Genomic DNA, 57311 nt, shown 5'->3' on the forward strand with positions numbered 1-57311 from the left:
GCTGGCTGCACACCTACAATCACCACCGCGGCCACACCGCACTCGCAGGCCAACCACCCGCCAGCCGCGTTCCTAACCTCTCCGATCAGTACACCTAGGCCTTGATCGTCCGCTTGTGTGAGCGGATGGTGGTTTCTCGCCCGAGCGGCCCAGCGAATTGGACTAGAGCGAGCATCCGGCTAAGCGTCGAACGGTCGCGAACATCAGCGGACCCTCCCTGCACCGAGCAGCTCCTTGAAGCGCAGCGCCACCCAGTCGTGCACGGCCGCGGAGACGTTGTTGTCGCCTGCCCTGTGCTCGAACCAGCGCCAGTCGCAGTTGACGTTGATTTCCAGGAACACGTGGTCACCGCCGGTCACGAGCAGGTCGAACGCCGCCACCTGCACGCGCCAGTGCCGGGCGAGCGCCAGGAGTTTGTCCGAGAGGGACGCGGGGACTGTGGTGGGCGTGACGCGGACCGCGTCGGGATCCACCCAGAGTTGGGCCGGGTCCAGCTTGTCGACCTGGTAGGCCAGGCACTGCTCGCCCACGACGAACACGCGGAGCTCGGTCTCGGACGGCACGTACTCCTGGACGATCACGGGAGCCGGCTCTGGGGCGTCGGAGGCGCGGGAGGTTTCCAGCGGGCGCGGGAACAGACCGTGTTGTACGCCTGGGCGTGGTTCGAGGAGGTGTCTGCCCGCCGTTTTGACGATGCAGGCGCCGCCGCCGGGGCGTGTGCGGCCTGGGCGGGTTGTCACGGCCGTGCGCGGCACACGCAGGCCGAAGGCGGACGCGTCGGAAAGCTGCGTCAGACGGTCCAGGTGCGTCGAGAAGCGTGACGGGTTCACGTGAGCCCAGTCGGAGCGTGAGGACAGCCAGTTGGCCACTGAGGCCCACTGGTCGACGGCGTAGGCGCCGGCGAGGGTTCCTGGCTCTACTGGGACTGCGGAGAGTTCGAAGTGGCGGCGCCAGACCAGCAAGGGGCGCAGGAGCCAGCGGTCCAGTTCGAGCAGGGGCTGGTCGGTGTAGACCGAGAGGGGCAGGTCGACGCAGCGGTCGGCGTCGATCCTCGCCATCCTGATGCCGCGCTCGGCCAGGGCGATGGAGAGTTCGTTCATCTCCATGTCGGCGGCGCGGGCCAGCACCAGCACGCAGGGTTGCGGGTTGCCGTCGCCCTCGTCGACCATGCCGAGGCGGTGGACCTGTTCCTGGAAGTCCAGGCACTTGGGCGGGGAGCGGAAGAGGTATTCCTGACCCTGCAGCAGAAGTGGTCTGGCAGCCTCGGACGGGGCACCTGGCACCCGCCCGTCAGCCGACCTGCTCAATCGTCCTTCTTGCTGCGGAAAACTTGCCCCGCCTGCGCGTACTCTGCGGCGTACTGCGCCAACGCGGGGTCCTCGATCTCACCGCGACGAAGCTGTGCGGCCAGCTCCTCGAGAGACATCGGGATCACCTCTCTCCCCACATGGCGAATCACGCATTCAGGTGATGCACCAGCCGTAGTCTCCGAAACACGTAACGCAATGTCAAGACGCCCCTCGGAGCTTACTCCGATTGGGGGCTCAAGTTCCGCCCTGAGGTCAGACGAGTGCCCCGAACGAGGAGATCATCCGGGGCACGACGTCACTCACTGACAGTAAAAACTGTGACACTTCCAGAAGCTGGCTCCTGATGTTGTCGACACGAGAAAAGCGCTCGTGTCGACAACATCAGGACTGCACTGCGCGATCGAAGTCCGACTTCGGGTCGTTGATCTGACCCAGGGCAACGACCTCGCGGCCGTAGAACAGCGCCTGCGTCCAGTCCATCAGCACGCGGAGCTTGCGGTTCACGGTCGGCATGAACATCACGTGGTAGGTGCGGTGCATGAACCACGCGGGCAGGCCCTTGAAGCGCAGGCCGAACACGTCGGCGACGCCCTTGTAGAGGCCGAGGCCCGCGACCGAGCCGAGGTACTTGTGGAAGTAGTCCTTCGGCTGCTGGCCACGCATCTGCGCGACGATGTTCTTCGCCAGCAGCTTCGACTGGCGGATGGCGTGCTGCGCGTTCGGCACGCACGTCGCCGTCGGGTCCTCCTCGGTGCGCGAGAGGTCCGGCACCGCGGAGCAGTCACCGGCGGCCCACACGCCCTCGAGGCCCTGGACCTGCATGGCGGCGGTGCACCGGACGCGGCCGCGCTCGTCGAGCGGGAGGTCCGTGTTGCGCAGCACCGGGTTCGCCTTCATACCGGCGGTCCAGATGATCGTGTCCGAGTCGAACTCGGTGCCGTCGTCGAGGATGACGTGACCGCCCTCGAGCGACTTCACACGGGTGTCGAGGTAGATCTTCATGCCGCGCTTCTCCAGCGCCTCGACGGTCCACGCGCCGAGCTTGGCGGACACCTCGGGCATGATGCGCCCGGCGGCCTCGACCAGGACCCAGTTCATCTCTTCGGGCTTGATGCCCTCGTAGTAACGAAGCGCATACCGCGTCATGTCCTCGAGCTCGGCGAGCGTCTCGATGCCCGCGAAGCCACCACCGATGACGACGAAGCTGAGCAGCTTCTTGCGCAGGTCCGCGTTGTTCGTGCTCGCTGCCTGGTCCAGGCGCGACAGCACGTGGTTGCGGACGTAGATCGCCTCGCCGATCGTCTTCATGCCGATGCCGACCTCGGCCAGGCCGGGGATCGGGAGCGTGCGTGAGATCGCACCCAGCGCGGAGACGAGCACGTCGTACTCGATCTCCTCGACGTGGCCGTCCGACAGCTCGGCGGTCACGATCTTGCGCGCGTGCTCGATCTTGGTGACGCGGCCGGTGACGACGTGGCAGCGCTTGAGCACCTTGCGCAGTGGAGCGACGACATGGCGCGGCTCGATCGAGCCGGCCGCCGCCTCAGGCAGGAAGGGCTGGTAGGTCATGTGCGGCTGCGGGTCGATTACCGTCACGGACGCCTCACCGGAGCGCAGTTTCTTCTGCAGTCCGAGAGCCGTGTACATACCGACGTACCCACCGCCGACAATGACGATCCGAGTGGGGTGCGACTTCACAGCAGCCATACACATATGGTCGCACCAGGACCCACTTTTTCGCGCGTCCGAAAGGGCCGTTGTGACTACCGTCGCCGGGTGATGCGGGACACGATGGCGGCTGACCTGCGCCTCCTGTCGAAGTCGAGCCGTTCTCCCTGAGAGAGTCGATTCAGATCCTCAGCGCGACGACCCCGATCACGACCGTCAGAGCGCCCAGTCCGAGCACCTCCACGAACCCGATGCCGGCACCCGATGGGACGAACGCGGCGAAGGCCGTGACGACAAATGTGATCACTTGGACAATGGCGAACCGGCGCGCCGGTGCTTTCAGCGCTGCGGGCTCGATCTTCGTTTTCACCGGAACGACCGCCGCGAGCGCGGACGTCACGTGAATGAGGTGCAGCGCCGGAATCATGATCAGCACGCCGAGCCGCAACGGGTGCCCGTCGGCGAACGCCATCACCAGCGCGGCGTAGCCGATCAGCAACGCCGGCCCCGCGCTCCCCGGCATCAGCACGGTGAGCGCCGTCAGCACCGAGACGATCAGCAGCGGCGCGATCGACGTGGACTCCAGGTGCAGGACCAGCGCCACGGGCAACGCCGCGAGCACGATCGCCAGGCGCATCAGCATTCCCGCGTCACCGCCACCCCGTGCTCGGCCATGCGCCGCAGCCGCAGCCGGTGCTCCACGGCGATCATCTCGGCCGCGACCTCACCCCACGGCGTCTCCGCGTCGGGCTCCAACGCCATCGGCAGCGTGTTGATCGCCAGCACGACGTGCCCGTGCTTGCGCGTCTGCACGGCCAGTTCCGCGATGTCGTCGTCGAGGAACGGCGACAGCACCACGACCACGCTCCCGTGCGGCAGCTTGCGCAACGCAACGCGCGACGACCACCCGGCGGCCTGCACGCACACGACGAGCTGCGTGCGGATACGCATCAGGTGCCGCCGTCCGACGCCGGAACGCACGTTGAGCTGCGGCCGCGACAGGTCCATCAACGCCACCCGGTCGCCCTGCCGCAGGTAGCCCGCGGCCATCGACGCCGCCTGCCGCACCGCCCGGTCCAGGCTGCCGCCGGGCCGCGTCGTCGCCCCGTAGTGAGGAGAGGCCCAGTCCGCCACGTCCACACCGACGTCCGCACGCGTGTCCAAGGCCAGCACGATCTCCGCGTCGGCCTCGGCGTGCCGCTCGCGGACGTGCACGGTGCCGGTGCGGGTCGTGACGCGCCAGTCGATGCGTTTGAGCCTGTCCCCCGGCTGGAACGCCCTGATGTCGCGCAGTTCGGTCGAGTCGCCGGCGCGCGGCGACCGGTGGATGCCGACCAGCCCGGCCGGACGGGGCGGCAGCGGGCCGGACGGGTGGTGCTCGACCGGCGGCAGGATCGTGCGGACGTGCTCGACCCCGACGATCGGCCCGTAGACGTGCATGCCGTCCGGCCCGGCGAACAGGTGGTCCAGCCGCAGGTCGACGCCGGGACCCCAGGCGTCGCGCCGGATCTCCACCGGCAGGTCGGGCGAGTGCGCCGGTACCACGCGGGCACCACCCGGCAGCTTGACCACGACGATCTCCGCGTCCGCGCCGTCGAGGTGCGCGACCGTGTGCACGACGCCCATGCCCGCCCCACGCGGCACGGGACGAACGTCGACCGTCGGTGTGCCACGGGGTTTCTGAGTGAGCAGCACGGACAGGATCAGCGGCACGCCGAACAGCACCAGCTCCACCTGGTGCAGGAACATCCCGCCGACGACGAGCCCGACGCCCAGCCAGACGGCGCGCGAGTACGCGTCCGTCGGGTGCCAGTGCGCGCCGTGCGACTGGGCGAACGCCTCCCTGATCTTGTCCGCCCGGCTCATGAGCTGGGCGGGCCCGGAACCTTGCCGAGCAGCTCGGTGACGACCTGCACGCCGTTCACGCCGGACGTCCACGTCTCGGGCTTCATCACGAGCCGGTGCGCCAGCACGGCGACAGCACACTCCTTGACGTCCTCGGGCGTCACGTAGCCGCGATCGTCCAAAGTGGCCAGTGCGCGGGCGACGAGCACGAGTCCCTGCGCACCACGGGGTGACGCGCCCACCTCGACCGAGGAGTGGTTGCGCGTGGAGACCGCCAGATCGACGCAGTACCGCAGGAGATCATCGTCCACTGTGGTCTGTTCGAGCTCGGCCTGCAGCTCGGCGAGCCTGCCGGGGGCGAGCACCGGCGCCACCTCGGCCTCCTCCCGCTGCCGCGCGAGCCGGCGGCGCAGGACCTCGACCTCTTCCTCCGGCGGCGGGTACCCGATGTCGAGCCGCACCAGGAACCGGTCGAGCTGCGCCTCGGGCAACGGGTAGGTGCCCTCGTACTCGACGGGGTTCGAGGTCGCGAGCACGTGGAACGGCCTGGGCAGCGGGAACGTGCGCCCCTCGACCGTCACCTGCCGCTCCTGCATGGCCTCCAGTAGCGCGGACTGCGTCTTCGGCGGCGTTCGGTTGATCTCGTCGGCGAGCAGCAGCCCGGCGAACACCGGCCCCTGGTGGAACTCGAACTCACGGCTGCCGGGGTCGTAGAGGAACGACCCGGTGACGTCCGCCGGCAGCAGGTCCGGCGTGCACTGCAGGCGGCGGAAGTCGAGGCTGAGCGCCTGCGCGAGCGACCGCGCGATCAGCGTCTTGCCCAGGCCCGGCACGTCCTCCAGCAGCACGTGCCCGCCCGCCAGCACGGCCGCGAACGCGAGCCGCAGCGTGCGGGTGCGCCCGACGACGACCTTGCCGATCTCGTCGAGGACCGCCTTGGCCTCAAGCGAAATGGTCACTCGACCCTCCTGAGCCTCTCCGCGAGTTGCTTCGGATCCGGCATCTCGGACGCCTCGATCCCCAGTCGTGCGAACCGGGCGCGGAACCGTTCCTGGTAGCGCCTCGGGTCCTCCGCCGCCTCGGTGAGCCTGCTCGCGAGCGTGCTGGCGACCGCGGTGCTGATCGAACCGGGTGGCGGCGGTGCCGAACTCCAGACGATGTCGGTGGCCCGCGGCAACCTCGTGACCAGCACGCCGAACGCGGTGGGCGGCACGGCCAGCGCCGCGGCCCACGCCGGCGAGGCGCCGAGCCACCAGATCACGACACCGATGATCACGCCGGCCACCAGTGCCAGCACTGTCTTCATGCGAGCTCCCGGACGATGCGGCTCAACTCTTGCCGTGCCTGCTGAGCTTGCGCGGCCGTCACGTCCTCGTGCCCGAACCGCGCGCGTTGGTAGAGGTCCTTGAGCACCACGGCGTCCACACCGAGCTTCTCGGTGAACTCCGTGGGCGTCTGGTGCGGCAGCCGTTCCTCGGCGGCTTCGAGCGCGAGCCAGGCGGCGATCACGGCGTCCCGCGGCGGCCGGTTCGGGTGCTCGGTGAACTCCTGCAACGCCTTCTCGACGCGCTTCACCACCGCGGACTCCCCGATCTCGGCACCCTCGACCTCGACGCCGCGCACACCTCCGCGACGGCGCCAGCGGGGCAGCTCGAACGCCAGGATGATCCCGATCAGTCCGAACAGGACGAGCCCGGCGAGCAGCACCAGGTACACGGTGAGCGGCACCGCGAACACACCCGGCAGCTCGTTCGGCAGCGGAACGTCCAGCTGCGGCGCACTGTTCTGCGGCGGCGGGCGGTCGTCCAGGCGGTTGACGAACGTGACCGGCGACGTGCCACTGGCCGCGGCGACGACGATCAGCAACGCCGCCACCGCCACCCCTGCCCGCCACCACTTCATGGCGGTCAGCCTTACACGGGTCAGCGGGATTCGGCTGATCCTTCGGCGAACTCGCTAGTCGAACGACTCGGCGGGCACCAGGCCGTCGAGAAACGTCCGGAAGTCGGCCGCCAGCGGCAACTCGCACTCGCCCTCGGCGTCGAGCCACACGACCGACGGCTCACCGGTCACCCCGCACGTCCGGTAGTCCAGCGCGATCCACCAGTGGCCGTCCCCGGTCAGCAGCACGACGGGTGACGGCAGCCCCCACTCCTCGACCAGGTAGCGCGTGTCGAGCAACGACGTCGTGCGCTCCGCCGTCCCGATGCCCATCAGGCTGTCGAACGGCACGTGGTCCGGCGCCCACGAGGTCGGCTCGCTCGTCGGGAACGCGGACCGCTCGTCCACCACGCCACCACCGTTCTGCACGCGCAGCAGCTCCAGCAGCGCCTCCGGCAGCCGCACGCCCAGCAACGCCTCGGCCTCGCGAACTGCCTCGTCGGTGAGCGGCGCCTGCACGCCGTAGCTGTCTTCGGTCCAGAACTTCACGCGGCGCATCCTAGGCAGAGGCCCGTTTCAGCACGTCCTGCAGCATCTCCTGGGTCAGCCTGCCGGTGTACGTGTTGTGCGGCGACACGTGATAGCACCCGAACACCCGCAGCCCGCCCATCTCGACCTCCACCCCGTGCCCGAACTTCGGCCGCTCCGGCCCCAGCAACGGCAGGAACGCCTTCCACCCGAACCCGCCGAGCACCATGACGGACCGCAGGTTCGGCATCAGCGAGATCTCCTCGCGCAGGAACGGCGAGCACCGGTCCCGTTCCGCGGGCGTCGGCTTGTTGTCCGGCGGCGCACATCGGACGGGCGAGGCCATACGCACGCCGTACAGCTCCATGCCGTCGTCCCTGGCCCACGCGCGGGGCTGCGAGGCCAGGCCGACCTCGTACAACGCCCGGTACAGGAAGTCGCCGGAGGGGTCGCCGGTGAACATCCGCCCCGTTCGGTTTCCGCCGTGCGCTGCGGGGGCGAGGCCCACGATGAGCAGCGACGCGTCCATCGGCCCGAAGCCCGGGACCGGTCTGGCCCAGTAGTCCTGGTCCATGAACGCCGCGCGCTTCGAGACCGCCACGGACTCGCGCCACGCGACCAGGCGCGGGCACGCTCGGCAGGCCGTTATTCGATCGTCGAGTTCCGTAGTGTTGCTCCCATGTCCGAGGAGAAGACCGAAGAGAAGCCCGAGTCTCCCGCTGATGATCTGGTCACCACCCAGCACAGCATCGTCGTCAAGGGCCGCGAGCTGAACTACACCGCCACCACCGGGCGGATCGTGCTCAAGGAAGAAGTGCTCAAGGACGGCGTGTTCGAGGGCCACAAGCCCAAGGCCGAGGTGTTCGTGACCACCTACACGCTCGACGGCGCGGACCCGCTGAAGCGGCCCGTGACGTTCGCGTTCAACGGCGGACCGGGTTCCGCGAGCGTGTGGCTGCACATGGGACTCCTCGGGCCGCGCCGGGTCCTCAGTGGTGACGTCGGCGACCTCACCGCCCCGCCGTACGGGATCGCGGACAACGAGGAGAGCCTGCTCGCCGAGAGCGACCTCGTGTTCATCGACCCGGTGTCGACCGGGTACTCCCGGGCCGCCCAGGGCGAGAGGCCCGGCAGCTACCACGGCTACCAGCCCGACATCGAGTCCATCGCCGAGATCGTCCGGCTCTGGACCTCGCGCAACGGCCGCTGGATGTCCCCGAAGTTCCTCTGCGGCGAGTCGTACGGCACGCTCCGCGCGGCCGGTCTCGCCGAGCACCTGCAGAAGAAGTACGGCATGTACCTCAACGGGCTCATGCTGATCTCCTCGGTGCTGGACTTCGCGACGCTGGAGTTCAACGAGGGCCACGACCTCGCCTACACGCTCTTCCTGCCGACGTACGCGGCCATCGCCAACTACCACGGCCTGCACGGCGACCGCCCGCTCAAGGAGGTGCTCGCCGAGGCCGAGGAGTTCGCGGTCCGCGACTACCCCTACGCCCTCGCCCGCGGCAACCGGCTCAGCGATGTCGAGCGCGCCGCGACGATCGAGAAGCTCGCCCGGCTCACCGGTCTGTCCGAGGAGTACGTGGACGCGGTCGACCTGCGCATCGAGCACATCCGGTTCTTCACCGAACTGCTCCGCCGCGACCGGAAGACGGTCGGCCGCATCGACGCCCGCTTCACGGGCTGGGACACCGACTACGGCCGTGAGGGCATCTCCGCGGACCCGTCCATCGACGCGATCCTCGGCCCGTACTCGGCGGTGCTCAACCACTACCTGCACGCCGAGCTCGGCTACTCCAGCGACCTGCCGTACGAGGTGCTCGCGAGGGTCATCGACCAGTGGTCGTACAAGGAGTTCGAGGGCCGTCACGTCACAACGGCGGGCAAGCTCTCGGCGGCGATGCGGGCGAACCCGCACCTCAAGGTCCACGTCGCGTTCGGCTGGTACGACGGTGCCACGCCGTACTTCGCGGCCGAGCACCTCATCGCGCACCTGCAGATCCCGAAGGAGCTCACGGCGAACATCGAGTCGGCCTACTACCCGGCCGGCCACATGATGTACGTCCACGAGCCCAGCAGGATCCAGCAGTCCGAGGACCTGGCGGCGTTCGTCCGGAACTCCTCCGGCACGTGATCCTCGACCTGTCCGACGGCACCGTCCTGCACGAGCTCTGGACGGTGCAACGGCTGGCGTACGCCGTCGAGGCCGAGCTCATCGGCTTCGACGGCATCCCGCCGCTGCACGAGTCGCTCGACGAACTCCGTGCCTGCGACGAGACCTTCCTCGGGCTCTACGACGAGGAAGGTCTCGCGGGCGCGGTGTCCTATCGGCTCGACGGGTCCACTGTGGACATCTGCCGGCTGGTCGTGCACCCGCGGGCACACCGCCGCGGCATCGCGTCGAAGTTGCTCGACGCGCTGCCGGACGGGCCGCAGGTCGTCAGCACGGGCACCAGGAACGAGCCCGCGCTCGCGCTGTACCGCAAGCGCGGTTTCGTCGAGACCGGCACGCGCGAGGTCGGTCCCGGCGTGTCGCTCACCGACCTCGCGAAGCAATGATCATCTTCCTCAACGGGACGTCCAGCTCCGGCAAGTCGAGCATCGCCGCGGAGCTTCTGCAGGTGCTGGACCCCTCGTACTTCCACATGAGCATCGACGCGTTCAGCGCGATGTGCGCCGGCGACCGGGTCATGGAGCTCGACGCCCCCGAACTGGCCGCGTTCCTGCGCCGCATGAGGGCGGGCTTCCACCGCGCTGTGGCGGGCATGGCGCGGGCCGGCAACGACATCGTGGTCGACCACCTGCTCAGCGAGCCGTGGCGCCTCCAGGACTGCCTGGAGGTGATGGACGGCCTGGACGTCGTGCTGGTGGGCGTGCAGTGCCCTCCAGACGAGCTGGAGCGGCGCGAACAGGCCAGGGATGACCGGATGCCGGGGCAGGGCGCCGCGCAGCGGCTGAGCGTCCACCAGCACGGGCTTTACGACTTCGAGGTCGACACCGGCGTGAACAGCCCGCGGGAGTGCGCGCTCGCGATCAAGGAGTTCGTGAGCCGAGCCCCCACGACGAGGGCCTTCGACGAGTTGAGGGGCCGCGCCCGCGGGCACGACCCCTCAACCAGCTGAAAACCCGATCAGACGACCGCGCGCTCCTCAGCGAAGTGGCACGCGGCGGGGTGACCGTCGTTGCGCACCACGAGCTCGGGAACCTCGGTCGCGCAGATGTCCTGCGCCTTCCAGCACCGCGTGCGGAACCGGCAGCCCGACGGCGGGTCGATCGGCGAAGGCACGTCACCCGTCAGGCGGATGACGTCGCGCCGGCCGCGCTGGGTCGGGTCCGGCACCGGCACGGCGGACAGCAGCGCCTGCGTGTACGGGTGCATCGGGCGCTCGTAGATCTCTTCCTCGGTGCCGATCTCCACGATCTTGCCGAGGTACATCACCGCGACGCGGTCCGACAGGTGGCGGACCACCGACAGGTCGTGCGCGATGAAGACGTACGAGAGCCCCATCTCGGACTGCAGGTCGCCCAGCAGGTTCATGACCTGCGCCTGGATCGAGACGTCCAGAGCGGACACCGGCTCGTCGCACACGATCACCTTGGGCTTCAGCGCGAGCGCGCGGGCGATGCCGATGCGCTGGCGCTGACCGCCGGAGAACTGGTGCGGGTACCGGTTGATGTGCTCCGGGTTCAGGCCGACGATCTCCAGCAGCTCCTGGACCTTGCGCTGCCGGTCGCCCTTGGGCGCGACCTCGGTGTGGATCTCGTAGGGCTCACCGACGATGTCGCCGACCGTCATGCGCGGGTTCAGCGACGTGTACGGGTCCTGCAGCACGATCTGGATGTCGCGGCGCAGCTTGCGCAGCTCCGCGCCCTTCATCGCGAACATGTCGCGGCCCTCGAAGCGCGCCAGGCCCGACGTCGGCGGTTCCAGGCGCATCAGCACCTGGGCCAGCGTGGACTTGCCGCAACCCGATTCGCCCACGACGCCAAGGGTTTCGCCCTTGTTCAGCGAGAACGAGACGCCGTCGACGGCCTTGACGTGGCCCACGGTGCGCTTGAACAGCACGCCGACGCGGACCGGGAAGTGCTTGACGAGGTTCTCGACCTCGAGGATCGGCTCAGCCACGAGCGACGACCTCCTCCGCGATGTGGCACCGGCTGGTGCGGCCCATGCCGAGGTTGTGCACAGCAGGCACCTCGGAGGCACACCGGTCGAACACGCGCGGGCAGCGCGGGTTGAACGGGCAGCCGGGCGGGATGTTGGTCAGCGACGGCGGCAGGCCCTTGATCGTCTTGAGCTCCTGGCCGCGCAGGTCCACGCGGGGCAGGGACTCGAGCAGCGACTCGGTGTACGGGTGCCCCGGCGCGCGGAACAGCTCGTAGACGTCGGCGTGCTCGACGATGCGGCCCGCGTACATGACCGAGATCCGGTCCGCGACGTCGGCGACGACGCCGAGGTCGTGGGTGATCAGGATCATGCCCATGTCGCGTTCCTTCTGGATCTCCGCCAGCAGGTCCATGATCTGGGCCTGCACGGTGACGTCCAGCGCGGTCGTGGGCTCGTCCGCGATCAGCAGCTCCGGGTCGAGCGCCAGCGACATCGCGATCATCGCGCGCTGCCGCATACCGCCGGAGAACTGGTGCGGGTAGTCGGCGACGCGACCCTTGGCGTTCGGGATCTTCACCTGGTCCAGGAGCTCGATCGCCCGCTTGCGCGCGTCCGCCTTGGACATCCCGCGGCGGACCTTGAGCTGCTCCTCGATCTGGAACCCGATCGTGAACACGGGGTTCAGCGCCGAAAGAGCGTCCTGGAAGATCATGGCGATGCCCTCGCCACGAACCTGGCGACGCTCTTCCGCCGACTGGGTCAGCAGGTCCTCACCGCGGAACTTGATCGTGCCGTTGGTGATGAACCCCGGCGGCGTGTCCAGGATGCCCATGATCGTCTGGGCGGTCACGGACTTGCCGGAACCGGATTCGCCCAGCACGGCAAGGGTTTCGCCCGCCGAGACGTGGTACGAAACGCCGTTGAGCACCTTCGCGACACCGTCGCGGGTGCGGAATTCCACGTGGAGATCCTCGACCTCCAGCAATGGCTGAGTCACAGGATTCCCCTAACGGGACTTGGGATCGAGGGCGTCGCGCACGGCGTCACCGAGCATGACGAAGGCCAGCACGGTGATCGTGACGAAGCCCGCGGGGAACAGCAGCATGTGCGGAGCCGACTGGAAGTAGTCGCGCGACTCGGAGATCATCACGCCCCACGACACCACCGGCGGACGCAGGCCGATGCCGAGGAACGCCAGCGTCGCCTCGGCGCCGATGAAGGCACCCAGGGCGATCGTCGCGTACACCAGCACGGGCGCCACGGTGTTCGGCAGGAGGTGCCGGAACACGATCCGCAGCGGCGAGGCACCGAGACCGCGAGCGGCCTTGACGTAGTCCTGCTGCTTCGCCACGAGCGTCGCGGAACGCATGATGCGCATGGCCACCGGCCACGACAGCACGGCGATCGAGAGCACCACCTGCGTGATGATCTGGAAGACGCCGGGGTTCTCCGTGGGCGCGTTGAGCGTCGTCAGGATGACGATCGCACCGAGCACGAACGGGATGCCGGCGAAGATGTCGGCGAACCGCGACAGCAGGCTGTCGATCCACGTCTTCGCGTAGCCCGCGATGATGCCGACGGTCGACCCGATCAGCACGGTCAGCAACGTCGCGAAGATGCCGACCAGCAGCGACGCGCGAGCGCCGTGCATGGCACGGGCGTAGACGTCGTAGCCCTGCAGGTCGTAGCCGAACCACGCGTCACCCGAAGGCGACTGCAGTGACTTGTCGAGGTCGGCGGCACGCGGGTCGACCGACGTGAACAACGTCGGCCAGATCGCCATCAGCACGATGATCGCGATGATCACCAGCGAGATGATGAACGAGGGCTTGGTGCGGAGCTCGCCCCACGCGTCGCTCCAGAGGGAGCGGGGCTTGCGCTGCTTCTGCGACGAGTCGTCGACGTGGCTGAGCTGGTCGACACCTGCCGCCGCGGACGCCTCGAGTCCGGTTCCGCCGGACACGGATCCTGGGTCACTCATAGCGAATCCTCGGGTCGAGAACGGCGTACAGGAGGTCGACGATCAGGCTCATCAGCAGGTAGACGAGCACCAGCAGGGTCACGATGCCCGTGACCATGATGCCTTCCTTCTCCTGGATGCCGCGGAAGATCAGACCGCCGATGCCGTTGATGTTGAAGACGCCCTCGGTGACGATCGCGCCGCCCATGAGGCTGCCGAGGTCGGTGCCGAGGAACGTGATCACCGGGATCAGAGAGTTGCGCAGCAGGTGGATGCCGACGACGCGGCTCTGCGGCTGGCCCTTCGCGATGGCCGTGCGCACGTAGTCCGCGCGCCGGTTCTCGACGATGCTCGACCGGGTCAGCCGGGCCACGTAGGCCATCGAGAGACTGCCGAGCACGAAGCCGGGCAGGATCAGCTCGCCGAACGTCGGATCGGAGCTGACCGAGGTGTCCATCAGGTCGAAGCCCTGCGGGCCGAGGTAGAGCCGCAGCACGAAACCGGTGACGAAGACCGGCAGCGAGATCAGGAACAGGGTCGAGACCAGGACCAGGTTGTCCAGGAAGCCCTGCTTGCGCAGACCGGTGAGGACGCCGGCGATGATGCCGATGACGGCCTCGATGATCAGCGCGATGATGCCCATCTTGAGCGTGATCGGCCACGAGGTGGCGATCTGCTCACCGACGGAGACGCCGTTGAAGGTGGTGCCGAAGTCACCGACGAGCAGGTTGCCCAGGTACTTGAAGTACTGGATCACCAGCGGGTCGTTGAGATTGAGCTTTTGGCTCATCTCGGCGATGTAGGCCGGATCACACGGCCGCTGGCCGCACTTGCCCGCGAAGGGGTCCTGCGGAATCGCCCAGACCAGGGCATAGATCAGAAAAGTGGTCCCCAGGAAGACCGGTATCAGCTGCAGCAGACGGCGCAGCACATAGCGACCCATGAGGTCGGCTCCTTGCGTGGTGGGGGCGCCCAAGGTCCTGACACCGCACCGGCCCCGCGCCCGTAACGCTTGAGGGACGCGGGGCCGGACGGATCAGTCAGAACTCAGGTGTTCGGCAATCAGGCCTTGACGCGGAACGACTCCAGAGCGCCCTGACGCTTGAACGACATCTTGGCGGCGAGCAGGTTCTTGGAACGGCCGCCGATGCCCTTCTCGTTCCAGGTCGGCATGGAGGGCAGGTCCTTGGCGATGATGTCCTCTGCCTGCTGGTAGATCTTGATCGCCTCCTCCTCGTTGGCCGTCTCGTCGGCCTTCTTCAGGAGCGCGTTGACCTCGGGGTTGTCGTAGTTCGAGTCGTTCGACGAACCACCGGTGCGGTACAGCGGGTTGAGGAAGTTCTCGATCGACGGGTAGTCGGCCGACCAGTCCGAACGGCTCATGCCGGTCAGCTGCTTGCCGTCGACGATCTGGCGGAACGCACCGAAGTTGGTGGCACCGACGAACTCGCAGTCGACGCCGAGCGCCTGCTTGATGCTGTTGCACGCCGCCTCGAGCGGCTCCTTGCGGCCACCGTCCTGGTTGGACTGGATGGTCAGCTTGGTGCCGGTGAAGCCCGACTCCTGGAACAGCTGCTTGGCCTTCTCCGGGTTGTACTTGCAGTACTCGCCGCAGGTGTCCGGGCGGTAGCCCTTGATGCCGGGCGACACGAAGCTGGTGGACGGCACGTACGAGCCGGCCAGCACGGTCTTCGTGATCTGCTCCCGGTTGATGGCCATCGAGACGGCCTGGCGCAGCTTCAGGTTCTTGAACTCGGGGATGTACTGCGGGAACGCGATCGCGCTCTGGCCGAGCAGGTTGGCGTTCACGACCGCGTCACCGAGGTCGGCCTTGTACTTCTCGCCGACCTTGGCCGACGGGGGCAGGGCCTCCATGAAGTCCAGCTTGCCCGCGACCAGGTCCTGGTACGCGGTCTCCTGGGAGGAGTAGATCTTGTAGTCCAAGGTCTTGAAGTGGACCTTGTCCTCGCCCTTGTAGTCGTCGAAGCGCTCCATCTTGATCAGCGCGTTCGGCGTGCGGGAGACGAACTTCAGCGGGCCGTTGCCGATCGGCTTGGCCTCGGCGGCCTTCGGGTCCGCGAAGAACGAGTCGGCCATCGGCGAGAACGGCGTGTAGCCGATCATCGTCGTGAAGACCGAGGTCGGGCCGTTGAGGGTGACCTTGAACTCGTAGTCGCCCACCAGCTCGAGACCGGACATCTTGTCCTTGGCCGGCTTGGCGTTCTCGTCGGACGGGTGGACGTCCTCGAAGCCCGCGATCGGGGAGAAGAACGATGCCGCCTGCTGCGCGTTCGGCGCGTACGCGGCCCAGTTCCAGGCGTCGACGAAGTTCTTCGCCTTGACCTCGGTGCCGTCGTGGAACTTCCAGCCCTGCTTGAGCTTGATCGTGTAGACCTTCGCGTCACTGGTCGTGATCGAGTCGGCCATCAAGTTGTAGGGCGCGCCGTCTTCGGTCTTGTAACCGACCAGCCGCGAGAACAGCGAATCGGTGACCTTGCCACCGCCGGCCTCGGTCGTGTTGGCCGGGAACAAGGTGCTCTTGGGCTCGGTGCCGTAGATGGACACCGTGCCTTCCGGGTTGTCCTTGCCATCGGTGGCGTTGTTGCTACCGCCACCGCCGCCGCATGCGCTGAGCGTCATGGCGAGCGCGGTGGGAAGTACCACCCACGCAACCCGTGATCGCGACATCAGTCTCTCCCGCCTTTCCCCGGCGCCGCTCCGCAGATATTGCGTGCGCGCGCCTCCCCGGGAGGTCTCGTCCACCTCCCAAAACGTGAGAGGACGTTAACCGGGGCGTCCAGCAGTACGCGCACTGAAATCGGTCACAAAGTCGTCACGATCGCCTCAAGCGCACCTTAATTCGGCGCTAGACCAGCGAAAACGCGATGCCGTCGAGGATGTCGTGCTCGCTGCACACGAGCGTGCGAATTCCCGCGCGATTCTCCAGTTCGTCGGCAATCGCACGCAGTACCACCGCTCCACCGCAGATCACATCCACTCGACCGGGGTGCATGGGTCCCAGCGAGGCACGCTCATCATGCGTCATGGAGAGGATACGGTCGGTGATTTCACGAACATTGTCAAGTGTGATGCGGCTGAGGTGAATATCGTCGCTGTTGTACACCTCCAGCCCTTGGACCAGGGCTGACAATGTCGTAACCGTGCCGGCGACGCCGATCCACGTCTTGGTCTTCTCGACCGGGACGACTTCGAATGCCTCTTTGATCGCCGCACGCGCAAACGCTTCCGCCTGTGCGATCTCGTCCGCGGTGGGCGGATCGGACTTGATGAACCGCTCCGTCAGCCGCACACAGCCGATGTCCATCGACCTCTCGGCCTCCACACCGGAGCCCGTGCCGAGGACGAACTCGGTGCTGCCACCACCCAGATCGGTGACGAGGAAGGGTCCCTCGTCCGGGTCGAGGTCGGCCACCGCGCCGAGGTAGGACAGCCTCGCCTCCTCGTCTCCGGTGATCACCTCGGCGGGCGCACCGAGGATCTGCTCGGTCATGCCGAAGAACTCGTCGCGGTTGCTCGCGTCACGCGTCGCGCTCGTAGCGACCATCCGTGCGGTCTCCACGCCCTTGCGTTGCATCGTGCGCGCGTAGTCGAGGAGGGCTTGCCGGGTGCGCTCGATAGCGTCGGGGTGCAGCTGCCCAGTCGCGTCCACGCCCTGACCGAGCCGGACGATCTTCATCTCGCGGTGGACGTCCCGCAGCCAGGCCGTGCCGTCGTCGCGCTTGGTCACGTCGGCGATCAGCAGCCGGATCGAGTTGGTTCCGCAGTCGATGGCAGCAACGCGCGACATGATCACTCCTCGGTGGTTCCGATGTTCCCCCGGCAAGCATCGCGCACACACGAAGAGGTCGCGCCGACGGCGCCACGAACGCCACCTAGTGGCGCGACCCGGAACGTCGGCGAGGTAATCCACGCTCAGCAGGGCACCTCGCGGCGCCGCCCCCACGCCCCCGTACAACCAGTACGAGAACGTGGACGACTGCGGGTTGCCCGTGGACGACTGCTGCGGCGGAGTCGACGGCTCCGTCTGCGGCGGGTTGGTCACCGTGGTGGTCGTCGGGGTCGTCGTGGTGGTCGACGGCGTCGTAGTGGTCGTCGTCGTGCACGAAGACGGCGGCGGCGTGGTGGTCGTGGTCGACGACGTGGTGGACGAGGTGGTGCCTGTCGTCGTGGTCGGGCAGTTCGACGGAGGCGTCGTGGTCGTGGTCGTCGTAGTCGTGGTGGTGGTCGTCGTAGTCGTCGTCGGGTTGCCGGTGTTCCCGTTGCCGTTGTTCGGCGGGTTACCGGTGTTCGGGTTGCCCGGCTGCGGGTTCTGCACGTTGTTGCCGGTGTCCGGCAGCAGCGGCAGGGGGTCGACGTTCTCGCTGTACTGCTTGGCCCACTTGAGGACCGTCTCGACGTACGTCGTGGAGTGGTTGTAGCGGAAGACGGCGGCGGCGCGGTCTTGCTGCTTGCTCAAGTCGCCGCCGCCCGAGCAGAGGTAGCGGCCGGCGCCCAGAGCGGCGTCGTAGATGTTGTTCGGGTTGACGTTGCCGTCGTCGTTCAGGTCGCCGCCGAAGCTCGCCCACGTCGCGGGGATGAACTGCATCGGGCCGACCGCGCGGTCCCAGGTGGTGTCGCCGTCGAGGCGACCGCCGTCGGTGTCGCGGATCGCGGCCATGCCGGGGGCACCGTTGAGGACCGGGCCGAGGATCTTGGGGCTGGCGTCGCCGACGGCGTTCACGCGGCCGCTGTTGGCGTGGTTCGACTCGACCTTGCCGATGCCCGCGAGCAACGCCCAGTCGAGGTTGCAGCCGGGGACGAGCTCGGCCATCTTGTCCTCGGCGCGGAGGTAGGCCTCCACCATCACGCCGGGGATGTCGTGGACGCCGGGGGCGTCGTCGAGCAGTTCGCCGTCGTCGAGGTCGCCGTCGTCGATGGTGCCGTCCTCGAGGTCGGCGAGCAGCGCGGCACTCAGTTCCTCGGACAGCGGTAGGCGGCCGGCGGCGCCCAACTCGGACGGGTCGCGGTGCAGGGCGCCGAAGACGTCGGCGGGGCCTAAGGAGACAGCGATGTCATCGTGCTTGGCGAGGTTGACCCAGTCGACGAGCTTGGTGCCGACGATCATCGCTGGGGCGAGCATCGCAGCCAGCGCGGCGACGGCGAAGCCCTTTTGCCTAGGGCTCAACGCCGACGGACCACGCAGTTTGGCCATTGCCACGAATACTCACCTCTCGTGCGTCATCGCGGCTCGCCGTCCTGCAGTTACGGCGAACGCCCCCGGTCCCACCCTGCCCCACTACGAAGCCTAGGTGTACCCAAGACGGAGTGAAGCGTGCGTTCGGTTCCGTTGACTGTTAACTCGCCGAACATTCACCTGCGGGCCACAGCCCCTGCTCGCCCAGGATTGCCAGCGCCTCGTCGCCCATGGGGTTGACCCCAGGGCCCTTCGCGAGGGCGTGTGCGACGTGCACGTGCAGGCACTTGACCCTGACCGGCATGCCGCCCGCGGTGACCTGGGTGCCCAGCGACTCGATGGCGTCGCGTTCCGCGAGGTACGACTCGTGCGCGCGCTGGTAGGCGGCCGCGAGTTCCGCGTCCGTGGCCAGGCGCTCCTGCTGCTCCTTCATCAGCCCGCCACCTTCGAGCGTGCTGACCAGGGAGTTCAGCTTGGGGCAGGTCAGGTAGTACAGCGTCGGGAACGGCGTCCCGTCGGGCAGCCGCGGCGCCGTCTGCACGACGTTCGGGTGCCCGCTGGGGCACCGCGAGGCGATCGCACGGGTCCCGCGCGGCGTGCGGCCGAGCTGCTGAGCGACCGTTTCCAGGTCAGCAGCACTTACTTGTGCGTCACCGATTCCCACAGTTCCTCGTACCAGGACCCTTCTGCCGCCTGCTTGCCCGACGGCCTCTCCGTCTCCGTGTTGCGACCTTCGTCACCCGGCAGTTGAACGATGTAGGGCGTCTCGCCGGGCCGCACCCAGTGCAGCCGCTTGCGCGCCTCGATCTCCACGTACGCCGGGTCCTGCAGTTCCGACTTGCGCTTCTCCAGCGCGGCGACCGTCTCGCGCAGCTTCTGCTGCTCGGCTCCCACGTCGCGCAGCTCGTCGCGCTGCGAGAGGTAGGTCCGCAACGGGACCGCGATGCTCAGCGCCAGTGCGCACAGCACCATCGCGAACATCGCGGCCCGCCGCGTACCGGTCATTCCGAACGCGCCACCCGTGCCCTCACTGCGCCGCGACGGCGCCTTGGGACGGGGTGGCTTGCGCGCGCGTGCGGGCCTCGCCTCCCGCTCTTCGCGGGGGCGGCGGGGACGACGCGCGCGCTCGGCCATGCCTTACAGCCTCTCAGCTCTCCGGCGTGTAGCGCGGGAACGCGAGCTCGCCCGCGTAACGCGCCGCGTCGCCGAGGCTCTCCTCGATGCGCAGGAGCTGGTTGTACTTCGCGGTGCGCTCACCACGGGCCGGGGCACCGGTCTTGATCTGGCCGGCACCGGTCGCGACGGCGAGATCGGCGATGGTCGTGTCCTCGGTTTCGCCCGAGCGGTGCGACATCATCGACTTGTAGCCGTACGACGTGGCCAGCGAGACCGCGTCGAGCGTCTCGGACAGCGTGCCGATCTGGTTGACCTTCACCAGCAGCGCGTTGGCGGCGCGGCGGGAGATGCCCTCCTCCAGGCGCTCCGGGTTCGTGACGAACAGGTCGTCGCCGACGATCTGGACCTTCTCGCCCAGCTCGGCGGTCATCTGGACCCAGCCGTCCCAGTCGTCCTCGGACAGCGGGTCCTCGATGGACACCATCGGGTAGTCGCGGACCAGCTCGGAGTAGTAGCCGATCATCTGCTCGGCGGACCGCTTGTTCTTCTCGAACGTGTAGGCGCCGTCGGAGAAGAACTCCGTGGCGGCCACGTCGAGCGCGAGCGCGATGTCACGGCCCGCCCGGTAACCGGCCTTCTCGATGGCCTCGAGGATCAGGTCGAGCGCGTCGCGGTTGCTGCCGAGGGACGGCGCGAAGCCACCCTCGTCACCCAGACCCGTGGCGAGACCCTTGCTCTTCAGCACGGACTTCAGCGCGTGGTAGACCTCGGTGCCCCAGCGCAGACCCTCGCGGAACGTCTCCGCGCCGATCGGCGCGATCATGAACTCCTGGATGTCCACCTCGGTGTCGGCGTGCGAGCCGCCGTTGAGGATGTTCAGCATCGGCACCGGCAGCACGTGCGCGTTCGGTCCGCCGATGTAGCGGAACAGCTCCAGGCCGGAGCTCGTCGCCGCCGCCTTCGCGACCGCGAGGCTCACACCGAGGATCGCGTTGGCGCCGAGCCGCCCCTTGTCCGGCGTGCCGTCAAGGTCCACGAGCTTCTGGTCGACGATGCGCTGCTCGACGGCCTCGATGCCGACCAGCTCCGGGCCGATCTCGTCGAGCACCGCGGTGACCGCGCGCTCGACGCCCTTGCCCAGGTACCGCTTGGCGTCGCCGTCCCGCAGCTCCACCGCCTCGTGCTCACCGGTCGAAGCACCCGACGGAACAGCCGCACGCTCCAGCGTGCCGTCGTCCAGCGCCACCTCGACCTCGACGGTGGGGTTGCCGCGCGAGTCCAGGATCTCGCGTGCTCCGACCTGTTCGATGACCGCCACTTGCGCTCCCTGTTTCTCCTGCGTCTCGTCTCGCGACGAGCCTACTTGGGCCAGCTGACAGGCAGGTGCTTGACGCCGTTTTGGAAGTTCGACCGCAGCCTGTCGACGCCGCCATCCAACTGAATCGTGCCAGAAAGGTCCAGGACCGCGTCGAAAATCGCCCGCATCTGGGTCCTGGCCAGCTGCGCTCCGAGGCAGAAGTGCGGACCGTGCCCGAAGCTCAGGTGGTCGGCCTCGCGCCGACCCACGTCGAACCGATCCGGCTCGGTGAACACGCGCTCGTCCCGGTTCGCCGAAGAGAACCAGACGACGACCTTGTCCCCTGCCTTGATCTCCTGCCCGGACAACGACGTGTCCCGCACAGCCGTGCGGCGGAAGTGCATGACCGGCGTCCACCACCGCAGCATCTCCTCTACCGCCGTGTCGAGCAGCGAGCGGTCGGCGCGCAGGCGTGCGTACTGGTCGGGGTGTTCAAGCAGCGCGATCATGCCGCCGGGGATGCCGTTGCGCAGGGTTTCGTTGCCCGCCACGGAGAACAGCCAGAAGAGATTCTCGAACTCCTCCAGCGAGATGTCCTCCCGCATGAGGTTGCTCAGCACGTCGTCCGACGGGTGTGCGCGCTTGTAGGAACCCAGCGCGTGTGCGTAGGCGTAGAGATCGGGCATGCCATCGCGGGCTCGTGGATCGCGGCCGTCGTCCGGACGGAGTCGCAACGCCTCCAACGCCATGTCGGTCATGCCGGCGGTGGAGCTGGACGACAGGGCGTAGTCGGGGTCCTGGAAGCCGATCACGCGGTTGCTCCAGTCGTAGAGCAGCGCTCTGTCCTGGCGCGGGACGCCGAAGACGTCGGCCAGGGTCAGCAACGGCAGGTCGGCGACGTCGGACGCGAAGTCGCCGGACAGGCCGTGAACGATCTCGCGGGCGTTCGAGCGGATGCGGTCTTCCAGGCGCGCCACCGCGCGAGGCGTGAACGCCCTGGTCAGCATGCGTCTGAGCCGCGTGTGCGAGGGCGGGTCCTGGTTGAGCATCATGCGTTGGACGTAGGCCAGGTCCGAGGGCTGCGGGTCGCGGATCTGGGTGGCGCCGCGGTGCGAGGAGAAGACAGCAGGTGTCTTCAGCACCGTTCGGACGTCCTCGTGGCGGAAGACCGCCCAGAAGTCGTCGATGCGCACCACGTTCTTCTCACGCAGCCGGGTTAGTGCGTCGTGCGGGACTCCCGAGGTATACGTGTCCGGGTCGACGATGAGGTCGGCATCGGTCCTGGGCATAGAACGGATTCTGACGTGCTTCATGTCGAACGTGGTGGAAACGGGCCGTTGCTGGTGCTGCTGCACGGGCTGGGCGCGACCGGCGAGGTGTGGCAGGACGTCCTGAAGGACTGGGAAGGCAGCTGGCTCGTGCCGGATCTGCCTGGTCACGGCCGTTCGAACCGGCTCGGCCGGTACTCGTTCGGCTCACTCGCGGCGGCGGTCGCCGACACCATCCCGCGCGAGCCCGTCACGGTCATCGGGCACTCGCTGGGCGGCGTGGTCGGGCTGGCGCTGGCGAGCGGGTGGTTCGGGGTCGAGGTGACCACGTGCGTCGGCGTCGGGATCAAGGTGCGGTGGACCGACGAGGAACTGCAGAAGGCGGCCGCGCTCGCCGCCAAGCCCGGGAAGGTCTTCGCCACCGAAGAAGAAGCCGCCGAGCGGGCGTCGAAGATGGCGGGTGTGCGACTGAGGAACGGCGTGTCCGAAGTGGACGGTGGATGGACGCCGTCACTGGACATGAGGGCCTTCGGCGTGGGCAGGCCGGACATGGCCGGGCTGATCATGGCCGCGCAGGCCCACGTCGTGCTGGCGGCGGGCGAGAACGACCCGATGAGCCCCCAGGAACACCTGCGGGAGCTGGTGCCCGAGCCGGTGATGTTCCCCGGCGCGGGCCACAACGTGCACGTCGAGTCGCCCTCGTCCCTGCGCACCGTGCTGGCTCAGCTCGCCACGTAGCCACCGTCGGCCGTGATCACCGAGCCTGTGATGAAGCTGGCCTTCTCGGAAGCCAGGAACAGCACGGCTTCCGCGATCTCGTCGGGCTGACCGACGCGCTGGAGGGGAAGGTCCTTCGCGATCGCGTCGAACACCTCGCCGGCTTCCGCCAGGGCCTTGTCGGTGGCGATCGGGCCGGGCGCCACGGAGTTCACGCGGACGCCGGCGGGACCGAACTCGACGGCCCACGAGCGGGTCAGCGCGTCCATCGCGGCCTTGGAGGCGTTGTAGACGGAACCGACCGGCGTGCCGACCACGGCCGCGATCGACGAGACGTTGACGATCGAGCCCTTGCCCTTGGCGACCATCGCCGGGGCGAGGGCGGCGGTGAGGAAGTAGGTGCCGCGGACGTTGACGTCGAACACCTGCTGGTAGACGTCGACGGACTGCTCGGCCGTCGGCGAGAACGGGAAGATGCCGGCGTTGTTCACGAGCACGTCGACCTCGCCGACCTCCTCGGCGAGCTTGCGGACGTCGTCGACGCCGGCGACGTCCGAGATGATGAAGTGACCGGTGCCGCCGGCCTGCTCGATCAGCGCGACGGTCTCCTTGCCGAGCTCCGCGCGGCGACCGGTGAGGTAGACGGTGGCCCCCGCCTCCGCGAGCTTGACCGCGATGGAGCGGCCGATGCCGGAGGTGGCGCCGGTGACGAGGGCCTTCTTGCCTGCGAGTTCCTTGGTTGACATGTCTTCGAACTTGCCGACGCCGGATCGTCAAGCCATAAATTCCTGATGAATCAGCTGGTCAGCACGGGTGCACGCCACCCGAAGTACATCCGCACGAAATGCGGCAGCCGGTACCGGCCGAGCACCAGCGGTTCGATCAGGTGCACGTCGGCGAGCGCCTCCAGCGCGTACTCGATCGAGCCGGGGTCGGCGCCGGACATCTCCGCCGCCTCGCACACGTCGATCACGTCCGCGTCGCGGCGCGCGAAGCACTGCAGCAGGTGGCGTCCCTGCTCGGTGAGCTGCTGCTCCGCCTTGATCATCGGCGCCAGCACGGCCATGCAGTCGGACGGAATGGCGTCGCCGAGCTGCGTCTCGCGTTTCATCTGGGCCAGCAGCATCGCCACGGTCCAGTTCGCGCGACCGGTGAGCTTGCCGCCGAGCACACGGATGGGGTTCGGCAGGTACGAGATGCGCGCCAGCACCTCGTCCGTGACATCGACCTCGGCATCGGCCCTGGCGGGGTCGAGGACCTTGCGGAAGAACTCGTTCGCCTCCGCCTCGGTCAGACCGGCGACCTTCAGCCAGGTCACGCTGGGCAGCTCGTTCCACCTGCGCACGCTCGTGAGGATCATGGCCGAGCCGGGCGTGTGGAGCTCCGCGATCTGGGCGGGGTCGTGGACGTCGTCGACGACGACCAGGAACCGCTTGCCGCGCGCCTTTTCCCGCCACAACGCGGCTTTGTCGCCGTGGGGGTTCTCGACCCCGACCGCGCGCAGCAACTCGTTGGCGATGTCCTTGCCCCGGACGAAGATCTGCCCGTCGGGGTAGCCGTGCTTGGCGAGATGCGCGACATGAGTGGCCAGCGCCGTCTTGCCGCTGCCATGCATGCCGGTGATGCCGACGGTGCGCGGGAGGGTCCGCAGTGCCAGCGCGATCTCGGCCGTGCGGCCGGTGAAGTCGGGCAGGCCGGGCGGCAGTTGCTCGGGCCGGCGCGCCAGGTTCAGCTCGCCCCGGAGGATCTGCGCGTGCACCTCGCGCAGCTCAGGCCCCGGTTCGAGGCCGAGTTGCTCGTTCAGGAGAGCGCGCGCCTGATGGAACTGCTCCAACGCATCGGCCTGCCTGCCGTCGCGGTAGAGGGCCTGCATGAGAAGAGCGCGCGTCCGTTCCCTGAGCGGGAAGGCGGCGACGTGCTTCTGCAGTTCGAGGACGTCCATCTCGCGTTCGAGCAGGGCTTCGCGGCACTGCAACCGCTCGTTGCCGATCCTGACCCGCTGGGCCTCGAAGTAGGTGCTGCTCAGACCTTCGAGCGGCTCGTCGCGGCAGTCGTCGAAGATCTCGGCCCGGAGCGTGTAGCCGCCGTCCTTGGACTTCAGGTCGAGCTCGGGCACGGCCTTGCGGATCTTGTACATGTACGTCCGCAACGCCATCACCGCGCTCGGCGTCGGGTCGTCCCAGACCATGCCGATCAGCTGGTCGTTGCTCAGCCGGATGCCGTTGTTCAGCAGCAACGCCGCCAGCACCGCCCGCTGTTGCCGCGGGCCCAGATCGATCTCCTCGTCGTCGCGCCAGGCTCGTACCGGACCCATCAGTGAGAAGCGCAGGCTCATGCAACGTGACAACGCCCGTAGGCATTCCCGGCATGCCCAGCTGAAATGAGTATTATGAACGTGGGCTCTGAGCCTACGGAGGTTGTATGAACGACCGCGTCACCATCTCGACCAAGCTCGCCAGACGAGAGAACAAGGTGCTGCGTCCGAGAGACGCGGGAGACGTGTACGCCCACCCCCGCAGCGAGTTCGAGCGGCTGCTCGAACAAGCGGTGCTCAGCCACATCTGCACCGGCTACTACGCGCTGGCCCCGATGGAACGGCTGGGTGATCCACGATGGCGCCCGGATCTCGCGGCGGTCGCACTCGGCATTGCCCAGGCGGACTACGGCAGGGATGCCGTGGCACTGATGAGCATCACTGCTGCGGGTCGTCACGGTGCCCTGCCGCGCGCCATCGCCACGGCCGTCGTGGCCGTGCCCAAACAACGGCCCGTCTTGCACACCAACGTCGGCGACGTGGTTTTCGTGAAGCGCGACGTGGGCCGCCTCGACCTCGAACGCGTGGAAACCGAACTCACGGCGGGGTGGATGACCACGCCGGAGCAGACGGCCCTCGACATCGCGGCCCGGCCCAAACTCGGTGGCATCGAAGAAGCCGATGCCGCGTCGATCCTGCGGGCACTCAGCCGCAAGATCGACTGGGCGGTCACCGAGGAGCTTGCGCGTGATCAGCACAGGCCAGCAGCGCTGGCGCGAGTGCGGGAGGCGTATGCGACGGCACTCGGCTGGTAGCCCGTCTCACGGACCGGTCGGCAACGGGCGCGGCCCGATCACCTGCTTCATCACGATCGTCGAGGTCAGCCCGCGCACTCCGGGCAGCTTCGCCAGCGTCTCCTCGTACAGCCGCTGGTAGGACGCCAGATCCGCGGTGACCACGCGCAGCAGGTAGTCGGGGCTGCCGAACAACCGTTGCGCCTCCACGACGTTCGGCACGTCGACCAGGGCGCGGTCGAAGTCGGCCATGGTGTCCAGGCGCACCTTGGCGAGGACGAGGGCCTCGAACCCGAACCCGAGCGCCGCCGCGTCCACCACCGCCCGGTATCCGTGGATGACGCCGTCGCGCTCCAGCTCGCGCAGGCGGCGCTGGCAGCGCGAGATGCTGAGCTGCACGCGCTGGGCCAGGTCGGTGACGGTGATCCGTCCGTCGCGCTGCAGTTCAGCAAGAATCTTGCGGTCCACGGCGTCCATGAGCAAAGAACGCAAACACCTTGCTCGTGAGTTCCCCTAGCTTTTGCCCCATGAGCAGCGCGAATCCGTTACGTCAGCTGACCCTGGACCAACTGAGGCGCCGCACCAGCATGAAATGGCGGCACTACCCCGAGGACGTGCTGCCCGTGTGGGTGGCCGAGATGGACGTCCTGCTCGCCGAACCCGTCGCCGAGGCGATCACCGACGCCGTGCGGCGAGGCGACACCGGCTATCCCAGCGGGACCGCCTACGCCGAGGCGCTGGCCGGGTTCGCGAAGCGGCGTTGGGGCTGGGAGCCCGCCGTCGAACGCACGGCGATCGTGCCGGACGTGATGCTCGGCGTGGTCGAGATGTTCCGGCTGGTCTCGCACCGGGACGCGCCCGTCGTCGTCAACTGCCCGATCTACCCGCCCTTCTACCAGTTCGTCGAGTCGCTGGGACGCCAGGCGGTCGAGGCCCCGCTGGGCGCGGACGCGCGGATCGACTTCGTCGCGCTGGAGGCGGCGTTCGTGCGGGCCGGCCGGGGTGCGGTGTACCTGCTGTGCAACCCGCAGAACCCGACCGGCACCGTGCACACCGCCGCCGAACTGCAGGAAGTCGCGCGGCTGGCCCGCGCACACGGCATCCGCGTGGTGGCGGACGAGATCCACGCACCCCTCACGACCGTGGGCTTCGTGCCGTACCTCAGCGTCGCGGACGACGGGCTGTCGTTGATGTCCGCCTCGAAGGCGTGGAACCTCGCCGGGCTCAAGGCCGCGCTCGCCATCGCCGGGCCCGACTCCGCCGACGACCTGAAGAGGCTGCCCGAGGAGGTGAGCCACGGACCGAGTCACGTCGGGATCCTCGCCCACACCGCGGCCTACGAGAAGGGCGCCGACTGGCTGGACACCCTGCTGGCAGGCATACAGGAGAACCGGGAACTGCTCACCGGCCTGCTCGCCGAACACCTCCCCGCCGTCCGCTACTCCCCCGGCCAGGGCACGTACCTCGCCTGGCTGGACTGCCGCGAGCTCGGCGACGACCCGGCCAGGACGTTCCTCAAGCGCGGCAAGGTCGCGCTGAACTCCGGGATCCCGTTCGGCACGGGCGGTGCCGGCTTCGTCCGGATGAACCTCGCGACCTCGCCGGAGATCATCACCGAGGCGGTTCGCCGGATGGCCGAAGCGTGGCACGAAAAGCTCGCTCCGAACCCATCTGGCTGGTAGTGCTGGAGCCCGTGCGGATCAAACCCGGCTTCGCGGCGGTGACGGTGCTGGTCTGGGCGTCCGGCTACCCGGTCGGCGCCCTCGCCGTGGCCGTGGCGCCGCCGTTCCTGATGACCACCATCCGATTCGCCATCGCCGCCGCGCTGATGGCGGTCGTGGCCCTGGTGACCAGCGCGAGCTGGCCGCGCGGACGGCAGCTCGTGCACACCTGCGTCGCCGGGTTGCTGGTGCAGGCATGCCAGTTCTCCGGCGTGTACCTCGGGTTGCGGATGGGCGTGCCGGCGTCCGTGACCGCGTTGGTCATCTCGTGCACGCCGGTGCTCACGGCGGTGGTGGCCGCCTGGGTGTTCCGTGTCCGAATTGGACTCAGGCAGGTGGCCGGCCTGCTGCTCGGCGTCGCGGCGGTGCTGGCGGCGTTGTGGGACCGGCTCGGGTCGTTCGGGACCGGCGCGGTGTTCACCTTGCTCGGCATGCTCGGGTTCGTCGCGGGCGGCGTGTACCAGCAGAGGTTCTGCCGCGACACGGACTTCCGCACCGGCAATGCCGTTCAGCACGCCGTGTCGGTGCCGGTGGTGGGGTTGCTGGCGCTGACCGAGAGCGCCGGCGTGACCGACTGGCGGCAACTCTGGCTGACGCTGGTGTTCCTCGTGCTCGTCAACTCGATGGGCGGGGCGTCGCTGTTCCTCGTCGGCGTCCGCACGGGCGGTGCGGCGGCGATGACCACGCTGTCCTCTGTGGTCCCGTCCGTCACGGCGTTGATCGCGTGGCCACTGCTCGGGCAGGTGCCGACGGGCGGGGTCGTGGCCGGTCTGGTGCTCGGGTTCGGCGCGTGCTGGCTCGGCACGGCCACTCAATCGAGTTCTGTCGCCCGGACGGCAGTCGAAGAACCGGCAGGCGGTAGGTAGCGTTGATCGAATGACGGACGGCACCTTCGAAGCGTTTCGGAAGGCCGAGGCGTTGATGGCACAGCGCAGGCCGCTCGACGCGCTGCGCGAACTGCGGCAGGTGCTGGACGAGGCCGGCGAGGCGCCGTCCGTGCAGTTGCTCGCAGGCCGGGCCTATCTCGGGTCCGCGCAGCTCAACCGGGCCGAAGAGGCGTTCCGGAAGGTGCTCGACCTCGATCCGAGCGATCACTACGCGCGGTTCGCGCTCGGCAGGACGCTGCAACGGCAGAACCGTCTCACCGAGGCGCTCGCGCAGCTCCGGATGGCCGTGGCGATGAACCCGTCACCGGAGTACCAGGAAGCGCTCGGCGAGGTCAAAGCCCGGCTGGCCCTGGGGAACTGATCACGCTGCACCCCGTCGCCACTGGCGCGGAGCACGTAGCCTGGGTCCCGTGGTCCCGCCGCCCGCAGTCCAGGAACCCGCCCGCCGCAACCGCTCCGGCAACATCTTCGGCCGCATCGTCCTGGTGCTGCTGCTGATAGTCGTGGTCGCCGCAGGTGCCTGGGGCCTGGGCGCTCTGAACCGCAGGGACGCGGCTCCCTTGAGCCCACCCCCGTTCCCCGTCCCGATCCAGCTGGTCGAACCGGGCGCAGCCGCCCCGGGCAGCGCCGCCTCCCCGGGCACCACGGCAACCGCCGACCCGCTGGCCGAATGGGCGACGCGAGTGTCCTCGAAGACCGACATCCCAGCCCGGGCCCTGCACGCCTACGCGCAGGCAGACCTGGCGATGCAACGAGAGGCCCCGGCCTGCCGCATCAGCTGGGCGACCCTGGCCGGCATCGGCAGGATCGAGTCGCACCACGGCAACATCAACGGCGCCCGCCTGCAGGAGAACGGCCTACCGTCCCGCCCGATCATCGGCATCCCCCTGGACGGCGGCCCAGGCGTCAAAGCAATCAAGGACACCGACGGCGGCCGCCTGGACGGCGACATCACCTGGGACCGCGCGGTGGGCCCGATGCAGTTCATCCCAGGCACCTGGAACCGCTGGGCGAAACGAGCGGCAGGCGACGGCCTCCCAGCCGACCCGCAGAACATCGACGACGCCGCCCTGACAGCAGCCCGCTACCTCTGCGGAGGCGGCGCACGAGACCTGGGCACCGGCCAGGGCTGGTGGGCGGCAGTGCTCGCGTACAACAACTCCGTGGAGTACGGCCAAAACGTGTTCAGCGGAGCTGACGCCTACGCACGGGCAAGCATCCCGCAGTAACGCGCCAAACACGCTGAGGCAGGGGCCCTTCGCTCAGATCCCTGCCAAAGACGCGGAGAACGACACCTCAACCGAAACGTCGGCCTCGTCAGAAGGGGGCAACGACCGCTCGACAGGAGGCTCGGTCCGATCGCACGGAGGCTCAACCGGCGAGGTGACCGGCGGGGTGACAACAGGCGACACCGGATCCTCCGCCCGAGGCGTAGACGAAGGCGGAGCCTCGACCGGCGGCACAGAACCAGGCGCCTCAGCAGGAGGAGCAGGCTCCACACTGGACACAACCACAGAACTGGTGACCACCGGCGAAGCCGATGTCGGAACCGGCTCTTCCTCCCCAGACTCAACGGGCTCGCCAGGCTCATTCCGCCCGACACCAACAGGTTTCGCCGAACTAACCCGAACAGTCTCGGTGATAGTGGACCCAACCACCCGAGTCTGCGTAGCAGTACGAGCAGCCCGAACCTCCCGAGCCGCCCCCTCCACCACCACGGTCTCGGTAACGGTGGCCAACGAAACCCCAGCCTCAAAGGGCTCGGTCCACCACTGGGAAGTAGGCCGGGAGGGCGGAGGCGCAGCCAACGGCGCCTCCGAAGGCGACCCCGTCAGCGCGATCAACACGAACATGCCGCCCAGCGCCAGGAACGGCACGACGACCACGGCCCCGAAGCATCCACGGCCACTGCGCGGCTCTTCACGGTGACTCATCTCCAGCACACCCCCGAACTGTGAGAACTGTTCCATCTGGTTGATCGTCCACATGGAACAGTCCGTCACAGTTCTTTAGTCACACGATGGGGTGTTCATGCCAGCGGCGGCAACTCCGGAGCGTGAGCGGCAGGCGAGGACGACAGGGTTTCCAGGGCCAGCGAGACGGCCTTCTCCAGCTGCGGGTCGCGTCCGGACACCCGGTCGGCAGGCGTCATGACCACCTCGATGTCGGGGTCGACGCCGTAGTTCTCCACCGCCCACCCGTGTCCCTTGAAGTAGGACGCGTACCTCGGTTGGGTGACCAGCGTGCCGTCGACCAGCGTGTACATCATGTCGATGCCGATGACGCCGCCCCAGGTGCGCATCCCGACCACGGGTCCGATCCCGAGTTCCTTGATGGCCACGTTGACGATGTCGCCGTCGGAACCGGCGTACTCGTCGGCCACCGCCACGACAGGTCCGCGTGGCGCGTCCTGCGGGTAGGACTCGGACGCCGTGTACCCGCGGGCGACCGACCAGCCGATGACCTTGCGGCCGAGCTTCTCGATCACCAGCTGCGAGGTGTGCCCGCCGCCGTTCTCGCGGACGTCCAGCACCAGGGCCTCGCGAGTCAGCTCGACGCGCAGGTCGCGGTGCAGCTGCGCCCAGCCGGCGCCCATCATGTCCGGAACGTGCAGGTAGCCCACGCGGCCACCGGACTGCGCGTGCGTGAACGCACGGCGGTCGGCGACCCAGTCGTGGTACCGCAGAGGCTCCTCATCGGCCAGTGGCACCACCACGACCCGACGCAGTTCGCCACCACCACCGGGCCGCACGGTCAGCTCGACGGGCTTGCCGGCAGTTCCGACCAGCAACGGGCCCGGGCCGGCCAAACCGACCGGACGACCGTCGACGGCCACAAGCGCATCCCCCGCGCGCACGGCCACACCAGGCGCGCACAACGGCGAACGGGCGTGCGGGTCGGACGTCTCGCCCGGAATCACGCGCTCGACGATCCAGTCCGAACCGGAGCGGACCAGGTCGGCGCCCAGCAGCCCCTGACGACGGGACGCGGGCACGTTCGGCGCCGAACTCCAGACGTAGGCGTGTGAGGTGCCCAGCTCGCCCTGCACCTCCCACAGCAGGTCGACCAGGTCGTCGTGGCTGCCCACCTCGGCCACCAGCGGCCGGTAGCGGTCGAGTTCGCCCTGCCAGTCGACGCCGCCCATGTCGGTGCGCCAGAAGTTGTCGCGCATGAGACGCCCGTTCTCGGCGTACATCTGCGCCCACTCCAGCGCGGGGTCGACGACGACCCGCACGCGGGAGAGGTCGATCTCCACGTAGTCGGCCGAGTCCTCGTCGGCCTTGCTGTCGGTCGGCACGACCCGCAGGTCGCCGCGGTCCTCGACGAGCATCCGCTTGCCGTCGCCGGACACCGCAAACGCTTCCGCGCTGTCCGCCAGGCACTCGGTCTTCCGCTTGCCGAAGTCGTAGCGCTCCAGAGCGGTGCGCGGCGGGCGCGCGTCCGGCGAGGCCAGGTTGTCGCCCAGCACCCCGAGCAACGGCCGCCGCAGCCACAGCAGACCGCCACGAGCCGCCTTCAGGGACACGTAGTCGGCGGCCGCGACGGGCACCGGCACGACGCGGTCGGCGAGGCCTTCGAGGTCGACCTTCGTCACCGGGGCCTTGTCGTCGTCGTCCTCGGAGTCCTTGTCCTCGTCACCGACCGGGCGCCCGCCGTGCATCGGGGCGAACGGCGACGGCGTGGTGGCGGCCAGCGGCACGAGGTGCGGACGGCAACCGGTCGGGAACGACAGGTCGAACACGTGCGCGTCGTAGATCGGGTCGAACGTCCGGATGGACAGGAACGCCAGGTACTTGCCGTCCTCGGTGAAGGTCGGCGCGAAGTCGGCGAACCGCAGCGGCGTCACGTCCACAACGGACAGATCCGCCGCGTTCGCCATCTTGATGTGCCGCAACGGAGTCGGGCCGGGATGCGACCAAGCCAGCCAGGCGGAATCGGGCGAGAAAGCGAGATGTGTGACGTGTGCGTTCGCCCCGCGGACGACCTCGCGCACCTCACCGGAAGTGATGTCCACCAACAACAACCGGCCGTCGTGCGTGGCAACGGCGACCCGCGAACCGTCCGGTGCGGCAGCCAAGGACATGACTCGACCGAGAGCGCCGGAAGCGATGCGACGAGCGGTGTTGCCCGGCTCGACGCCGCCGACGGGCGCGATCTCCAGCGCCTCCTCGCCCTCGACGTCGGTCACCCACACCACGTGACCGGTCTCGCCGAGCACCTTCGGCAGCCGCGCCCGGACGTCGGAACGGTCGGCCAGCACCCGGACCGGGCCGTCTCGATGCGTCACCCAGTGCACGGAGCCGCGGACCTCGACGGCCGACGCGCGGCCGGTGTGGTCGACGCTGAACGACTCGACGTTGCCGGAAGCCTTGACGTGACGGGGTTGCAGGCCGGTGCGCGGGCCGCCGAGCTTGATGTCGAGCTTGCGCAGGTCCTCCAGGCCGTCGAGCAGCCACAGTTCCCCGGCCTGGTGGAAGATCACCCGTGAGCCGTCGGTGGAGGCGTTGCGCGCGTAGAACTCGCCCTCCGAGTGGCGGCGCAGGCCGGTGCCGTCCGGCAGCACCGAGTACAGGCTGCCGACGCCCTCGTGGTCGGAGAGGAACACGATCCGCCCGTCGACCCACATCGGGTTCGACAGTGGCGACTTCAGCTCGGACAGGATCCGGGTGAAGTCACCGGAGCCGTCGGCGTCGACCCACAGCTTGCCCGCCGTGCCGCCGCGGTACCGCTTCCACCACGCCGGTTCCTGCATGTAGCTGGACGACGTGACGACCTGACCGTCCGGGCCGAAGGAGACGTCGTTGACCCACCCGTACGGCAGCACCTCGGCCGGCCTGCCGTCCAGCGCGACGGCATGCGCCTGCTTGCGATGCCTCGACATCTGGCCTGTGGTCGACACGGCGAGCACTCGCCCGTCCGGCGTCCACCCGGACACGGCCGTCCGGGCCACGCCCCAGTGCGTCAACCGGCGTGCCGGGCCACCGTCCACAGGCGCCACGCGCACTTCCGGAGCGCCGTCGATCACGCTGGCCCACGCGAGATGCGTGCCGTCAGGCGAAAAACGGGGTGTCCGGGCCGGGACCTGATCAGCGGACGCGCGCCAGGCCCTTCCTCCGTCGACGGGCGCGAGCCACACGTCGTCCTCGGCCACGAAGGTCACCAAGTCACCGCGCAGGTGCGGATACCGCAGGTAAGTCACGAGATCGACGTTAGCCCACGCTCACCGTTTCAGGAGGGCAAAAAACGCCGCCAGTCCTCAGCCGCAAGAGAATCAAGACCTTCGGCCCGCGCCTTGGCCTCCGCCTCGCGCACGTTCGCGGCGAAACGGCGGCAGACCTGGCGCAGTTCCGTCTCCGGGTCCTCGCCCGCGAGCTTGGCCAGCGCGGTCAGGGCGAACAACGTCGTGCCCGTGTCGTCGCCCTCCGGCAGCAGGTCGACGGGGAAGCCCGCGCGTTTGGTCCGCTGCACCAGCTTCGCGGCCAGCGCGACGGCCGGCTGACCCAGCGCGACACCGTCCACACTGGACTCGCGTTGCTTCTCGGCCTGCTTGAGCTCCTCCCAGCGGTGCTGCTGCGAGGTGGCGTCGTGCACGGCCGGATCGTTGCCCTCGAAGACGTGCGGGTGCCGGCCGACGAGCTTCGCGACCAGTTCGGACGCGACGGCGTCGATGTCGAACGGGTCCTCGGCTGCCTCGGCCGCGACCCGCGCGTGGAACAGCACCTGCAGGAGCACGTCGCCGAGCTCCTCGCGCATCGCCGCGCGGTCGCCGTCCTCGATCGCCTCCAGCAGCTCGAAGGTCTCCTCCACGAGGTACTGACGCAACGAGTCGTGCGTTTGCTCGGCGTCCCACGGACATCCGCCCGGCGAGCGCAGCCGGTGCATGACAGCGGCCGCGTCGAGCAGCCCCGCACCCAGCGGCTCCGGCGTCGTGATCACGTGAGCGTCCGGGTAGGCGTCAGCCGAGGTCGCGATCACCACCGCGCCGGCCTCGACGACGGCGGGCGCGGGCCCGTCGACGCCCAGCGCGGACCAGAACTCCAGGGGCACGCCCTCGCCCGCGTAGACGGCCTCGGCCGTGCGCAACGCAGGCAGGGCGGCGGCGGGCAGCACGGCGCCGAGCCGCTCGCTCAGGACGACGACGGTGATCAAGACTTGTTCTTGGCCTCGGTCACGCCGACGAAACCGGCCCTCTCACCGGCGTTGCCGACGACCTGCGCGTTGGTCGGGTCCCACACGCCGTAACGGGGGTTGACCTCGATCTTCAGGTCCGCGGTCAGGAACTGCGCGATCCGCAGGCCGAACGCCGCGAGCAGCTGCGGGTCGATGCGCTCGATCAGGTCCTCCTCGCCCGGCGTGGGCGAGACCTTGTTGCGCTCCTTGACCAGCGCGACCATCCAGCTGGACTGCTGCTCGTCGGCCGGGAAGGCGACGACGGTGCCGGGCTTCACGCCCCACAGCATCGTGTGGACCAGCGACGGGTTCTCGGTGACGCGGACCCGCTGGTTCGTCGCGGACGCCTGCTGGCCGCCGGTGGTGCGCGGGGCCTCCTGCACGAACCTCGACATCTTCGAGGGGTCGGCCGTGACCTCCGCCGCCTTCTCCTTGGCTTCCTTGGGGTCCTGGACCTGGAAGAAGTCGATCACGATCTCGAGCGTGGAGAGGTTGCGGCGGGCGAGCTCACCCATCACCAGCACGTCGCGCTGACGGCGGTGGATCGTGGTCTCGTCCTGCTCGCTCTGCTTGGCGGCGGCCTCGGCGCCACCCTTCTCCTTGATCGCGTCGTACACCTTGTTCTCGTCGACCGTGATGTTCTCGCGCTGCGCCGCGGTGGCCGCGAGCCGGTGGCTGATCTCGTCGGCCAGCACCAGCTTCGAGACCTGGTCGAGCTTGCCCTGGTCCTGCATCTGCTGGGCCGCGGGCTCCTTTTTGAGCACCTTCACGGTGCGGTCCTGGACGGTCTGCAGGCCGATCGCCTGGTCACCGACGATCGCGGCCGAACTGGCCTTCGCGGGCCCGGTCGCGCATCCGGTGGCGAAGAGCGCCACAGCCACACCGACCAGCGAGAAACGCTTCAGAACAGTGCTCACGAGGATCTACCCTCTCACGCCTTGGTGACTCCGGTCACGGGAGTCCCCGCGAGTGAGTCGAGGAACGCACCGCACCAGTTCAACAGCTCCTGATCGCGCAGCTGAGGTGCACCCATCCGGCCGCCGGCCGCTCCCTCCGTCGGCCTAGGCAGGGTGACCGTGCCCATGGCCTGCTTGTAGACGGCCTTCGGGAACAGGCGCCGCAACCGGACCAGCTGCGAGTCGAGCAGGTCGAGCTTCGCGAACCGCAGGTTCTGGCCCATCGCGATCACCTCGGTGACCCCGTGACGGCGGCAGGCGTGCCGCAGGCGGGCCACGCCGAGCAGGCGTTCGACGGGCTCCGGCGGCGTGCCGTAGCGGTCCTTGAGCTCGTCCCAGACGGACGTCAGCGCGGCCTCGTCGGAGGCGGCCGCGATCTTGCGGTACGCCTCCAGCCGCAGCCGCTCGCCCGGCACGTACTCGTGCGGGATGTGCGCGTCGACCGGGAGGTCCACGCGGACCTCGGCAAGATCCTCCTCGACCTCGCCGCCGTCCGCGCCGGCGTGCTTGCGGAACGCCTCGACGGCCTCGCCGACCAGCCGGATGTACAGGTCGAAGCCGACGCCCGCGATGTGTCCGGACTGCTCGGCGCCGAGGATGTTGCCGGCGCCGCGGATCTCCAGGTCCTTCATCGCGACGGCCATGCCGGCGCCGAGCTCGGTGTTCTGCGCGATCGTCGCGAGCCGGTCGTGGGCGTGCTCGGTGAGCGGGGTCTCCGGCGGGTACAGGAAGTACGAGTACCCGCGCTCGCGACCACGGCCGACGCGGCCACGCAGCTGGTGCAGCTGGGCCAGGCCGAGCAGGTCGCCGCGCTCGACGATCAGCGTGTTCGCGTTGGAGATGTCCAGGCCCGTCTCGACGATCGTGGTGCAGACCAGCACGTCGTACTCACGTTCCCAGAACCCCTGGATGAGGTGTTCGAGCTTGTCCTCGTTCATCTGGCCGTGCCCGGTGACGACCCGGGCCTCCGGCACCAGCTCGCGGATGCGCTTCGCGGCCTTCTCGATCGTCGAAACCCTGTTGTGCACGTAGAAGACCTGGCCGTCACGCATCAGCTCGCGGCGGATCGCCGCGCCGACCTGCTTGTCGTCGTACGCGCCGACGTAGGTGAGGATCGGGTGCCGTTCCTCGGGCGGGGTCAGGATCGTGGACATCTCGCGGATGCCGGCGAGCGACATCTCCAGCGTGCGCGGGATCGGCGTCGCGGACATCGTCAGCACGTCGACGTGCGTGCGCAGGGCCTTGATGTGTTCCTTGTGCTCCACACCGAACCGCTGCTCCTCGTCGACGATCACGAGGCCCAGATCCTTGTACCGCACGTTCTTCTGCAGCAACCGGTGCGTGCCGATCACGATGTCGACCTCGCCGTCCGCCATCCCCGCGATGGTCTGCGCGGACTCCTGCGGGTCGGTGAAACGGCTCAGTCCCCTGACGTTCACCGGGAACTGGCGCATGCGCTCGGCGAACGTGTTGAGGTGCTGCTGGGCGAGCAGCGTCGTCGGCACCAGCACGACGACCTGCTTGCCGTCCTGCACCGCCTTGAACGCCGCGCGGACCGCGATCTCCGTCTTGCCGTAGCCGACGTCACCGCAGATGACGCGGTCCATCGGCACGGAACGTTCCATGTCGGCCTTGACCTCGTCGATCGCGGCCATCTGGTCCTGCGTCTCGGTGAACGCGAACGCGTCCTCCAGCTCGCGCTGCCAGGGCGTGTCGCTCGCGAAGGCGTGGCCGGGGGCGCTCTGCCGGGCCGCGTAGAGCTGCACCAGCTCGGCCGCGATCTGCTTGACCGCCTTGCGCGCCTTGGACTTCGTGTTCTTCCAGTCGCTGCCGCCGAGCTTGTTCAACGTCGGCAGCTCACCGCCGACGTACCGGCTGACCTCGTCGAGCTGGTCGGTCGGCACGAACAGCCGGTCGCCGGGCTGGCCGCGCTTGCCGCTCGCGTACTCGAGGACCAGGTACTCGCGGGTGGCTCCGGCGACCGTCCGCTGGACCATCTCCACGTACTTGCCGATGCCGTGCTGCTCGTGCACCACGTAGTCGCCGGCCCTGAGCGCGAGCGGGTCGACCGCGTTGCGCCGCTTGGACGGCATCTTGCGCATGTCCTTCGTGGACGTGCCACCGCGACCACCCGTCAGGTCGGTCTCGGTGAGCACCACCAGCGCGAGGTCCGGCAGCACGAACCCGTCTTCGAGCGAGCCGCGCACGACCGTGACGGTGCCCGCTTTCGGTGCCCCGTCGAGGGATTCGACGCAGACGGCCGGGACTTCGGCTTCCTTCAGCCGTTCGACGGCACGCTGCGCGGTACCGGCGCCGGGCACGACCAGCACGGCCGCACCACCCGTCGCCGTGTGCGCCTTCAGGTCCGCGAACGCCCGTTCGACGTCGCCCTGGTAGGCCTCGACCGGCTTGACGTCGAGGTGCACGACGTCCTTGGCGTCGGTGGTGAGCTGGCTGAGCGTCCACCAGGGACGGTCGTTCGCCTTGGCGTGCTCGGAGATCTCGCCGATGCCCTGGTACCCGCTGCGGCCGAGGTCGATCGGCGCCTTGCCACCCGAGGCGGCCGCCATCCAGGACGCCTCGAGGAACTCCTGCCCGGTGCGCACCAGGTCGGCCGCGCGGGCCCGGATCTTCTCCGGGTCGTTGAGCAGGACGTGCGTGCCCTTCTCGACCACGTCCGTGAGCAGCTGCAACTCGCCGGGGCACAACGCCGGGATGAGCGCCTCCATGCCCTCGACCGCGATGCCGCCGGAGATCTTCTCCAGCATCTCCGCGAGGTGCGCGTCGGACCGGTGCTCCTCGGCCAGCTCCGCCGCGCGGTGCCGGACGTCGTCGGTCAGCAGCAGCTCACGGCACGGCGGCGCGACGAAGCCGGTGACCTCCTCGGGCAGCGACCGCTGGTCCTGCACCGAGAACGGCCGGATCTCGCTGACCTCGTCGCCCCAGAACTCGACGCGGTACGGGTGCTCGGCCGTCGGCGGGAAGATGTCGAGGATGCCACCGCGCGTCGCGTACTCGCCGCGCTTCTCGACCATGTCGACGCGGCTGTAGGCGTTCTCGGCCAGCCTGGTGAGCAGCTCGGCGAAGTCCTGCTCCTCGCCGACCTTCAGGTGCACCGGCTCGAGGTCGCCCAGACCCGGCGCCATCGGCTGGATGAGGCTGCGGACCGTCGTGACGAGGACCCTGATCGGGTTGCCCTCGGGGTGCTTGAGGCGGCGCAGCGTCTGCAGGCGCGCGCCGACCGTGTCCGCACGCGGGCTCAGGCGCTCGTGCGGCAGCGTCTCCCAGCTCGGGAAGAACGCCACCTTGTCCGGGCCGATCAGGTCCTTGAGGACGTTCGTCAGCTCTTCGGCTTCTCTGCCCGTGGCGGTCACGGCCAGCACCGGCCTGACCGTGGACAGCGCGGCGGCGACGAGCGGGCGGGCAGCCAGCGGACCGTCCAGCTCCAGCTCGGGGACACCGGCCGATTCGATCAACGTGCGGAGGGCTTTGTCGGGCAGGACACCATCGAGCAGGCCGAGCAGCGGCATGTGAGAAACCCCGGTCGAGTGCGGAATGGGCGCACGAATAGCGAACGCCGGACAGACCCCTGCCTGGGACAAGGGGTCTCACCACCCACCTTAGCTCGTTCCGCGACCCCTTATCGGGTGGCTTGAGCACGCCACCAGCGGCCACCCTGTGCGCGTGTCAACGAGAGAGATCAGGGCTGACTATGACGATCAGTCCATCGTGGTCTACCAGGCCTATTCGCCCGCGATCGCCGACCCCGCCGTGGCCGCGCAGCGGTTCGTGCCGCCTTTCAAGCTGGAACGGATGACGTGGATCAAGCCGTCGTTCCTCTGGATGATGTACCGCTGCGGCTATGCCCGGAAGGAAGGCCAGGAGCGGGTGCTGGCCGTCCGCATCACCCGTACGGGGTTCGATTGGGCCGTCTCCAACGCGGTCGAAAGCAGCATCAAGGGCAAGCCGCCGGTGCGCGTGCAGTGGGACCCGGAGCGCGGCCTGAACCACGAAGCCTTGGAGCACCGGTCCATCCAGATCGGGCTGACGCGCGAGGCCGTGGACATGTACGTCAACGAGTGGACGGTCGGCATCACCGACGTGACGGCCCTCGCGCGCGAGATCCACGAGAAGGTGCGTGCGCGTGATCTGGACGGAGCGCGCGCGTTGCTGCCCGTGGAGCGGCCTTACGGAACCTCCACGGCAAAAACCGCATAGTTGGGACATGCGCGCACTCGTTGCTGCTGGGTTGGTGCTGGTCGTCGCGGCGTGCTCGTCGCCGGAACCGGGCGGCAACGCGCCGTCGAAGGCGCCGGCGCCGCAGGGCCTGAAGGTCGAGGAGGTCGCGGGCGGTTTCCAGCACGGCTGGGACATCGGGTTCCTGCCCGGCGGCTCGCTGCTGGTCACCGAACGCCCCGGCGGCGTCAAGCTGGTCAAGGACGGCCAGGTCACGCCCGTCGACATCGACCTGGACGACCTGCAGGCGCGTGGTGAGGGCGGCCTGATGGGGCTCGTGATCCATCCGGACAACCAGCGCTTCACCGTTTGCTTCAACACGTCGCGGGACGTGCGGCTGGTGACGTTCCGGCTCGACGGCACGAAGGCGACCAGGACCAAGGACCTGCTCACCGGCATGCCGTCGAACTCCAGCGGGCGGCACTCCGGCTGCCGGCCGACGCTCGCGCCGGACGGCTCGATGTTCGTCGCGACCGGGGACATCGCGCAGGGCCGCAACCCGCAGGACCGCACGAGCCTCGGCGGCAAGGTGCTGCGGATCGACGCCGAGACGGGCGAGGGCGCGGCCGGCAACCCGTTCATCACCTCGGCGAACGCCAACGAGCGCCGCGTCTACTCCTACGGCCACCGCAACGTGCAGGGCGTCGTGTTCCGGCCGGACAGCGACCAGATCTTCTCCAGCGAGCACGGCCCGAGCATCGACGACGAGGTCAACCTGGTGCAGAAGGGCGCCAACTACGGCTGGGACCCGTCCCAGGGCGGCACGAAGAGCGGGTACGACGAGAGCGTGCCGATGACCGATCTGGAACGGTTCCCGGACGCGGTGCCGGCGGTGTGGTCGTCCGGGTCGACCACCGAGGCGATCTGCCAGGCGGCGTTCTGGAACGGCAAGCTCGCGATCACCGCGCTGAAGGGCTCGAAGCTGCTGCTCTTCACGCTCGACGCCGCCGGCAAGGTGCAGAACGTGAGCATCCCCGAGGAGCTGAACGACAAGTACGGCCGCCTGCGCGCCGCCCGCACCGCGCCGGACGGGTCGCTCTACCTCACGTCGTCGAACGGGACGAACGACAAGCTGCTCAGGCTCACCGGAACCGGCTGAGGCCGGCCAGGCTCCACTGGAAACCAGCTCACGAACGGCTGCGCAGCTTCGGCTTGTGCTCCATCGCCGAGAGGCCGTTCCACGCCAGGTTCACCAGGTGCGCCGCGACCTCGTCCTTCTTGGGCTTGCGGGCCTCCAGCCACCACTGCCCGGTCAGCGCGACCATCCCGACCAGCGCCTGCGCGTAGAGCGCGGCGAGCTTGCGGTCGTAGCCCTGCCTGGCGAAGTGCAGCCCGAGGATGTGCTCGACCTGCGACGCGATGTCGTTCAGCAGGGAGGAGAACGTGCCGGAGGACGACGCGACGGGCGAGTCGCGCACCAGGATGCGGAACCCGTCGGCCGAGCCCTCGATGTAGTCGAGCAACGCGCAGGCGGCCTGTTCGAGCAGCTCACGCGGGTGCGAGCCGCCGTCCAGCGCGTCGACGATCTGGTCCATCAGGCGCTGCATCTCGCGGTCCACGACGACGGCGTAGATGCCTTCCTTGCCGCCGAAGTGCTCGTAGACGACGGGCTTCGACACGCTGGCGCGGGCTGCGATCTCCTCGACGGAGGTCGCGTCGAAGCCCTTCTCGGCGAACAGGGCCCGGGAGACGTCCAGGAGCTGCTCTCGGCGTTCCTTGCCCGTCATCCTGACCCTGACCATCGAGTCAGCCTACAAAGGTCACTTCTTCGCGGTGATCCTGGCCAGGCGCTGTTCACTCGGCCAGCGGACGTGCGTCGCCCAGCCGAGCTTCTCGAACATCCAGATCACGCGGGCCGAGATGTCGATCTGGCCGCGCCGCACGCCGTGGCGCGCGGAGGTCGGGTCGGCGTGGTGCAGGTTGTGCCACGACTCGCCGAAGCTCAGGATCGCGAGCGCCCAGACGTTGGCCGAGCGGTCGCGGGCGGCGAACGGGCGGTCGCCCACCATGTGGCAGACCGAGTTCACCGACCACGTCAGGTGGTGCAGGAACGCGACGCGGACCAGACCGGCCCAGAAGAACGCCGTCACGCCGCCCCAGACGGACCACGTGACGAGGCCGCCGAGAACGCCCGGCGCGGCCAGCGAGATCGCCGTCCACAGCACGAAGTGCTTGTCGACCCACACGATGTCCTTGTCGGCCAGCAGGTCCGGCGCGAAGCGCTTGTGGTTGGTCTTGTTGCGCTCGAACAGCCAGCCCATGTGCGCGTGCCAGAAGCCCTTGGCCAGCGCCGCGGGTCCGGTGCCGAACAGCCACGGCGAGTGCGGGTCGCCCTCGCGGTCGGAGAAGGCGTGGTGGCGGCGGTGGTCGGCCACCCAGTCGATGACGGGGCCCTGCAACGCCATCGAGCCGGCGATCGCGAGCGCGATCTTCAGCGGGCGCTTGGCCTTGAACGAGCCGTGCGTGAAGTAGCGGTGGTAGCCGGTCGTCACGCCGAGGCCGGAGAGGTAGTAGAAGGCGACGAAGAGCGCCACGTCGACCCAGCCGAGGCCCCAGCCCCAGGCGAAGGGAACGGCGGCCAGCAGCGCGAGGAGCGGAACGACGACGAACACGTACACGCCGAGCTGTTCGGCGTGGTTGCGCCGCTTTCCGAGCAGGGGTTTGGGGCCTTGGTCGGTGGCCCGGTCCATGGTCGAAGTCATCCGGAAACCTCTGGGGGGTGAGGGGTTGACGTACCTACGCGACCGTAACTTACGCAAGCGTAAGTTAGGGCCCCCTGCTTTGCCACACCCCGCGTGGAAACTCATGGGCAGTTCTCAGGAACAGCACGTTGTGTCGCCTGGAATCGAGACCTCGACCCGGCATCATCGAACGATGGCCAGACGCAAGATCATCCGGATCACCGTGACCTCGTTGCTCGTCGTGCTCGTGCTGGTCACAGCGGCTCTGGGCGGCGTCGGCTGGTACTACAGCGGCGAGCTGCTCGAACCGGAGGAGGTGCCGCGGCGCTACCCCGAGACGTCGCTGGGCGTGGACGACAAGAACGTCGTCCTCGCCGAATCGAAGCTCACGCTGCAACGCGGCACGTTCGGCATCGTCTGGCCAGGCGGCACCGCGAAGGTCGGCGACATCGCGTCGACCAGGGACGGCCGCGTGGAGCGCCCTCTGCTGGAGGGCACCGCACCGCCAGAGGGCACGAAGGTGCGCATGGAGACCGGCGTCTACGAGGGCAACCCGAAGACGTCGCTCGGCCTGGTCTTCAGCGACGTCGCGGTGCCGGGCGAGCTCGGCGACATGCCCGCGTGGTTCGTCCCGGCGTCGAAACCGGACACGTGGGTCATCACCGTGCACGGGCGTGGCGCGTCGCGTGAAGAGGCACTGCGGGTGGTTCCGCAGTTGCACGGCGCGGGGTTGCCCGTCCTGCTGATCACCTACCGCAACGACCCTGGCGTCCCGAAGTCGCCGGACGGCCTCTACCACCTCGGCGACACCGAGTGGCATGACGTCGAGGCCGCGATCAGGTACGCGCAGGGCCAGGGCGCGAAGAAGGTCGTGCTCTACGGCTGGTCGATGGGCGGCGCGATCGTCGGCCAGACGCTCGCCCGGTCCGGCCTCGCGGCGGCCGTGAGCGGCGTCGTGCTCGACTCCCCCGTCACGAACTGGACGCAGACGCTGAACCTGCAGGCGGAGAACCGGGGCGTGCCGACGTGGCTCACGCCGGTGGCCGAGGTCGTGTCCGGCTGGCGCGCGGACATCGACTTCGACCGGTTCGACCTGGTCCGCAACCCGCCCGCGCTCAAGCCGCCGACGCTGCTCATCCACGGCTCGGCGGACGGCACGGTGCCCGCCCAGTCGTCGCGCGACCTCGCGACCGCGGCGAACGGGCTCGGGTGGCCGCTGCAGTACGTGGAGATCCCGGGCGCCGACCACACGTCGGGGTGGAATGTGGCGACGGACACGTATCGCACCGCCCTGGGTGACTTCCTGACCAGGTCAATCGGCGCGAAGCCGTGATCTTGAACTGAGCCGAGTGAGTGGTGGTTGGACAAGAAGAGGACCACTCGTGACAACATGTGCCCTGAGCGGACGTGAGTTCGCTCATTCCGCCATGGTGTAAAGGCAGCACCTCTGATTTTGGTTCAGATGGTCCAGGTTCGAATCCTGGTGGCGGAGCTGGGCACGAGTCAGTGTGGTCTTTGGGAGGTGCGAAGCTGCCCGAGGAAACGGTCGACGAGCAGGGCAACGTGGGCCACCGCCATCACGAGATGTCCGACGCGTGGCTGGTGGGTCGCGCGAGCGAACTCGTCGCCGTGGCCCAGAGCAGCCACCTCGCCGCGCAACTGGACGCGGCTTCCGAGATCGACCGCATCCTCGCCGAGGCGCAGGGCCGCGGTGAGCCCCGCATCGTCGCGCAGCTGCTCAGAGCCGCGGCCGTGGTCAGGCTGGTCACGCCGGGCCTCGTCGACATGTCCGATCCGCAGCTCGACGAGATGCTCAGCCACTGCCGCCGCCACGGCCTGATCGTGCTGGAGGCGGACGCTAGGGCGTTGCGCGGCCGCCGGTTCCTGCTGGGCAACGCCGAGGACAAGGCGCTGACCGAGATCGCGTCGGCCCTGGCGATGATGCTCGACGAGGAACCCGAGGTCGACCCGGTCTTCGACAAGCGGATCTGGGACCAGCTGCTCGCCACGACGCTGCAGGACATCGCCCTGGTGCTGACCCAGCTCGGCGTCTACGAGATGGCGGACGACGTGCTGGCGGGCGCGAACAACGCGTTGCGCGAGAGCGGTCAGCCGCACCAGATCTACGTCCACCTGGTCAACCGCGCCCGGCTGCGGATCGGCTGGGGCCTGCGGCTCGAACGGGTGAACCTGCACGACGCCGCGCACGAGCAGTTCAAGGTCGCCTCCGGGCTCGCCGAGGCCGCCGAGGTGCCGTTCCGGCAGTCGCTGCACCCCGGCCGGCGCGACCTCGACGCCGCCGAGCAGGTGCCGATCCTCGGTGCCGCCCACGCGCTGACGAACCCCAGGGAAGGCCACCTCGACCGGCTGTGGTCGTTGCGTGGCCTGTCGATGTACGCGCGGGAGCTGATCATCGTCGCGATCGCGCTGGCCCGGTGCCTGGTCGAGGCGAACCGGCTGGACGACGCGCTCAAGGTCCTCGACGACACACGCACACAGATGGAGCACGACACGTCGGAACCGTCGCTGGTGCTGTCGCTGGAGCGCGAGTACGCACACATGTGCGGTCCACACACGACGTCGGCGTTGCAGGCCTACAACGCGGCCCTGGAGCTGGAGCTGTGGCAGATGCGGGAGTCCCGCGTGGCCACGCTGCAGACGCGCCGTGAGCACGAACGGCTGACGCGTGCGCACGGCCAGATCGCGCAGCAGGCTTTGCAGGACCCGTTGACCGGGCTGCCGAACCGCCGCGCGCTCGACGACAAGATAGGCGAGCTCATCGCCGGTCAGGTCGACCCGTTCTCCATCGCGCTGGTGGACCTCGACGGGTTCAAGGGCGTGAACGACCGGCATTCACATGCCGACGGTGATGATGTTCTCCGGGTGATTGCCAGCACACTCCGGCAGGCCCTGCGGGGTGACGACATGGTGGCCCGCTACGGGGGCGACGAGTTCGTCGTACTGCTGCCGGGCGCCCCTCTGCACGCCGCCGAAGCAGCACTCGGCCGGGCCGTGGATGCCGTGGCGGGCTTGCCAATCGACCTCTCCCGGGGAGTGACGCTGTCGGTCGGTGTCATCTCGCTGCGCCCCCGCGAATCCGCCAACCAGGCCCTGTCAAGGGCGGACTCGGCGATGTACGTGGCGAAGCGCCAAGGTGGCTGCCAGGTTGCGGCCGTGGCCGGGGAGCCCTCCGCGGAGGCTTAGGCTGGTCGCGGACTTCGAAACACCCAGCCTGTTAGGGAGAGCATTGATGCTCGAGGGCCCTGTCAGCACGGTCGTGCTCGCCGCCGGGGAAGGCACCCGCATGCGGTCGTCCACGCCCAAGGTGCTGCACCGGATCGCCGGCCGCTCACTCGTCGAACACGCGGTGCGCGCGGCGGCCGGCACAGACCCCGACCACCTGGCCGTCGTCGTCGGTCACGGCCGTGAAGCCGTCACCGAGCATCTGGAGACCCTCGCCGGGAGGCTGGGCCGCAAGGTCACCGTCGCGGTGCAGGCCGAGCAGAAGGGCACCGGGCACGCCGTCTCGTGCGGCCTGGCCGAGCTGCCGCACGACCTGGCCGGCACGGTGATCGTCAGCTACGGCGACGTTCCGCTGCTCGACACCCAGACGTTCACCGCGCTCCTCGCCGAGCACCGGTCAGCCGGCAACGCGGTCACCGTCCTGACGGCCGTGGTGGAGAACCCCACCGGGTACGGCCGGATCGTCCGCGACGCCGACGGCACCGTGCAGCGGATCGTGGAGCAGAAGGACGCCGACCACGGCGAGCAGCTGATCAACGAGATCAACTCCGGCGTCTACGCGTTCGATGCGGCCGTGCTGCGCGACGGGCTCTCGCGGTTGTCCACCGACAACGCGCAGGGCGAGCTCTACCTGACCGACGTCCTGGGCATCGCCCGCGGCGACGGCAAGCGCGTGGGCGCGCTGATCGCGTCCGACCGCTGGCTGGTCGAGGGCATCAACGACCGCGTGCAGCTCTCGGCCGTCGGCGCCGAGATGAACCGCCGCATCGTCGAGGGCCTGATGCGTGGCGGCGTGACCGTCGTGGACCCCGCCTCGGTGTGGGTGGACGCGGACGTGACCGTCGGCCAGGACGCCCTGATCGAGCCGAACGTGCAGCTCCGCGCGGGCACCGTGATCGGCGCCCGCGCCGTGGTCGGCCCGGACACGACGCTGTCCGGCGTGAAGGTCGGCGAGGGCGCCTCGGTGATCAGGACCCACGGCAGCGACTCGGTGATCGGCGACGGCGCGTCCGTCGGCCCGTTCGCCTACCTCCGCCCCGGCACCTCCCTGGGCGTGAAGGGCAAGATCGGCACGTTCGTCGAGACGAAGAACTCGCAGATCGGCGACGGCTCGAAGGTCCCCCACCTGTCCTACATCGGCGACGCCACGATCGGCGATCACAGCAACATCGGTGCAGCATCGGTGACCGTCAACTACGACGGCGTGAACAAGCACCGCACGATCGTCGGATCCCACTGCCGCACCGGCTCGGACAACATGTTCGTAGCGCCGGTGACCGTGGGCGACGGCGCGTACACCGGCGCGGGCACCGTCCTGCGCCGCAACGTCCCACCGGGCGCGCTGGCCGTGTCCGGAGGCCCGCAGCGCAACCTCGAAGGCTGGGTCCTCAGCCGTCGTGAAGGCACGGCAGCCGCTCAGGCGGCGGCCGAGGCCCTGGCGAAGCAGAATGCCGACGAGAACACAAAGGAGGGTCGCTGACCGTGAACCCGCAGATGCCCGGCACACCGAAGAAGAACCTGATGCTCTTCGGCGGGCGTGCCTACCCGGAGTTGACGGAAGAGGTCTCGAAGCACCTCAACGTCACGGTGACCCCTCAGTCGGCGTACGACTTCGCGAACGGCGAGATCTTCGTCCGCTTCGAGGAGTCCGTCCGAGGCTGTGACGCCTTCGTCATCCAGTCGCACACCGCGCCCATCAACCAGTGGCTGATGGAACAGCTGATCATGGTCGACGCCCTGAAGCGGGCCTCCGCCAAGCGCATCACCGTGATCATGCCGTTCTACCCGTACAGCCGTCAGGACAAGAAGCACCGCGGCCGCGAGCCCATCTCCGCCCGCCTGGTAGCCGACCTGTTCAAGACCGCAGGCGCCGACCGACTCGTCTCAGTCGACCTGCACACCGCCCAGATCCAGGGCTTCTTCGACGGCCCGGTAGACCACCTGTGGGCCATGCCGCTCCTCGCGGACCACATCCGCGGCAAGTACGCGGGCCACGAAATCACCGTCGTCTCCCCGGACTCGGGCCGCACCAAGCTGGCCGAGAAGTGGGCGGACACCCTCGGCGGCACCCCCATCGCGTTCATCCACAAGACCCGAGACCCCCTCCGCCCGAACGAGGTCGTCTCCAACCGCGTGGTCGGCAAGGTAGAGGGCCGCCTCTGCATCGTGATCGACGACATGGTCGACACCGGCGGCACCATCGCAGGCGCGGTGAAGCAACTCCTCAACGAGGGCGCCTCCGACGTAGTCATCGCCGCCACACACGGCATCCTCTCCGGCCCGGCCACGCAACGCCTGCAGGACTCGGGCGCCCGCGAGGTCGTCTTCACCGACACACTCCCGATCCCAGCGGAGAAGCGCTTCCCGAACATGACCGTCCTGTCCATCGCGCCGCTGCTGGCACGCGTGATCCAGGAAGTGTTCGAGGACGGCTCCGTAACCTCACTGTTCGACGGCAACGCCTGACCCAGCGGCTTCACGCGAAGCCGAAGGCGAGCCGTCCTTACCGCGCGGTATAGGCGGTGGGGTCCCATCACGAGTCGCGCCATAGCTCTTGCTGCATGAGAGAAGGGGTGTCAAGCGGACACGCTTTTCGTCCGCTTGACACCCCTTCTCTCATGTGGCCCGCTCTTGGCTCGGCTCGTGATGGGACCCCACCGCCAACGCACTCTCTAAGCAACGCGCAGCCGCCCAAAGCAACAGGCGTGCCATCAACCCACCCGTGGCGTGGACCCCCTGATCAGATTGCCGGGGGTCTGGGGGCAGAGCCCCCAGGAGAAGCACGCAAGGCGACCAGGCCGCCCGCAAGGTGACCACCCGCCCGGTCGCCGCCCGCAAAGGTGACCACCCGGCCACCGCCCACCCGGCCACCGCCCACCCGGTCGCGGCACGCAAGCCGACCACCCGTCAGGCCACGGATCACCAGCCTCCACCCAAGCCCCAACCCACAAGCCACCCCCCGATTAACACCCACCCCACCCACTCACCTACACTGGTCGGGTTGCCTCGGCGAGGGCGAGCTTTCCAGCTCAACGTGATCGACGCGGTGGCTCGATGCCGCGCGTGTTGAAGTCATCCGTGTGCTGCTCGCCACCGCTGGCCACCCCCCTAGCTGATCCGCTGATACTTGTGCACCGCCCCGACGTACAAGGCCAGACTTGTAAGGAGTACCCCACCGTGTCCGAGGTCCGTCTCGCCGCTGAGCAGCGCACTGAATTCGGCAAGGGCGCCGCCCGCCGTACCCGTCGCGCCGGCAAGATCCCCGCGGTGCTCTACGGCCACGGTTCCGACCCGAAGCACCTGGCCCTGCCGGCGCTCGAGTTCGCCCGTGTCGTCCGTGAGCACGGCCAGAACGCTGTCCTCACTCTCGCCCTTGACGGCGAGGCTGAGCTGGCGCTCACCAAGACCGTCACCACGCACCCGATCAAGAACTACATCGAGCACGTCGACCTGCTGCTCGTGAAGCGCGGCGAAAAGGTCACCGTCGAGGTGCCGCTGGTCATCTCGGGCGAGCCCGCTTCGGGCACGCTGCTGACGCAGGACCTCAGCACGATCCAGATCGAGTCCGACGCCATGAACATCCCGGACCAGATCGAGCTGTCGATCGCCGGTGTCACCGCGGGCACGCAGATCCACGCCAGCGACCTGACCCTGCCGACCGGTGCCGTGCTGATCACCGACGCCGACGCGCTCGTCGTCGCCGTGAACGAGGCGCCGTCCGCGGCGCAGCTCGAGGGTGACGAGGCCACTACGGCCGAGGCCACCGAGGAAAGCTGAGCCCCATCACGTCGGGCCGAAACGACGGCGCGTCACCTCCTCACAAGGGGGGTGGCGCGCCGTTGCCGTACCTGCGGCCCGCGGACGTCCGGTCGAAGACCTTCCGCCGTAAGCGGCAGGGTTACGACCCGGACCAGGTGAACGAGTTCCTGCAGATCATCGCCGACGCCCTGGCCGGTCGTCTCCGCCTCAATCCGGACCACGTGCGCACCGTCAGGTTCGCCACGGTCCCGAACGGCTACGACCCGCTCAGCGTCGACGGCGTCCTGCACCTGCTGGAGTTCCAGGTCCGTAACGGCATCGTGCCACCGACGGGCCTGAGCACCGGCGAGGACCTGTACGCACGCAAGCTCCCCAAGTCCAGCACCGGTTACGATCGTGCCGAAGTCGACGCCTTCGTCATCCGTGCCGCGGCCAACCTGGACGGCCGGGGTGCCATGACCTCCACGGAGGTCCGCAACACCCGGTTCAGCACCACGTCCGGCCTGCTGGGCAAGGGGTACCAGGTGCAGGCCGTGGACACGTTGCTGGATGATCTCGAGCAGGAGTTGCGGTTCCGTGGACGCTGACCTCGCCCTCATCGTCGGGCTGGGCAACCCAGGCCCCAGGTACGAGGGCAACCGTCACAACATCGGCTTCCTGGTCCTCGACGAACTGGCCGCCCGCGTCGGCGGCAAGTTCAAGGCCCACAAGTCAGGCGCCGAGATCGTCGAAGGCAGGCTGAGCGGCCACCGGGTGGTGCTCGCCAAGCCGCGCAGCTTCATGAACCTCTCCGGCGGCCCCGTCGCGAGCGCCGTGAAGTTCTTCAAGCCCACCACCATCGTCGTGATCCACGACGAGCTGGACCTCCCCTTCGCCGCCATCCGCATGAAGTTCGGCGGCGGCGACAACGGCCACAACGGACTCCGCTCCATCACGAAGTCGCTGGGCACCAAGGACTACCACCGCGTCCGCTTCGGCGTGGACCGCCCGTCCGGCCGCCAGGACCCGGCCGACTACGTCCTGAAGGACTTCTCGACCGTCGAGCGCAAGCAGCTCGCGCTGGAGATCGACCGGGCGGCGGACGCGGCAGAGGCCCTCGTGACCAAGGGCCTCGAAGCCGCGCAGAACAGCTTCCACTGAGCCGCTAGACCAGAGCGGCCGCCGCGGACCGCCTGAGCTTGCCGGACGGCGTCTTCGGCAGCGTCCCCGGCGGCTGCACCACCACCGCGAACGGCCGCAGCCCCACGGCGTCCACAACCCGAGCCGTGACCTGCTTGGCCAGATCCTTCTCGGCCTCGGCGTCCCCGGCCAGCTTCGACTCCACCACGACGGCGAACCGTTCGCGCTGCGTCCCGGCGTCCAGTCGCACGGCGACGGCGTTGCCGGCGCGCACCCCGTCCACCGAGCAGGCGGCACGCTCCACATCGGTCGGATAGATGTTCCGGCCGCCCATGATGATGACGTCCTTGCGGCGCCCGCAGACGACCACCTGGCCGTCCTCCACCACGTAGCCGAGGTCCCCGGTGGACAGCCACCCTTCGGCGTCCTGTGTCGCCAGTGGACCGTTCACGGTCAGGTAGCCGGGGGTGACGGCCTCGCCGCGGATCTGGAGCTCACCGACGTCCCGGACGCCCAGCACCTCACCGGAGTCCGACACCACCCGCAGTTCCAGCCCCGGCAACGGCGGCCCGAGCAACGGGAACGCGCGTCCGTCCGGAGCGGGCACGGCCTTCTTGTCCGCCTCCACCGCGTCGGCGTCCACCACGTCCACCGACAGTCCGGTGAACAGAGGCGCGAAAGCCACACCCAGAGTGGTCTCCGCCATGCCATAGGCCGCGAGGATCGACTCGGGCCGCAGCCCGAACCGCGCCCCGGCGTCCACGAACGACTGCACGGCCGCCGGGTCGATCGGCTCGGCGCCGTTCAGCGCCAGCCTCAACGAGGACAGGTCGAAGGAATCGGACGAGGAAGCGAGCCGGCGCGCCACGATCGCGTAGGCGAAGTTCGGCGCGGCCGTGATCGTGCCGCGGTACCGGGTGATCAGGTCGGCCCACAACGTCGGGCGGGACAGGAAGTCGACGGGTGTGACCTTCACCAGTTCCAGACCGAACAGCATCGGGACGGTCAGGAACCCGACCATGCCCATGTCGTGGAACAGCGGCAGCCACGAAACCATGACGTCAGAGGCGGGATCCAGCGCCGCCGCGACGCGCATGCCCTCGGCGTTCGACATGAGATTGCGGTGCGTGATGCGCACCGCCTTTGGATCGGCGGTCGATCCACTCGTCAACTGCAGCAGTGCCGTGGCATCCTCGGGGGTGGGAACAGGAGCAGCGATCGGTTCCGCATCGAGTTCGGAGAGCAGTTTGTAGGGCACTCCGTGCTGGTCAAGGACGGCAGCCAGGGCATCGAACGGGCTGCCGAGCAGGACCAGGTGCGAATCGATCATGGCAAGCACCCGCAGCGTGTCCTCGGCCCACTCGGCCAGGTCGGTGCGTGGTGTGGGTTGATGCAACATCGTGACGCTGCCACCACACAGCCATGCGGCCTGCACGGCTGGGGCGATCACGGCTGGTTCGGCGGCGAGCACGGCGATCGCGGTGCCCGGCGCCACGTCGAGCGCACCGGCCATCCGCCGGGCGCGTTCGTGCACCTCGGCCCAGGTTCGACGGACCGGCGCGGCGGGTTCACCCGTCGTCATGCCCCTGTCCCCGCCGCTGGAGGCCGTCGCCAGCATCACATCCACGAACTGACTCATGTTCGCGATCGTAGTGGCGCCGTTTGGTCCATCAGGGCGAAACGTTATGCCACACGAAACGCGATACTCCCCAGTACAGGTACGCAGGAGGAGGTCATTGGTGGATCGGGGCGGCCCCGGAGCGCAACATCGTCTACCCGCGCATCCGGCACCTCTGCTCTCCGCGCAGGACGTGGCCCTGGTCGCGTTCCACCGTCCCCCGCAAGGTCAGCGCGGGTACGACGCGGCTGAGGTGGACGCGTTCCTCGACCGGGTCGAGGGCACCATGAAGAGCAAGGACATCCTCACGCGTGAAGACGTGCTCAACGTCAAGTTCAGCACGGCTACCCGGGACCCGGGCTACGACGTGAACGAGGTCAACGTCTTCATGGAACTCGTGGCGGACACACTGCGGTCCACTCCGCAACGCCGGCAGGCCTCAGCGCCCGCCCAGGGCGCGCATGCCACGTCGCAGGCGATGAGACCCGCGGTGCGGTTGTCGCCCGACGACGTGGCCGCTGTGCGCTTCCACAAGCCAAGACCGGGGACGCGCGGCTACCACGAGGGACAGATCGACGCGTTCCTCGACCGCATCGAGCAGACCCTGCGTGGCAGGGACAACCTGACCGCGCAACAGGTGCAGGACGCCGTGTTCGGCGAGACCGCGCCCGGCACGTTCGGCTACGACGAGGAGGACGTCGACACGTTCCTCGACCTCGTGGTGCTGATGTTCGAGACCGCGCCACCGCCCCGCAACCCCGGCCCTCCGACGACGCAGCTCCCGCAGCAGCAGCAACGGCCGCAGCAGCGTCGTCCGCAGCCGGAACCGCGCCCGCAGCAGCACCAGCAGCTTCCGCCCGCCCAGCAGCCCGCGCTGCAGAAGGCCATCGACTCGCCGAAGCTCACCGCGGCGGACATCCGCAACATCGCGTTCCACCGCCCTCCCCGTGGCCGCCGCGGCTACCAGGAGTCCCAGGTGGACGCGTTCCTCGATCGCATCGAGGCGACGCTGCTCGGCCAGGACAACCTGACCTCGAAGGACGTCCGCGACATCAGGTTCTCCCGCCCGTTGATAGGCCGGCGCGGCTACGACGAGACCGAGGTGGACGGGTTCCTCGGCCAGATCGAGCAGCAGCTCTCCGGACCGGTGCGCAGCAGCATGCCGTCGGTCAAGTCGTGGAAGGACCTGCGCCAGCTGCGGATCCCGCAGGCAGCGTCCGGGCAGCGCGGCTACCGCACCGCGCAGGTCGACCGGATGCTGGAGGAGATCGGCGTCGCGCTCGACGGCATGCTCGGGGCGACCGCCGACGAGGTCATGAAGGCGCGCTTCAGCTACGCGCTGCTCTCCGGCCAGGGCTACGACACGTCGTTCATCGACGAGCTGCTGCCCCTGCTCGCCGCCGAACTGCGCCGCAAGGGCAAGTAGACGCCGTCAGCCCTCGACGGCCTCGGCCGCGGCCATCCACTGAGCCTCCACGTCGGACTCCTCCGCCAGCACGGCACGGAGCTCGGCGTCGAGCTTCAGCAGCCTGGCGGAGTCGGTCGCGGCGTCGGCGAGCGCCGCGTGCAGCTCGGCTTCCTTCTTGTGCAGCACCTCGAGGCGCCGCTCCAGCCGTGCCAGCTCCTTGCGGGCGGCACGCTGGTCGGCGGCGTTCGAGGGGGCCTTGTCCGCGGTCGCGCCGACGGCGGACTCCCTGTCGCGCATCGAGTCGCGGCGCTTCAGGTACTCCTCGATGCCGCCGGGCAGCTCGGTCAGCCCGCCGTCGCCGAACAGCGCGACGACCTTGTCGCACACGCGCTCGACGAGGTAACGGTCGTGCGAGATCACGACGAGCGTGCCGGCCCACGAGTCGAGCAGGTCTTCCAGCTGCTGCAACGTGTCGATGTCCAGGTCGTTCGTCGGTTCGTCGAGCAGCAGGACGTTCGGCTCGGCCATGAGCAGCCGGCACAGCTGCAGCCGGCGCCGTTCGCCACCGGACAGGTCGGAGACCGGCGTCCACTGCTTCTGCGACGAGAAACCGAACCGCTCGCCCAGCTGCGACGCCGACATCTCGTACTTGCCGAGCACGACGCGCCGCGCGATCTCCTCGATCGCCTCCAGCACGCGCATCGACCCGTTGAGGTCGAGCAGCTCCTGCGAGAGGTGCGCGATCTTGACCGTCGACCCCTGGATCCGCTTGCCCGTCTCGGGTTCGCGCTCACCGGCCAGCAGCTTCAGCAGCGTCGTCTTGCCGGACCCGTTGACGCCGACGAGCCCGATCCGCTCGCCCGGTCCGATGCGCCACGTCAGGTCGCGTACCAGCACCCGGTCCGGAATGGACAGTGTGGCGTCCTCGACCTCGATGACCGTGCGGCCCAGGCGCTTCTTCGCGAACGCCAGCAGCTCGACGTTGTCCCGCAACGGAGGCACGTCGGCGATCAACGCTTCCGCCGCCTCGATCCGGTAGCGGGGCTTCGAGGTGCGCGCGGGCGCGCCGCGGCGCAGCCAGGCGAGTTCCTTGCGCGCCAGGTTCTGCCGCTTCTCCTCCAGCGTGTCCGCGAGCCGCTGCCGTTCGGCGCGCGCGTAGATCCAGTCGGCGTAGCCGCCCTCGTACTGCTCGACCTTGCCGTTCACCACTTCCCACGTGCGGTTGCAGACGGTGTCGAGGAACCACCGGTCGTGGGTGACGACGACGAGCGCGCACCTGCGGGCCAGCAGGTGCTCCGCGAGCCACCGCACGCCCTCGACGTCGAGGTGGTTGGTCGGTTCGTCCAGCACGAGGAGTTCGAGGTCCTGGATCAACGCCGCCGCGAGCACGACCCGGCGCCGCTCGCCACCGGACATCCGCGACACCACGGAGTCGAGGCCCAGCGCTGTGATGCCGAGTCCGTCCAAAATGGACCGGACGCGGGCGTCGGCCGCCCACTCGTGCTCGGCGTCGAACCCGAGCGGGTCGATCACCGCGTTGCGCACGGTCGACCCGTCCGGCAGTTCGGTCCGCTGCGTCACGACGGCCATCCGCAGGTCGCGCGACCGCGACACGCGGCCGTCGTCGGCGGGCTCCACCCCGGCCAGCACCTCGAGCAGCGTCGTCTTGCCACCGCCGTTCAGGCCGACGACACCGATGCGGTCGCCGTCGTTGACGCCGAGCGACACGTCGTCGAGCAGCGGCCGGACGCCGAACGACTTCGACACGGACTCCAGGTTGACCAGGTTGGCCATCAAAACCTCACGACTAGTAAGAAACTGCCCGATGCAGGCTACCCAGCAGGAGCGAAGCCCTCGGTCACGCGTGTACCTCGGGCGGCGTCGGCTTGGGCTCTTCAGTCGCGATCACGCGCGCTCCGGGCACCGGTCCGTGCGCCACGCGCACCGTCCGGCACACACCGGCACCGGCAAGCTCAGCGGCCACGCGGACCGCCGTGTCGCCGTCCTCACACAGGAACGCCGTCGTGGGGCCGGAACCGGACACGATGCCGGCCAGCGCGCCTGCGTCGACACCCGCGCGGAGCGTCCGGCGCAGGTTCGGGCGCAGCGAGACCGCGGCGGCCTGCAGGTCGTTGCCCAGCAGCAGGGCGAGCTGCCTCGGGTCACCGGAGGACAGGCCCTCCAGCACCGCCTCGACCGCGCCGACGCGCGGCGGATCTCCGTCCGCGCGCAGGCGGTCGAGCTCGTCGAAGACGTCCGGAGTGGACAGTCCGCGGCGGTCGAACGCCAGCACCCAGTGGAACTGGTGGCGGCCCAGCACGGGCACGATCCGTTCGCCGCGGCCGGTGCCCAGGGCGGTGCTGCCGTAGAGGGCGAAGGGGACGTCCGCGCCGAGCTTCCCGGCCAGTCCGGCCAGTTCGTCGCGGCTGATGTCCAGGCGCCACAACGACGACAGGCCGACCAGCGCCGCCGCCGCGTCCGCGCTGCCACCCGCCATGCCGCCCGCGACGGGGATGGCCTTGCGGATGACGACGCGGACCTTGGGGTCGTCCGCGTCCTTGCCGACGTGCGTGGCGAGCAGCTGGACCGCACGCCAGGCGAGGTTCGAGGCTCCGGTGGGCACCTGGTCGGCGCCCTCGCCGTGGACCTCGACGCCTGGCTCGTCGGCGACCGCGACCGTGACCTCGTCGACCAGCGACAGCGCCTGGAAGATCGTCACCAGGTCGTGGTAACCGTCCGGGCGCACGTCACCTACGGCCAGGTGCAGGTTGACCTTGGCCGGGACGCGAACTGTGACCGGGGGAGGAACGACTGCGAGCACCATGTCAGCGTACGGGCGTTCTGGGGTCCCGGACTCCTCCCCCGGTCACTGTCACGGTCAGACCGGGATGACCGAGCCGCTGAAGGTCTGCTTGATGTAGTCCTTGACCTGCTGTGATCCGAGCAGTTCCGCCAGGTCGCGGACGCGCTTGTCGTCCTTGAGCTCGGTGCGGGTGACCAGGCCGTTCGCGTTGGGGTTGCCCTCGGCCTTCTCCAGCGCGAGCGAGTCGGTGGCCGGCTTGAGGCCCGCGTCGATGGCGTAGTTGCCGTTGATCACGGACGCGTCGGTGTCCTCCAGCGACCTGGGCAGCTGGGCGGCCTCCAGGGGCACGAACTGCAGGTTCCTGGGGTTCTCCGCGAGGTCGCGCACGGTCGGCTGGTCGACGGCCTTGAGCTTGATCAGGCCGTTGGCCTCCAGCAGCTTCAGGCCGCGGGCCTCGTTGGTGGCGTCGTTGGCCACCGCGATCTTGGCCCCGTTCGGGAGCTCGTCGAGCTTCTTGACCTTCTTCGAGTACAGGCCGAGGGGCTCGACGTGGACCGGCTGCACCCACTCGACCTTCGCGCCGCTCTCGTTGGTGAACGTCTCCAGGTAGGGGACGGTCTGGAAGTAGTTGGCGTCGAGCGACCCGTCGACCAGCGCCGTGTTCGGCTGCACGTAGTCGGTGAACTCGACGACCTCGATCTTCAGGCCCTTCGACGCGGCGAGGTTGTCGGCCACGTACTTGAGGATCTGGGCGTGTGGAACCGGC

The 57311-nt window shown here is 68.8% G+C and carries 52 protein-coding genes and 1 tRNA gene (1 of these 53 running past the window's edge); 20 read left to right on the forward strand and 33 right to left on the reverse strand.

What is annotated here, in order from left to right; all coding sequences use genetic code 11:
• Positions 1-203: 203 nt before the first annotated feature.
• The 10 genes from IG04_RS0140475 to IG04_RS0140520 all read right to left on the reverse strand — a co-directional run bounded on the left by IG04_RS0140475 (position 204) and on the right by IG04_RS0140520 (position 7833).
• Positions 204-1307, reverse strand: a complete 1104-nt coding sequence (locus IG04_RS0140475; protein ID WP_051771905.1) for an ATP-grasp domain-containing protein — start codon at positions 1305-1307, stop codon at positions 204-206.
• The gene (locus IG04_RS48765; RefSeq protein WP_256238980.1) at positions 1304-1426 is read right to left on the reverse strand and encodes a hypothetical protein; all 123 of its coding nucleotides are present in this window, start codon (positions 1424-1426) and stop codon (positions 1304-1306) included. The genes IG04_RS0140475 and IG04_RS48765 overlap by 4 nt, the downstream gene beginning before the upstream one ends.
• A gap of 265 nt (positions 1427-1691) precedes the next feature.
• Positions 1692-3017, reverse strand: a complete 1326-nt coding sequence (locus tag IG04_RS0140485) for an NAD(P)/FAD-dependent oxidoreductase (RefSeq protein WP_030482054.1) — start codon at positions 3015-3017, stop codon at positions 1692-1694.
• Positions 3018-3159: 142 nt separating this feature from the next.
• Entirely contained in the window at positions 3160-3621 is a 462-nt protein-coding gene (locus tag IG04_RS0140490) for a hypothetical protein (protein ID WP_030482055.1), read from the reverse strand.
• Positions 3615-4844 (reverse strand): DUF58 domain-containing protein, encoded by a 1230-nt coding sequence (locus IG04_RS0140495; RefSeq protein ID WP_051771907.1) that lies wholly within the window; start codon positions 4842-4844, stop codon positions 3615-3617. The genes IG04_RS0140490 and IG04_RS0140495 overlap by 7 nt, the downstream gene beginning before the upstream one ends.
• Positions 4841-5782: an AAA family ATPase gene (locus tag IG04_RS0140500; protein ID WP_030482057.1), complete on the reverse strand. Its 942-nt coding sequence runs from the start codon at positions 5780-5782 to the stop codon at positions 4841-4843. The genes IG04_RS0140495 and IG04_RS0140500 overlap by 4 nt, the downstream gene beginning before the upstream one ends.
• A complete protein-coding gene (locus tag IG04_RS0140505) occupies positions 5779-6129 on the reverse strand; it encodes a hypothetical protein (RefSeq protein WP_051771909.1) in 351 nt (116 codons plus the stop codon). Before IG04_RS0140505 ends, IG04_RS0140500 begins: the two co-directional genes overlap by 4 nt.
• A complete protein-coding gene (locus IG04_RS0140510) occupies positions 6126-6725 on the reverse strand; it encodes a DUF4129 domain-containing protein (protein WP_084402152.1) in 600 nt (199 codons plus the stop codon). Before IG04_RS0140510 ends, IG04_RS0140505 begins: the two co-directional genes overlap by 4 nt.
• Positions 6726-6779: 54 nt before the next feature.
• Positions 6780-7253, reverse strand: coding sequence for an SMI1/KNR4 family protein (locus IG04_RS0140515; protein ID WP_211257915.1), 474 nt, complete (start codon positions 7251-7253; stop codon positions 6780-6782).
• Between the two features lie 10 nt (positions 7254-7263).
• Positions 7264-7833 carry a uracil-DNA glycosylase gene (locus IG04_RS0140520; RefSeq protein WP_245816709.1) on the reverse strand — a complete coding sequence of 190 codons (570 nt, stop codon included), beginning with the start codon at positions 7831-7833 and terminating at the stop codon, positions 7264-7266.
• A gap of 78 nt (positions 7834-7911) precedes the next feature.
• On the opposite strand from IG04_RS0140520, the gene IG04_RS0140525 reads away from it, so the two are divergent.
• Genes IG04_RS0140525 through IG04_RS0140535 form a run of 3 tightly spaced genes read left to right on the forward strand, consistent with a single transcriptional unit; the run spans position 7912 to position 10357 of the window.
• On the forward strand, positions 7912-9369 hold the full coding sequence (locus tag IG04_RS0140525; RefSeq protein ID WP_030482061.1) for a S10 family peptidase: 1458 nt from the start codon (positions 7912-7914) through the stop codon (positions 9367-9369).
• A complete protein-coding gene (locus IG04_RS0140530; protein ID WP_030482062.1) occupies positions 9366-9794 on the forward strand; it encodes a GNAT family N-acetyltransferase in 429 nt (142 codons plus the stop codon). Before IG04_RS0140525 ends, IG04_RS0140530 begins: the two co-directional genes overlap by 4 nt.
• Positions 9791-10357, forward strand: coding sequence for a chloramphenicol phosphotransferase CPT family protein (locus tag IG04_RS0140535; protein ID WP_030482063.1), 567 nt, complete (start codon positions 9791-9793; stop codon positions 10355-10357). The genes IG04_RS0140530 and IG04_RS0140535 overlap by 4 nt, the downstream gene beginning before the upstream one ends.
• Before the next feature lie 8 nt (positions 10358-10365).
• Here the strand turns inward: IG04_RS0140535 and IG04_RS0140540 are convergent, their stop codons facing one another.
• The 10 genes from IG04_RS0140540 to IG04_RS0140590 form a co-directional block, all read right to left on the reverse strand.
• Complete coding sequence (locus IG04_RS0140540) at positions 10366-11361, reverse strand: ABC transporter ATP-binding protein (RefSeq protein WP_030482064.1); 996 nt, start codon at positions 11359-11361, stop codon at positions 10366-10368.
• The gene (locus tag IG04_RS0140545; protein ID WP_030482065.1) at positions 11354-12340 is read right to left on the reverse strand and encodes an ABC transporter ATP-binding protein; all 987 of its coding nucleotides are present in this window, start codon (positions 12338-12340) and stop codon (positions 11354-11356) included. Before IG04_RS0140545 ends, IG04_RS0140540 begins: the two co-directional genes overlap by 8 nt.
• Positions 12341-12349: 9 nt before the next feature.
• The gene (locus IG04_RS0140550) at positions 12350-13324 is read right to left on the reverse strand and encodes an ABC transporter permease (protein WP_030482066.1); all 975 of its coding nucleotides are present in this window, start codon (positions 13322-13324) and stop codon (positions 12350-12352) included.
• On the reverse strand, positions 13317-14246 hold the full coding sequence (locus IG04_RS0140555) for an ABC transporter permease (RefSeq protein WP_030482067.1): 930 nt from the start codon (positions 14244-14246) through the stop codon (positions 13317-13319). The genes IG04_RS0140550 and IG04_RS0140555 overlap by 8 nt, the downstream gene beginning before the upstream one ends.
• 119 nt (positions 14247-14365) lie before the next feature.
• Positions 14366-15991, reverse strand: coding sequence for a peptide ABC transporter substrate-binding protein (locus IG04_RS0140560; protein WP_030482068.1), 1626 nt, complete (start codon positions 15989-15991; stop codon positions 14366-14368).
• A 178-nt stretch (positions 15992-16169) separates the two neighbouring features.
• The gene (locus tag IG04_RS0140565) at positions 16170-17111 is read right to left on the reverse strand and encodes a Ppx/GppA phosphatase family protein (RefSeq protein ID WP_030482105.1); all 942 of its coding nucleotides are present in this window, start codon (positions 17109-17111) and stop codon (positions 16170-16172) included.
• Between the two features lie 1546 nt (positions 17112-18657).
• Positions 18658-19161: a DUF501 domain-containing protein gene (locus IG04_RS0140575; protein WP_036016909.1), complete on the reverse strand. Its 504-nt coding sequence runs from the start codon at positions 19159-19161 to the stop codon at positions 18658-18660.
• The gene (locus IG04_RS0140580; protein ID WP_245816708.1) at positions 19137-19631 is read right to left on the reverse strand and encodes an FtsB family cell division protein; all 495 of its coding nucleotides are present in this window, start codon (positions 19629-19631) and stop codon (positions 19137-19139) included. Before IG04_RS0140580 ends, IG04_RS0140575 begins: the two co-directional genes overlap by 25 nt.
• 13 nt (positions 19632-19644) lie before the next feature.
• Complete coding sequence (gene eno, locus IG04_RS0140585) at positions 19645-20931, reverse strand: phosphopyruvate hydratase (RefSeq protein ID WP_030482071.1); 1287 nt, start codon at positions 20929-20931, stop codon at positions 19645-19647.
• 41 nt (positions 20932-20972) lie between these two features.
• Positions 20973-22199: a cytochrome P450 gene (locus IG04_RS0140590; RefSeq protein WP_030482072.1), complete on the reverse strand. Its 1227-nt coding sequence runs from the start codon at positions 22197-22199 to the stop codon at positions 20973-20975.
• Positions 22200-22214: 15 nt separating this feature from the next.
• Between IG04_RS0140590 and IG04_RS0140595 the strand changes: the two genes are divergently transcribed.
• Positions 22215-22916, forward strand: coding sequence for an alpha/beta fold hydrolase (locus IG04_RS0140595; protein ID WP_030482073.1), 702 nt, complete (start codon positions 22215-22217; stop codon positions 22914-22916).
• Here the strand turns inward: IG04_RS0140595 and IG04_RS0140600 are convergent.
• Positions 22901-23641: an SDR family NAD(P)-dependent oxidoreductase gene (locus IG04_RS0140600; protein ID WP_030482074.1), complete on the reverse strand. Its 741-nt coding sequence runs from the start codon at positions 23639-23641 to the stop codon at positions 22901-22903. The genes IG04_RS0140595 and IG04_RS0140600 overlap by 16 nt on opposite strands.
• Positions 23642-23691: 50 nt before the next feature.
• Positions 23692-25230: an AfsR/SARP family transcriptional regulator gene (locus IG04_RS0140605; protein ID WP_030482075.1), complete on the reverse strand. Its 1539-nt coding sequence runs from the start codon at positions 25228-25230 to the stop codon at positions 23692-23694.
• Between the two features lie 86 nt (positions 25231-25316).
• Here IG04_RS0140605 and IG04_RS0140610 point away from each other — a divergent pair, with 86 nt between their 5' ends.
• Positions 25317-25964 (forward strand): type IV toxin-antitoxin system AbiEi family antitoxin, encoded by a 648-nt coding sequence (locus IG04_RS0140610; RefSeq protein WP_030482076.1) that lies wholly within the window; start codon positions 25317-25319, stop codon positions 25962-25964.
• Between the two features lie 6 nt (positions 25965-25970).
• Here IG04_RS0140610 and IG04_RS0140615 read toward each other — a convergent pair whose 3' ends face one another.
• On the reverse strand, positions 25971-26420 hold the full coding sequence (locus tag IG04_RS0140615) for an Lrp/AsnC family transcriptional regulator (protein WP_030482077.1): 450 nt from the start codon (positions 26418-26420) through the stop codon (positions 25971-25973).
• Between the two features lie 50 nt (positions 26421-26470).
• On the opposite strand from IG04_RS0140615, the gene IG04_RS0140620 reads away from it, so the two are divergent.
• Genes IG04_RS0140620 through IG04_RS0140635 form a run of 4 tightly spaced genes read left to right on the forward strand, consistent with a single transcriptional unit; the run spans position 26471 to position 29780 of the window.
• Positions 26471-27625: a MalY/PatB family protein gene (locus tag IG04_RS0140620; RefSeq protein ID WP_030482078.1), complete on the forward strand. Its 1155-nt coding sequence runs from the start codon at positions 26471-26473 to the stop codon at positions 27623-27625.
• A gap of 11 nt (positions 27626-27636) precedes the next feature.
• Positions 27637-28530, forward strand: coding sequence for a DMT family transporter (locus IG04_RS0140625; RefSeq protein WP_051771917.1), 894 nt, complete (start codon positions 27637-27639; stop codon positions 28528-28530).
• Between the two features lie 10 nt (positions 28531-28540).
• A complete protein-coding gene (locus IG04_RS0140630) occupies positions 28541-28912 on the forward strand; it encodes a tetratricopeptide repeat protein (RefSeq protein ID WP_030482080.1) in 372 nt (123 codons plus the stop codon).
• A gap of 49 nt (positions 28913-28961) precedes the next feature.
• Positions 28962-29780 carry a lysozyme family protein gene (locus IG04_RS0140635; RefSeq protein ID WP_030482081.1) on the forward strand — a complete coding sequence of 273 codons (819 nt, stop codon included), beginning with the start codon at positions 28962-28964 and terminating at the stop codon, positions 29778-29780.
• A gap of 800 nt (positions 29781-30580) precedes the next feature.
• Here the strand turns inward: IG04_RS0140635 and IG04_RS0140640 are convergent.
• From IG04_RS0140640 to mfd, 4 genes are read right to left on the reverse strand one after another with little or no spacing between them, the layout of a single operon-like run.
• Entirely contained in the window at positions 30581-33751 is a 3171-nt protein-coding gene (locus IG04_RS0140640; protein ID WP_030482082.1) for a S41 family peptidase, read from the reverse strand.
• 29 nt (positions 33752-33780) lie between these two features.
• Positions 33781-34701, reverse strand: coding sequence for a nucleoside triphosphate pyrophosphohydrolase (locus tag IG04_RS0140645; RefSeq protein ID WP_030482083.1), 921 nt, complete (start codon positions 34699-34701; stop codon positions 33781-33783).
• Positions 34698-35639, reverse strand: a complete 942-nt coding sequence (locus tag IG04_RS0140650) for a hypothetical protein (RefSeq protein ID WP_051771912.1) — start codon at positions 35637-35639, stop codon at positions 34698-34700. The genes IG04_RS0140645 and IG04_RS0140650 overlap by 4 nt, the downstream gene beginning before the upstream one ends.
• A 14-nt stretch (positions 35640-35653) precedes the next feature.
• The gene (gene mfd, locus IG04_RS0140655; protein WP_030482085.1) at positions 35654-39208 is read right to left on the reverse strand and encodes a transcription-repair coupling factor; all 3555 of its coding nucleotides are present in this window, start codon (positions 39206-39208) and stop codon (positions 35654-35656) included.
• Between the two features lie 199 nt (positions 39209-39407).
• On the opposite strand from mfd, the gene IG04_RS0140660 reads away from it, so the two are divergent.
• Both IG04_RS0140660 and IG04_RS0140665 read left to right on the forward strand, forming a co-directional pair.
• Positions 39408-39896 (forward strand): DUF4291 domain-containing protein, encoded by a 489-nt coding sequence (locus IG04_RS0140660; protein ID WP_245816707.1) that lies wholly within the window; start codon positions 39408-39410, stop codon positions 39894-39896.
• Positions 39897-39903: 7 nt separating this feature from the next.
• Positions 39904-41013 carry a PQQ-dependent sugar dehydrogenase gene (locus IG04_RS0140665; protein ID WP_030482087.1) on the forward strand — a complete coding sequence of 370 codons (1110 nt, stop codon included), beginning with the start codon at positions 39904-39906 and terminating at the stop codon, positions 41011-41013.
• Positions 41014-41041: 28 nt separating this feature from the next.
• Here IG04_RS0140665 and IG04_RS0140670 read toward each other — a convergent pair whose 3' ends face one another.
• Together IG04_RS0140670 and IG04_RS0140675 are read right to left on the reverse strand one after the other, a co-directional pair.
• Complete coding sequence (locus IG04_RS0140670) at positions 41042-41641, reverse strand: TetR/AcrR family transcriptional regulator (RefSeq protein ID WP_030482088.1); 600 nt, start codon at positions 41639-41641, stop codon at positions 41042-41044.
• A gap of 33 nt (positions 41642-41674) precedes the next feature.
• Positions 41675-42616 carry an acyl-CoA desaturase gene (locus tag IG04_RS0140675; RefSeq protein ID WP_030482089.1) on the reverse strand — a complete coding sequence of 314 codons (942 nt, stop codon included), beginning with the start codon at positions 42614-42616 and terminating at the stop codon, positions 41675-41677.
• A 172-nt stretch (positions 42617-42788) separates the two neighbouring features.
• Here IG04_RS0140675 and IG04_RS0140680 point away from each other — a divergent pair, with 172 nt between their 5' ends.
• The 8 genes from IG04_RS0140680 (at position 42789) to pth (ending at position 50737) form a co-directional block, all read left to right on the forward strand.
• Entirely contained in the window at positions 42789-43928 is a 1140-nt protein-coding gene (locus IG04_RS0140680; protein WP_030482090.1) for an alpha/beta hydrolase family protein, read from the forward strand.
• Between the two features lie 88 nt (positions 43929-44016).
• Positions 44017-44087, forward strand: a tRNA-Gln gene (locus IG04_RS0140685).
• Between the two features lie 14 nt (positions 44088-44101).
• Positions 44102-45799 carry a GGDEF domain-containing protein gene (locus tag IG04_RS0140690; RefSeq protein ID WP_245816706.1) on the forward strand — a complete coding sequence of 566 codons (1698 nt, stop codon included), beginning with the start codon at positions 44102-44104 and terminating at the stop codon, positions 45797-45799.
• A gap of 46 nt (positions 45800-45845) precedes the next feature.
• The gene (gene glmU, locus IG04_RS0140695) at positions 45846-47318 is read left to right on the forward strand and encodes a bifunctional UDP-N-acetylglucosamine diphosphorylase/glucosamine-1-phosphate N-acetyltransferase GlmU (protein WP_030482092.1); all 1473 of its coding nucleotides are present in this window, start codon (positions 45846-45848) and stop codon (positions 47316-47318) included.
• Positions 47319-47332: 14 nt separating this feature from the next.
• Complete coding sequence (locus IG04_RS0140700; RefSeq protein ID WP_030482093.1) at positions 47333-48304, forward strand: ribose-phosphate diphosphokinase; 972 nt, start codon at positions 47333-47335, stop codon at positions 48302-48304.
• 711 nt (positions 48305-49015) lie between these two features.
• Positions 49016-49615 carry a 50S ribosomal protein L25/general stress protein Ctc gene (locus IG04_RS0140705; RefSeq protein WP_030482094.1) on the forward strand — a complete coding sequence of 200 codons (600 nt, stop codon included), beginning with the start codon at positions 49016-49018 and terminating at the stop codon, positions 49613-49615.
• A gap of 62 nt (positions 49616-49677) precedes the next feature.
• A complete protein-coding gene (locus IG04_RS0140710; RefSeq protein ID WP_030482095.1) occupies positions 49678-50184 on the forward strand; it encodes a DivIVA domain-containing protein in 507 nt (168 codons plus the stop codon).
• On the forward strand, positions 50147-50737 hold the full coding sequence (pth, locus tag IG04_RS0140715; protein WP_030482096.1) for an aminoacyl-tRNA hydrolase: 591 nt from the start codon (positions 50147-50149) through the stop codon (positions 50735-50737). Before IG04_RS0140710 ends, pth begins: the two co-directional genes overlap by 38 nt.
• Before the next feature lie 4 nt (positions 50738-50741).
• On the opposite strand, the gene IG04_RS0140720 is transcribed toward pth, so the two are convergent.
• Positions 50742-52355 (reverse strand): fatty acyl-AMP ligase, encoded by a 1614-nt coding sequence (locus IG04_RS0140720; RefSeq protein ID WP_030482097.1) that lies wholly within the window; start codon positions 52353-52355, stop codon positions 50742-50744.
• Between the two features lie 100 nt (positions 52356-52455).
• Here IG04_RS0140720 and IG04_RS48855 point away from each other — a divergent pair, with 100 nt between their 5' ends.
• Positions 52456-53760, forward strand: coding sequence for a DivIVA domain-containing protein (locus IG04_RS48855; RefSeq protein WP_338043687.1), 1305 nt, complete (start codon positions 52456-52458; stop codon positions 53758-53760).
• Between the two features lie 6 nt (positions 53761-53766).
• On the opposite strand, the gene IG04_RS0140735 is transcribed toward IG04_RS48855, so the two are convergent.
• The 3 genes from IG04_RS0140735 to IG04_RS0140745 form a co-directional block, all read right to left on the reverse strand.
• Complete coding sequence (locus IG04_RS0140735; protein ID WP_030482098.1) at positions 53767-55536, reverse strand: ABC-F family ATP-binding cassette domain-containing protein; 1770 nt, start codon at positions 55534-55536, stop codon at positions 53767-53769.
• A gap of 64 nt (positions 55537-55600) precedes the next feature.
• Positions 55601-56563: a 4-(cytidine 5'-diphospho)-2-C-methyl-D-erythritol kinase gene (locus IG04_RS0140740; protein ID WP_030482099.1), complete on the reverse strand. Its 963-nt coding sequence runs from the start codon at positions 56561-56563 to the stop codon at positions 55601-55603.
• Between the two features lie 57 nt (positions 56564-56620).
• Positions 56621-57311, reverse strand: the 3' portion of a protein-coding gene (locus IG04_RS0140745) for a MetQ/NlpA family ABC transporter substrate-binding protein (protein ID WP_030482100.1). 107 nt of this gene lie beyond the right edge of the window; 691 of the gene's 798 nt are visible here — the last part of the coding sequence; the start codon falls outside the window, past its right edge; it ends in the stop codon at positions 56621-56623.

This window comes from Lentzea albidocapillata (assembly GCF_000719115.1).
Lineage (GTDB): Bacteria > Actinomycetota > Actinomycetes > Mycobacteriales > Pseudonocardiaceae > Lentzea > Lentzea albidocapillata.

Excerpts from the sequence above, each read along its gene's own strand:
- IG04_RS48765 (WP_256238980.1), bottom strand. The coding sequence starts at position 1,426 with ATGTCTCTCGAGGAGCTGGCCGCACAGCTTCGTCGCGGTGAGATCGAG.
- IG04_RS0140485 (WP_030482054.1), bottom strand. The coding sequence starts at position 3,017 with ATGGCTGCTGTGAAGTCGCACCCCACTCGGATCGTCATTGTCGGCGGT.
- IG04_RS0140490 (WP_030482055.1), bottom strand. The coding sequence starts at position 3,621 with ATGCTGATGCGCCTGGCGATCGTGCTCGCGGCGTTGCCCGTGGCGCTG.
- IG04_RS0140495 (WP_051771907.1), bottom strand. The coding sequence starts at position 4,844 with ATGAGCCGGGCGGACAAGATCAGGGAGGCGTTCGCCCAGTCGCACGGC.
- IG04_RS0140505 (WP_051771909.1), bottom strand. The coding sequence starts at position 6,129 with ATGAAGACAGTGCTGGCACTGGTGGCCGGCGTGATCATCGGTGTCGTG.
- IG04_RS0140510 (WP_084402152.1), bottom strand. The coding sequence starts at position 6,725 with ATGAAGTGGTGGCGGGCAGGGGTGGCGGTGGCGGCGTTGCTGATCGTC.
- IG04_RS0140525 (WP_030482061.1), top strand. The coding sequence starts at position 7,912 with ATGTCCGAGGAGAAGACCGAAGAGAAGCCCGAGTCTCCCGCTGATGAT.
- IG04_RS0140535 (WP_030482063.1), top strand. The coding sequence starts at position 9,791 with ATGATCATCTTCCTCAACGGGACGTCCAGCTCCGGCAAGTCGAGCATC.
- IG04_RS0140550 (WP_030482066.1), bottom strand. The coding sequence starts at position 13,324 with ATGAGTGACCCAGGATCCGTGTCCGGCGGAACCGGACTCGAGGCGTCC.
- IG04_RS0140555 (WP_030482067.1), bottom strand. The coding sequence starts at position 14,246 with ATGGGTCGCTATGTGCTGCGCCGTCTGCTGCAGCTGATACCGGTCTTC.
- IG04_RS0140560 (WP_030482068.1), bottom strand. The coding sequence starts at position 15,991 with ATGTCGCGATCACGGGTTGCGTGGGTGGTACTTCCCACCGCGCTCGCC.
- IG04_RS0140565 (WP_030482105.1), bottom strand. The coding sequence starts at position 17,111 with ATGTCGCGCGTTGCTGCCATCGACTGCGGAACCAACTCGATCCGGCTG.
- IG04_RS0140580 (WP_245816708.1), bottom strand. The coding sequence starts at position 19,631 with ATGGCCGAGCGCGCGCGTCGTCCCCGCCGCCCCCGCGAAGAGCGGGAG.
- IG04_RS0140590 (WP_030482072.1), bottom strand. The coding sequence starts at position 22,199 with ATGCCCAGGACCGATGCCGACCTCATCGTCGACCCGGACACGTATACC.
- IG04_RS0140600 (WP_030482074.1), bottom strand. The coding sequence starts at position 23,641 with ATGTCAACCAAGGAACTCGCAGGCAAGAAGGCCCTCGTCACCGGCGCC.
- IG04_RS0140605 (WP_030482075.1), bottom strand. The coding sequence starts at position 25,230 with ATGAGCCTGCGCTTCTCACTGATGGGTCCGGTACGAGCCTGGCGCGAC.
- IG04_RS0140610 (WP_030482076.1), top strand. The coding sequence starts at position 25,317 with ATGAACGACCGCGTCACCATCTCGACCAAGCTCGCCAGACGAGAGAAC.
- IG04_RS0140615 (WP_030482077.1), bottom strand. The coding sequence starts at position 26,420 with ATGGACGCCGTGGACCGCAAGATTCTTGCTGAACTGCAGCGCGACGGA.
- IG04_RS0140620 (WP_030482078.1), top strand. The coding sequence starts at position 26,471 with ATGAGCAGCGCGAATCCGTTACGTCAGCTGACCCTGGACCAACTGAGG.
- IG04_RS0140630 (WP_030482080.1), top strand. The coding sequence starts at position 28,541 with ATGACGGACGGCACCTTCGAAGCGTTTCGGAAGGCCGAGGCGTTGATG.
- mfd (WP_030482085.1), bottom strand. The coding sequence starts at position 39,208 with ATGCCGCTGCTCGGCCTGCTCGATGGTGTCCTGCCCGACAAAGCCCTC.
- IG04_RS0140665 (WP_030482087.1), top strand. The coding sequence starts at position 39,904 with ATGCGCGCACTCGTTGCTGCTGGGTTGGTGCTGGTCGTCGCGGCGTGC.
- IG04_RS0140670 (WP_030482088.1), bottom strand. The coding sequence starts at position 41,641 with ATGACGGGCAAGGAACGCCGAGAGCAGCTCCTGGACGTCTCCCGGGCC.
- IG04_RS0140675 (WP_030482089.1), bottom strand. The coding sequence starts at position 42,616 with ATGACTTCGACCATGGACCGGGCCACCGACCAAGGCCCCAAACCCCTG.
- IG04_RS0140680 (WP_030482090.1), top strand. The coding sequence starts at position 42,789 with ATGGCCAGACGCAAGATCATCCGGATCACCGTGACCTCGTTGCTCGTC.
- glmU (WP_030482092.1), top strand. The coding sequence starts at position 45,846 with ATGCTCGAGGGCCCTGTCAGCACGGTCGTGCTCGCCGCCGGGGAAGGC.
- IG04_RS0140700 (WP_030482093.1), top strand. The coding sequence starts at position 47,333 with ATGCCCGGCACACCGAAGAAGAACCTGATGCTCTTCGGCGGGCGTGCC.
- pth (WP_030482096.1), top strand. The coding sequence starts at position 50,147 with ATGATCTCGAGCAGGAGTTGCGGTTCCGTGGACGCTGACCTCGCCCTC.
- IG04_RS0140720 (WP_030482097.1), bottom strand. The coding sequence starts at position 52,355 with ATGAGTCAGTTCGTGGATGTGATGCTGGCGACGGCCTCCAGCGGCGGG.
- IG04_RS0140735 (WP_030482098.1), bottom strand. The coding sequence starts at position 55,536 with ATGGCCAACCTGGTCAACCTGGAGTCCGTGTCGAAGTCGTTCGGCGTC.